This window comes from Streptococcus parasanguinis (genome assembly GCF_009717775.1).
Lineage (GTDB): Bacteria > Bacillota > Bacilli > Lactobacillales > Streptococcaceae > Streptococcus > Streptococcus parasanguinis_AG.
Genome location: NZ_WMZF01000005.1, coordinates 1 through 57671, shown reverse-complemented (window position 1 = coordinate 57671; position 57671 = coordinate 1). Strand labels below are relative to the sequence as shown.

At 39.9% G+C, this 57671-nt stretch carries 52 protein-coding genes (1 of these 52 running past the window's edge); 38 read left to right on the top strand and 14 right to left on the bottom strand.

The window, feature by feature from the left end; all coding sequences use genetic code 11:
* Both trpS and guaB read left to right on the top strand, forming a co-directional pair.
* Positions 1–373, top strand: partial view of a tryptophan--tRNA ligase gene (gene trpS, locus GMC92_RS07505; RefSeq protein ID WP_003002236.1) — the end only. 656 nt of this gene lie to the left of the window's left edge; the window shows 373 of its 1029 coding nt (coding positions 657–1029); its start codon lies off the left edge, out of view; the stop codon is at positions 371–373.
* Between the two features lie 142 nt (positions 374–515).
* Entirely contained in the window at positions 516–1997 is a 1482-nt protein-coding gene (gene guaB, locus GMC92_RS07500; protein WP_003009220.1) for an IMP dehydrogenase, read from the top strand.
* A 45-nt stretch (positions 1998–2042) separates the two neighbouring features.
* On the opposite strand, the gene recF is transcribed toward guaB, so the two are convergent.
* Together recF and yaaA are read right to left on the bottom strand one after the other, a co-directional pair.
* Positions 2043–3137, bottom strand: coding sequence for a DNA replication/repair protein RecF (recF, locus tag GMC92_RS07495; RefSeq protein WP_155200088.1), 1095 nt, complete (start codon positions 3135–3137; stop codon positions 2043–2045).
* Positions 3137–3499, bottom strand: coding sequence for a S4 domain-containing protein YaaA (gene yaaA / locus GMC92_RS07490; protein WP_155125169.1), 363 nt, complete (start codon positions 3497–3499; stop codon positions 3137–3139). The genes recF and yaaA overlap by 1 nt, the downstream gene beginning before the upstream one ends.
* Positions 3500–3654: 155 nt before the next feature.
* Here yaaA and yfmF point away from each other — a divergent pair, with 155 nt between their 5' ends.
* The 8 genes from yfmF to GMC92_RS07450 all read left to right on the top strand — a co-directional run bounded on the left by yfmF (position 3655) and on the right by GMC92_RS07450 (position 10440).
* Positions 3655–4902 carry an EF-P 5-aminopentanol modification-associated protein YfmF gene (gene yfmF, locus GMC92_RS07485; protein WP_155200097.1) on the top strand — a complete coding sequence of 416 codons (1248 nt, stop codon included), beginning with the start codon at positions 3655–3657 and terminating at the stop codon, positions 4900–4902.
* A gap of 8 nt (positions 4903–4910) precedes the next feature.
* Positions 4911–6185 carry an EF-P 5-aminopentanol modification-associated protein YfmH gene (yfmH, locus tag GMC92_RS07480; protein WP_023919992.1) on the top strand — a complete coding sequence of 425 codons (1275 nt, stop codon included), beginning with the start codon at positions 4911–4913 and terminating at the stop codon, positions 6183–6185.
* Between the two features lie 26 nt (positions 6186–6211).
* Positions 6212–6619, top strand: a complete 408-nt coding sequence (locus GMC92_RS07475; RefSeq protein ID WP_003009210.1) for a helix-turn-helix domain-containing protein — start codon at positions 6212–6214, stop codon at positions 6617–6619.
* A 31-nt stretch (positions 6620–6650) separates the two neighbouring features.
* Entirely contained in the window at positions 6651–7190 is a 540-nt protein-coding gene (gene pgsA / locus GMC92_RS07470) for a CDP-diacylglycerol--glycerol-3-phosphate 3-phosphatidyltransferase (protein WP_003009208.1), read from the top strand.
* On the top strand, positions 7191–8015 hold the full coding sequence (locus GMC92_RS07465) for an energy-coupling factor ABC transporter ATP-binding protein (protein WP_150906760.1): 825 nt from the start codon (positions 7191–7193) through the stop codon (positions 8013–8015).
* Entirely contained in the window at positions 8000–8842 is an 843-nt protein-coding gene (locus GMC92_RS07460; protein WP_021154152.1) for an energy-coupling factor transporter ATPase, read from the top strand. Before GMC92_RS07465 ends, GMC92_RS07460 begins: the two co-directional genes overlap by 16 nt.
* On the top strand, positions 8835–9632 hold the full coding sequence (locus GMC92_RS07455; RefSeq protein ID WP_155200087.1) for an energy-coupling factor transporter transmembrane component T family protein: 798 nt from the start codon (positions 8835–8837) through the stop codon (positions 9630–9632). The genes GMC92_RS07460 and GMC92_RS07455 overlap by 8 nt, the downstream gene beginning before the upstream one ends.
* A 157-nt stretch (positions 9633–9789) precedes the next feature.
* Complete coding sequence (locus GMC92_RS07450) at positions 9790–10440, top strand: LysM peptidoglycan-binding domain-containing protein (RefSeq protein ID WP_155200086.1); 651 nt, start codon at positions 9790–9792, stop codon at positions 10438–10440.
* 25 nt (positions 10441–10465) lie between these two features.
* On the opposite strand, the gene GMC92_RS07445 is transcribed toward GMC92_RS07450, so the two are convergent.
* The 3 genes from GMC92_RS07445 to sdaAB are packed head-to-tail and all read right to left on the bottom strand — an operon-like array spanning position 10466 to position 12650.
* Entirely contained in the window at positions 10466–11095 is a 630-nt protein-coding gene (locus tag GMC92_RS07445) for an HAD hydrolase-like protein (protein WP_155200085.1), read from the bottom strand.
* 1 nt (position 11096) lies between these two features.
* Positions 11097–11969 (bottom strand): L-serine ammonia-lyase, iron-sulfur-dependent, subunit alpha, encoded by an 873-nt coding sequence (sdaAA, locus tag GMC92_RS07440; RefSeq protein WP_155200084.1) that lies wholly within the window; start codon positions 11967–11969, stop codon positions 11097–11099.
* A gap of 9 nt (positions 11970–11978) precedes the next feature.
* Complete coding sequence (sdaAB, locus tag GMC92_RS07435; protein ID WP_031574774.1) at positions 11979–12650, bottom strand: L-serine ammonia-lyase, iron-sulfur-dependent subunit beta; 672 nt, start codon at positions 12648–12650, stop codon at positions 11979–11981.
* A 228-nt stretch (positions 12651–12878) separates the two neighbouring features.
* On the opposite strand from sdaAB, the gene apf reads away from it, so the two are divergent.
* The 13 genes from apf to rpsD all read left to right on the top strand — a co-directional run bounded on the left by apf (position 12879) and on the right by rpsD (position 25557).
* Positions 12879–13421, top strand: coding sequence for an aggregation-promoting factor (gene apf / locus GMC92_RS07430; RefSeq protein ID WP_049495766.1), 543 nt, complete (start codon positions 12879–12881; stop codon positions 13419–13421).
* A 204-nt stretch (positions 13422–13625) separates the two neighbouring features.
* Positions 13626–14747, top strand: coding sequence for a tRNA 2-thiouridine(34) synthase MnmA (gene mnmA, locus GMC92_RS07425; RefSeq protein ID WP_023919979.1), 1122 nt, complete (start codon positions 13626–13628; stop codon positions 14745–14747).
* Positions 14748–14767: 20 nt separating this feature from the next.
* A complete protein-coding gene (locus tag GMC92_RS07420; protein WP_049471774.1) occupies positions 14768–15190 on the top strand; it encodes an SseB family protein in 423 nt (140 codons plus the stop codon).
* Positions 15191–15336: 146 nt separating this feature from the next.
* Positions 15337–15792: an NUDIX hydrolase gene (locus GMC92_RS07415; protein ID WP_049471775.1), complete on the top strand. Its 456-nt coding sequence runs from the start codon at positions 15337–15339 to the stop codon at positions 15790–15792.
* Between the two features lie 8 nt (positions 15793–15800).
* Positions 15801–17711, top strand: a complete 1911-nt coding sequence (mnmG, locus tag GMC92_RS07410; protein WP_049471776.1) for a tRNA uridine-5-carboxymethylaminomethyl(34) synthesis enzyme MnmG — start codon at positions 15801–15803, stop codon at positions 17709–17711.
* A gap of 199 nt (positions 17712–17910) precedes the next feature.
* Positions 17911–19887 carry a GGDEF domain-containing protein gene (locus GMC92_RS07405; protein WP_479681400.1) on the top strand — a complete coding sequence of 659 codons (1977 nt, stop codon included), beginning with the start codon at positions 17911–17913 and terminating at the stop codon, positions 19885–19887.
* The gene (gene rplI, locus GMC92_RS07400) at positions 19884–20336 is read left to right on the top strand and encodes a 50S ribosomal protein L9 (protein ID WP_003002156.1); all 453 of its coding nucleotides are present in this window, start codon (positions 19884–19886) and stop codon (positions 20334–20336) included. The genes GMC92_RS07405 and rplI overlap by 4 nt, the downstream gene beginning before the upstream one ends.
* Positions 20337–20361: 25 nt before the next feature.
* The gene (dnaB, locus tag GMC92_RS07395; protein ID WP_014714093.1) at positions 20362–21720 is read left to right on the top strand and encodes a replicative DNA helicase; all 1359 of its coding nucleotides are present in this window, start codon (positions 20362–20364) and stop codon (positions 21718–21720) included.
* Position 21721: 1 nt separating this feature from the next.
* Complete coding sequence (locus GMC92_RS07390; protein WP_003009183.1) at positions 21722–21994, top strand: Veg family protein; 273 nt, start codon at positions 21722–21724, stop codon at positions 21992–21994.
* 210 nt (positions 21995–22204) lie between these two features.
* Complete coding sequence (locus GMC92_RS07385; RefSeq protein ID WP_155200082.1) at positions 22205–22963, top strand: ABC transporter permease; 759 nt, start codon at positions 22205–22207, stop codon at positions 22961–22963.
* Between the two features lie 57 nt (positions 22964–23020).
* Entirely contained in the window at positions 23021–24016 is a 996-nt protein-coding gene (locus tag GMC92_RS07380) for an ABC transporter substrate-binding protein (protein WP_155200081.1), read from the top strand.
* Positions 24009–24740: an ABC transporter ATP-binding protein gene (locus GMC92_RS07375; RefSeq protein WP_338324046.1), complete on the top strand. Its 732-nt coding sequence runs from the start codon at positions 24009–24011 to the stop codon at positions 24738–24740. Before GMC92_RS07380 ends, GMC92_RS07375 begins: the two co-directional genes overlap by 8 nt.
* 205 nt (positions 24741–24945) lie before the next feature.
* The gene (gene rpsD / locus GMC92_RS07370) at positions 24946–25557 is read left to right on the top strand and encodes a 30S ribosomal protein S4 (protein WP_003002210.1); all 612 of its coding nucleotides are present in this window, start codon (positions 24946–24948) and stop codon (positions 25555–25557) included.
* Between the two features lie 108 nt (positions 25558–25665).
* Here the strand turns inward: rpsD and GMC92_RS07365 are convergent, their stop codons facing one another.
* The gene (locus tag GMC92_RS07365; protein WP_003001962.1) at positions 25666–26199 is read right to left on the bottom strand and encodes a TetR/AcrR family transcriptional regulator; all 534 of its coding nucleotides are present in this window, start codon (positions 26197–26199) and stop codon (positions 25666–25668) included.
* 133 nt (positions 26200–26332) lie between these two features.
* Here GMC92_RS07365 and GMC92_RS07360 point away from each other — a divergent pair, with 133 nt between their 5' ends.
* Positions 26333–29128: a YhgE/Pip domain-containing protein gene (locus tag GMC92_RS07360; protein ID WP_155200080.1), complete on the top strand. Its 2796-nt coding sequence runs from the start codon at positions 26333–26335 to the stop codon at positions 29126–29128.
* Positions 29129–29362: 234 nt separating this feature from the next.
* Here the strand turns inward: GMC92_RS07360 and GMC92_RS07350 are convergent, their stop codons facing one another.
* Positions 29363–30046 (bottom strand): DUF4947 domain-containing protein, encoded by a 684-nt coding sequence (locus GMC92_RS07350; RefSeq protein WP_155200079.1) that lies wholly within the window; start codon positions 30044–30046, stop codon positions 29363–29365.
* A gap of 89 nt (positions 30047–30135) precedes the next feature.
* A complete protein-coding gene (locus tag GMC92_RS07345) occupies positions 30136–31383 on the bottom strand; it encodes a carbohydrate-binding domain-containing protein (RefSeq protein ID WP_155200078.1) in 1248 nt (415 codons plus the stop codon).
* Between the two features lie 214 nt (positions 31384–31597).
* Here GMC92_RS07345 and GMC92_RS07340 point away from each other — a divergent pair, with 214 nt between their 5' ends.
* From GMC92_RS07340 to GMC92_RS07290, 11 genes are all read left to right on the top strand, one after another.
* Positions 31598–32377 (top strand): polyphosphate polymerase domain-containing protein, encoded by a 780-nt coding sequence (locus GMC92_RS07340; protein WP_049522629.1) that lies wholly within the window; start codon positions 31598–31600, stop codon positions 32375–32377.
* The gene (locus GMC92_RS07335; RefSeq protein ID WP_049471785.1) at positions 32370–33053 is read left to right on the top strand and encodes a DUF4956 domain-containing protein; all 684 of its coding nucleotides are present in this window, start codon (positions 32370–32372) and stop codon (positions 33051–33053) included. The genes GMC92_RS07340 and GMC92_RS07335 overlap by 8 nt, the downstream gene beginning before the upstream one ends.
* A gap of 92 nt (positions 33054–33145) precedes the next feature.
* Positions 33146–34405 (top strand): S41 family peptidase, encoded by a 1260-nt coding sequence (locus GMC92_RS07330; protein WP_155200077.1) that lies wholly within the window; start codon positions 33146–33148, stop codon positions 34403–34405.
* 169 nt (positions 34406–34574) lie between these two features.
* On the top strand, positions 34575–34703 hold the full coding sequence (locus GMC92_RS07325; RefSeq protein ID WP_006595368.1) for a teichoic acid D-Ala incorporation-associated protein DltX: 129 nt from the start codon (positions 34575–34577) through the stop codon (positions 34701–34703).
* Between the two features lie 18 nt (positions 34704–34721).
* The gene (gene dltA / locus GMC92_RS07320) at positions 34722–36272 is read left to right on the top strand and encodes a D-alanine--poly(phosphoribitol) ligase subunit DltA (protein ID WP_338324045.1); all 1551 of its coding nucleotides are present in this window, start codon (positions 34722–34724) and stop codon (positions 36270–36272) included.
* Positions 36269–37522 carry a D-alanyl-lipoteichoic acid biosynthesis protein DltB gene (gene dltB / locus GMC92_RS07315; protein ID WP_049516100.1) on the top strand — a complete coding sequence of 418 codons (1254 nt, stop codon included), beginning with the start codon at positions 36269–36271 and terminating at the stop codon, positions 37520–37522. The genes dltA and dltB overlap by 4 nt, the downstream gene beginning before the upstream one ends.
* A gap of 15 nt (positions 37523–37537) precedes the next feature.
* On the top strand, positions 37538–37777 hold the full coding sequence (dltC, locus tag GMC92_RS07310; RefSeq protein ID WP_003002265.1) for a D-alanine--poly(phosphoribitol) ligase subunit DltC: 240 nt from the start codon (positions 37538–37540) through the stop codon (positions 37775–37777).
* On the top strand, positions 37770–39038 hold the full coding sequence (gene dltD / locus GMC92_RS07305; RefSeq protein WP_049506233.1) for a D-alanyl-lipoteichoic acid biosynthesis protein DltD: 1269 nt from the start codon (positions 37770–37772) through the stop codon (positions 39036–39038). The genes dltC and dltD overlap by 8 nt, the downstream gene beginning before the upstream one ends.
* A 251-nt stretch (positions 39039–39289) precedes the next feature.
* Positions 39290–39514 carry a hypothetical protein gene (locus GMC92_RS07300; RefSeq protein ID WP_049506235.1) on the top strand — a complete coding sequence of 75 codons (225 nt, stop codon included), beginning with the start codon at positions 39290–39292 and terminating at the stop codon, positions 39512–39514.
* Positions 39515–39611: 97 nt separating this feature from the next.
* A complete protein-coding gene (aspS, locus tag GMC92_RS07295) occupies positions 39612–41366 on the top strand; it encodes an aspartate--tRNA ligase (protein WP_049506236.1) in 1755 nt (584 codons plus the stop codon).
* A 75-nt stretch (positions 41367–41441) separates the two neighbouring features.
* A complete protein-coding gene (locus GMC92_RS07290) occupies positions 41442–42383 on the top strand; it encodes a YitT family protein (protein WP_151191113.1) in 942 nt (313 codons plus the stop codon).
* Between the two features lie 29 nt (positions 42384–42412).
* On the opposite strand, the gene pulA is transcribed toward GMC92_RS07290, so the two are convergent.
* From pulA to GMC92_RS07260, 6 genes are all read right to left on the bottom strand, one after another.
* Positions 42413–44488 carry a type I pullulanase gene (gene pulA / locus GMC92_RS07285; protein WP_155200076.1) on the bottom strand — a complete coding sequence of 692 codons (2076 nt, stop codon included), beginning with the start codon at positions 44486–44488 and terminating at the stop codon, positions 42413–42415.
* Between the two features lie 8 nt (positions 44489–44496).
* Positions 44497–45480: a LacI family DNA-binding transcriptional regulator gene (locus GMC92_RS07280; RefSeq protein WP_155200075.1), complete on the bottom strand. Its 984-nt coding sequence runs from the start codon at positions 45478–45480 to the stop codon at positions 44497–44499.
* Positions 45481–45491: 11 nt separating this feature from the next.
* Positions 45492–46304, bottom strand: coding sequence for a DUF1189 family protein (locus GMC92_RS07275; protein ID WP_003009147.1), 813 nt, complete (start codon positions 46302–46304; stop codon positions 45492–45494).
* Between the two features lie 143 nt (positions 46305–46447).
* Complete coding sequence (locus GMC92_RS07270; RefSeq protein WP_037608156.1) at positions 46448–47290, bottom strand: sugar ABC transporter permease; 843 nt, start codon at positions 47288–47290, stop codon at positions 46448–46450.
* Position 47291: 1 nt separating this feature from the next.
* The gene (locus GMC92_RS07265; protein ID WP_155200074.1) at positions 47292–48587 is read right to left on the bottom strand and encodes a carbohydrate ABC transporter permease; all 1296 of its coding nucleotides are present in this window, start codon (positions 48585–48587) and stop codon (positions 47292–47294) included.
* Positions 48588–48714: 127 nt separating this feature from the next.
* Positions 48715–49971: an extracellular solute-binding protein gene (locus GMC92_RS07260; RefSeq protein WP_003009142.1), complete on the bottom strand. Its 1257-nt coding sequence runs from the start codon at positions 49969–49971 to the stop codon at positions 48715–48717.
* Positions 49972–50417: 446 nt separating this feature from the next.
* Between GMC92_RS07260 and malQ the strand changes: the two genes are divergently transcribed.
* From malQ to GMC92_RS07245, 3 genes are all read left to right on the top strand, one after another.
* A complete protein-coding gene (malQ, locus tag GMC92_RS07255; RefSeq protein ID WP_155200073.1) occupies positions 50418–51947 on the top strand; it encodes a 4-alpha-glucanotransferase in 1530 nt (509 codons plus the stop codon).
* A gap of 45 nt (positions 51948–51992) precedes the next feature.
* A complete protein-coding gene (gene glgP / locus GMC92_RS07250) occupies positions 51993–54251 on the top strand; it encodes a glycogen/starch/alpha-glucan family phosphorylase (protein ID WP_155200072.1) in 2259 nt (752 codons plus the stop codon).
* 485 nt (positions 54252–54736) lie between these two features.
* Entirely contained in the window at positions 54737–57544 is a 2808-nt protein-coding gene (locus tag GMC92_RS07245; RefSeq protein ID WP_155200071.1) for a GbpC/Spa domain-containing protein, read from the top strand.
* The last annotated feature ends 127 nt before the right edge of the window (positions 57545–57671 follow it).

Genomic DNA, 57671 nt, shown 5'->3' with positions numbered 1-57671 from the left:
TTTAAAGAAAAAAGTGATGAGTATGTATACTGATCCTGATCATATTAAAGTAGAGGATCCAGGAAAAATCGAAGGCAATATGGTATTTCATTACCTGGATGTATTTGGCCGTCCAGAAGATGCAGCTGAAATTGCAGAAATGAAAGAACATTATCAACGTGGTGGACTTGGTGATGTAAAGACCAAACGATATCTTTTAGAAATTTTAGATCGTGAATTAAGACCGATTCGTGAAAGACGACTTGAGTTTGCAAAGGATATGGGTGAGGTCTACTCTATTCTTGAAAAAGGAAGTGAGCGTGCTCGAAATGTAGCTGCTCAAACATTGGATGAAGTAAAATCAGCAATGGGAATTACCTATTTTAAAAAATAAAACGACTTCATTAAAAGCGAACATTTCTTACTGTTCATTGATAATTTACCAATAAATGATTGACAAATTGCCATAGAATGGTATGATATTAACAATAAAAATTCGAGCCTTGCTCAAATAAAAAGAAAAGAGGATCCAGCTAATGTCTAATTGGGACACAAAGTTTTTAAAAAAAGGGTTTACATTCGATGACGTGCTTTTGATTCCAGCAGAAAGTCACGTATTGCCTAATGATGCAGATTTAAGTACACAATTAGCAAGTAATTTACGCTTGAATATCCCAATCATTACTGCTGCCATGGACACAGTGACTGAAAGTCAAATGGCAATTGCAATGGCACGTGCTGGTGGACTTGGTGTTATCCATAAAAACATGTCAATTGAGCAACAGGCAGATGAAGTACGCAAAGTAAAACGCTCTGAAAATGGAGTTATCATTGATCCGTTCTATTTGACTCCGTCTCATACAATTGCAGAAGCAGATGAGTTGATGGGACGATATCGAATCAGTGGTGTTCCTGTTGTTGAAACACTTGAAAATCGTAAATTAGTTGGTATCCTTACAAACCGGGATTTGCGTTTTATTTCTGATTACAATCAACCCATTTCAAATCATATGACGAGTGAAAATTTGGTGACTGCACCGGTTGGAACTGATTTGGAAACAGCTGAACGCATTCTACAAGAGCACCGTATTGAAAAATTACCATTGGTAGATGAAAATGGTCGTCTTTCTGGCTTGATTACAATCAAAGATATTGAAAAAGTTATTGAGTTCCCAAATGCGGCTAAGGATGAATTTGGTCGTTTGCTTGTGGCTGGTGCCGTAGGGGTTACTTCAGATACTTTTGAACGTGCAGAAGCTCTTTTTGAAGCTGGTGCAGATGCTATTGTCATCGATACAGCTCATGGACATTCTGCAGGTGTTCTTCGTAAGATTGCAGAAATTCGTGCCCACTTCCCAGATCGTACCTTGATTGCAGGAAATATTGCAACCGCTGAAGGTGCTCGTGCATTATTTGATGCAGGGGTAGACGTAGTTAAGGTCGGAATTGGTCCAGGATCAATCTGTACAACTCGTGTTGTTGCAGGGGTTGGTGTTCCTCAAGTGACTGCTATTTATGACGCAGCCGCTGTAGCTCGTGAATATGGAAAAACGATCATTGCTGATGGTGGTATCAAGTATTCAGGAGATATTGTCAAAGCACTCGCAGCTGGTGGAAATGCAGTAATGCTTGGTTCAATGCTTGCAGGTACAGATGAAGCACCAGGTGAAACAGAAATCTTCCAAGGTCGTAAGTTTAAAACATACCGTGGTATGGGATCTATTGCAGCAATGAAGAAAGGTTCTAGCGACCGTTACTTCCAAGGATCTGTCAATGAAGCCAATAAATTAGTCCCTGAAGGAATTGAAGGACGCGTTGCTTATAAAGGTTCTGTAGCAGATATGGTCTTCCAAATGATCGGTGGTATTCGTTCAGGTATGGGTTATGTTGGTGCAGCAACCATTCAAGATTTACATGATCATGCACAATTTGTCGAAATGAGTGGCGCCGGATTGAAAGAAAGCCATCCTCATGATGTGCAAATTACAAACGAGGCTCCTAACTACTCGGCACAATAAATTTACACATTTGTAAATAAAAACAACAGCATCTTGACAGTATTGTCAAGATGCTGTTTTGATATGACCGGCTTGAACAGTGAAAATTTTCAACTCTTCAGGCAGTTCTTTTAAATGATCAAGAGTGGTCGTTGTAATAAATGTTTGAATATTATTAGAGATAGTTTCAAGTAGTTGAAGTTGACGATAATTGTCAAGTTCGCTCATGACATCGTCAAGTAATAAAATAGGCTTTTCTCTTGTGATTTCTTCCATCAATTCGATTTCTGCTAATTTTAGAGAAAGAACAACACTTCGATGCTGACCTTGACTGCCAAAGGTAGCATTCATATTATTGATAAAAAATGCCAAGTCATCCCTGTGAGGTCCAATACTTGTTGTTTTCCGAAAAATATCCTTCTGACGATTTTTTTCCAACATATAGAGAAACTGCTCCTCTATATCATTTCCTTCTTCAGAAAAAACAGTTGACTGATATTGAATTGATAGGTCTTCTTTGTTGTTAGAAAGTCGAGTGTGTTTTTCATTTGCTTTAGCTTCTAATTTTTTTATAAAATCAAGTCGATGATGAATGACGCGACTTCCAAAACTAGCTAGTTGTGAATCTAAGACCTCCAAAAATGTAGCATCAATTTTTTCTGAATTTTTTAGGTAACTATTTCTTTGTTTGAGAACATGGTTGTATTGAGATAAGTCCGATAAGTAGATAGGTTTCATCTGACCTAATTCAATGTCAATAAACTTTCGACGTCCTGCAGGTGATCCTTTGATCAGTTGCAAATCTTCGGGTGCGAAAAGTACAACATTCATATGGCCAATATAGTTCGATAATTTAGCTTGTTTTAAATGATTTACCTTAGTTATCCGACCTTTTGGTGTCAAGGAAATTTCTAATGGAAGTGGGCCAGTTTCCCTTTGTAATTGACCAGAAACTTTAAAATCAGTGGATTCAAAATAGATAAGATCTCTATCATTTCGTGTTCGATGACTTCTAGTTAAAGCCAGAAAATAAATTGATTCGAGAATATTGGTCTTCCCTTGAGCATTTTGACCTAAGAAAATATTTAATCCAGGATGAAAATCGACTTCAAGTTCTTGATAATTACGAAAATTTTGAATGGATAAGTGTTTTAACCACATTACGAGATACCAGGAAAGCGAATCGCTTTTTCTTTTTTGTTAGACTTTTTCGGTTGTTTCTTTTGTTGTTGATTGAGTTGCTTGACAAGTTTAGCAACACGTTCCTTTTCTTCCTTGTCTTTAAGATGCTCTTCTATTTCTTCTTGAGAAGGTTCAAGAATGGTGATAGTTATGCTCAGTTCAGGAATGTCAATTTGATCATTGACACGAAGTTTACGGCCTCTCCGTTGTTCTGATTCACCATTAACAAAGACTTCTTTTTCTTGAAGAAAGGCTTTGATTGCACCACCACTCTGTATAATACCGAGTTCTTTTAAGATTGCTTGTAATGTAATAAAATCATCAAATAATTTGTAATTCATAGTTCACCTCTTTGCGTGTTATTATACCATATTTTTAGTTTTTCTAGGGTAGAGAATGTTGAGTGATTTGAGGAGCTTTTTCACAGTTTGAATTAGGATTTTAGTGTGATTTCGTGTTATAATGAAAGTTACTATTGAGTAGAACGAGGATGAAAATGGAATTAGTAAAGGGCGTGAATCTTCACTTTCTTCAATCAAAAAAATTTAAAACCAATAAAATTAAGGTCCGTTTTTCATCGCCATTAGATGAAAATACCGTGGCTGCGCGTGTTTTAGTAGCCTGTATGATGGAAACTGCAAATCAAAAATATCCAACTTCACAATTATTCCGTGAAAAATTAGCGAGTCTATACGGGGTAGAATTGTCAACCTCAGTCTCTAAGAGGGGTCGTGTTCATTATGTTGATTTGAATATTTCCTTTGTGCGCGATGACTTTTTGAGCAAGAAAAATGTTCTTACTGATGAGGTTTTGGACATTATAGAAACTATCTTCTTTTCACCTTTGGTAGTAGAAGATCACTTTGACAGTGATACATTTGACGTTGAAAAGAAAAATACAATTTCCGATTTGGAGTCGGAAATTGAAGAGCCTTATTATTATGCACATGGGCAATTGAATCAACTGTTTTTTGAAGACGAAACAATTGGGATGTCAAGATTGGGGAAAGTTGATTTAGTGAGACAAGAAACAGCTCAAAGTTCTCTTGAACAGTTTCATCAGATGCTCCAATTAGATAACATTGACTTCTTTTTCATAGGTGACTTTAATGAGGTCGCTATTTTGGATCGAGTGAACCAGTTTGAATTCAAACCACGTGATAACAATTTGTCTGTCACCTATCAACAACCTTTTACAAATGTTGTTAGAGAAAAGTTAGAGCAAAAACAAAACCAACAATCTATTTTAGAATTAGGTTACCATTTTTCTACCCAGTATGGAGAATCTCTCCATATCCCACTAGTTGTATTAAATGGGATGTTGGGAGCTTTCTCGCATTCGAGACTTTTTCAAATTATTCGAGAGAAAGAAGGTCTTGCTTATACTATCTCTAGCCATTTTGATATTTTTACAGGCTTTATGAGAGTTTTTGCAGGCATTGATAAGGAATCTCGTACGAAAGTAATGACCTTGATTATGAGACAGTTGAATGATTTAAAACGAGGCAAGTTTACAGAGTCAGAGCTTCAATTGACAAAAGAAATGTTGGTGAATACGACCTTATTAGCACAGGATCGGCAAAATACCTTAATTGAAAGGGAATATTTGAAAACGATCCTAGGAAAGAAAGTTCTTTCTTTAGAAGAGTGGTTAGAGTCCATCGATAAGGTTAGTAGAGAAGAAATTATTGAAGTGGCAAAAACAATTAATTTACAGTCTGTTTATTTTATGGAAGGAAAGTAGTGTAAAGATTGAAAATTAAAGAAAAATATTATGAATCAGTTGGTGAGCAAGTATACTTTACACGCTTGTCAAATGGGTTGACTATTCATTTAATTCCCAAAGAAGATTATTATGAAACCTATGGAATAATAACAACTAAGTTTGGCTCAGTGGATACACGAATTCTAGTGAATGGTGATGAAAGGCAATATCCTGCAGGAATTGCTCATTTTCTAGAACACAAAGTATTTGAAGATGAAAATGGTCAAGATTATTTAAAAAAATTCGTTCATTTAGGATCGGAAAGTAATGCCTTTACAAGCTTTACAAAGACAAGTTATCTTTTCTCAACAACTTCAAAAGTCCCTGAAAATATTCAATTGTTATTGGAGATGGTTTCAAAGGCTTCCTTTACAGAAAAATCTGTATCAAAGGAAAGAGAAATCATTCAACAAGAAATTGGAATGTACCAAGATAGTCCAGACTATCGATTATTTTTTGGTGCTTTAGAAAATTTATATCCTGGAACACCGTTAGCAGATGATATTGCTGGAACCAGGGAGTCTATTTCTGGTATTACAATAGATAATCTCCGTGAAAACTTTGATCTATTCTATCATCCCTCTCAAATGCACTTATTAGTGATCGGAAACTTTGATGTTGATGAAGTATTGCAAGTAGTAAAGAAATATGATCTGACTTCTCCTCGTTCTTCTGTTGAGTTAGAACGTTTTCCTGTAGAAAAAAATGAAGTAAGATTGAATCAATCTTGTAGAATGGAAGTTGCTACTCCTAAGTTGGCAATTGGAATTCGAGGAAATGATATCATTAAGGAAGAGGAAAAATTTCGTTATAAATTGATGTTGAAATTACTGTTTTCGATGATGTTTGGTTGGACTTCGCAACGGTTTCAAAGTTTATATGAATCTGGGAAGATTGACAACTCATTGACACTTGAAGTCGAGGTTGAGGAATTATTTCATTTCGTTATTTTGACAATGGATACTCAAGAACCGGTGTCCTTATCTCATCAATTTAGGTCAGCGATCAAACAATTTGAGAAGGATCCAGATGTGAATCAGGAACATTTGGATACGATTAAAAGCGAAATGTTTGGTGATTTCTTACAAGGTTTAAATTCGCTTGAGTATAGTGCCACTCAGCTTGAATATTTTTCAGACGGTAGCACTTCTTATGATCTTCCAAAGATTTTACAAGGTATTAGTTTACAAGATATCATCAAATTAGGACGTCAGTTCATCGACCAGGCTGAGATGGTAGACTATATGATTTTTCAAAAGTAGTAAACAATGTATCAAGAAGGGAAAACATGAAGAAGAGAACGATTGGTCAAGTGTTAAGACTGTCAAGAGTAAATTTACACTTAAGTTTACAGGATGTGTCAAATAAGACAGCCATTGAAATTCCTTATATAGAAGCGTTGGAAAACGATGAGTTTGATCTATTACCGAGTCCCTTTTACGCTCAGATCTATCTTAAAAAGTTAGCATGGGCTTTGGGATTAGATGAGTCCATCCTATTGACAGCTTTTCGTGAAGGAAAAGAATTGTTATTTGATGAAGAAATACTTGTAGATGACGAAGAGCTTCATTCAAGAAAATTAAGACAGAAAGCGAGCTGGTTACCAATCCTGTATTATCTACTAGTGAGTTTTGCCATCCTTGGCTTTGTGATTTATATCGTATATTTTTATGAGTTTACAGCATCTGTAAAATAGATGTAAAGATAGTTTATTTTTTGGAGGAAGTATGAAAAAAGAAAATATTCCTAATGCATTGACATTAATTCGGGTTGTAATGATTCCTATTTTTATTGCTATTTTAAGTTTAAGTCACTCTTACTTAGGACATATTGTAGCGGCAGTTATTTTTGCAATTGCTAGTATTACAGATTATTTAGATGGCTTTCTTGCACGTAAATGGAATGTAGTGAGTAATTTTGGTAAATTTGCCGATCCAATGGCAGATAAATTATTGGTCATGTCAGCCTTTATCATGATGATTGAATTAAAAATGGTTCCTGCTTGGATTGCAGCCGTTATCATTTGTCGTGAGTTAGCTGTTACTGGTTTGCGTCTTCTACTTGTTGAGACAGGTGGTACAGTTCTTGCTGCAGCCATGCCAGGAAAAATTAAAACCTTTAGCCAAATGTTTGCCATTATCTTTTTGCTTTGCCATTGGACACTTCCAGGGCAAGTGTTGCTTTATATTGCATTGATTTTCACAATTTATTCTGGTTACGACTACTTTAAGGGAAGTAGCTATCTCTTTAAAGACACATTTAAATAAATGAAACAGATGATTGAGCTAAAAAATGTATCCTTTCGATACGATAAAACAGTAGAAGAGTATCAAATTGACACGGTTTCGTTTCACGTGAAACAAGGAGAGTGGCTTTCGATTGTTGGACACAATGGTAGTGGGAAATCTACAGTTGTACGCCTGATTGATGGCCTTTTGGAAGCTGAGTCTGGTGAGATTTACGTTGATGGAAAACAACTGACTCGTGAAACCATATGGGATATCCGTAGTAAAATTGGGATTGTATTTCAGAACCCTGACAACCAATTTGTTGGTGCGACAGTAGAAGATGATGTTGCCTTTGGTTTAGAAAATCAAGGAATTCCACGGGAAGAAATGCTTCAACGTGTGGAGAAGGCTATTGAGCAAGTTGGTATGCTGGAGTTTAAAGATCGCGAACCATCTCGTTTGTCAGGTGGTCAAAAGCAACGGGTGGCTATAGCAGGTATTATCGCCTTGAGACCAACTATTATTATCCTTGATGAAGCAACTAGTATGTTAGATCCAGAAGGTAGAGAGGATCTAATGGCGGTAATGAGAGAACTTCAAAAAAAATTTCAATTAACAATTATCTCCATTACCCATGATTTAACCGAAATTGCCTTAAGTGATCGAACACTCGTGTTTCAAAAGGGAAAACTAGAGTCTTCTATGACGCCGCGGGAATTGTTTTCAAGAAATGACCTCAATGAGATTGGATTAGATAAGCCTTTTAGTAAGCAGGTCCAAGAATCTCTCAGCTCGCATTTTCCGCTAAAGCAGGACTATCTAACAGAAAGTGAGTTATTAGACCAACTATGGGAATCTCTTTAAAGAATGTCTATTATACTTATCAAGAGGGAAGTCCTTTTGAAGGGCAGGCGCTTTCTGATATTAGTTTGGAAATAAAAGATGGATCTTATACAGCCATCATCGGGCATACTGGTAGTGGCAAGTCTACTTTGTTGCAATTACTAAATGGTTTACTGCGTCCGACTAAAGGAACGATTCAATTTGAAGATTTTGTTTTAGATAATCATTCTGAGCCAAAAGAAATGAAGTACCTGAGAAAAAAAGTCGGTTTGGTTTTTCAATTTCCAGAAAGTCAGCTGTTTGCAGAAACCGTTCTAGCTGATGTAGCCTTTGGACCACAAAATTTTGGAGTACCTAAGGATAAAGCGGAGGAAATAGCCAAAGAAAAATTAGCGATCGTTGGTTTAGAAGAGTCTATCTATGATAAAAGTCCATTTGAACTATCTGGTGGACAGATGAGACGGGTTGCGATCGCGGGTATTTTAGCTATCGAACCAGAGATTTTAGTATTGGACGAGCCAACAGCAGGGCTAGATCCTGCTGGAAGAAAGGAATTGATGGCGCTGTTTGAGACATTACATAAAAATGGGATGACCCTAGTTCTGGTAACTCATACGATGGATGATGTAGCAAATTTTGCTGATACCGTATTTGCTTTAGAAGCGGGAAAACTTGTCCTAAACGGATCCCCAAGGGAAGTGTTTCAACAGGTTGAGTATTTACAAAAACTTCAATTAGGAGTCCCACAAATTACGAATTTTGCTCTTCAATTGAAACGAAGAGGACTTCCTCTGGACAGACTACCAATCAAAATTGAGGAACTAAAGGAGCTGTTACTTCATGAATAATATGATTTTAGGAAGGTATATTCCTGGAAACTCCATTATCCACCAACTAGATCCTCGTGGGAAGTTGCTCTCAATGTTTTTATTCATATTTCTTCTGTTTTGGGCAAATAATATCCAGACAAATGTTCTTCTCTTTGGTTTTATTTTTGTTTTAATGTATCTAACGAGGATTTCGGTTAGTTTTTATATTAAAGGTTTAAAATCAATGATTTTTATCATTGCTTTTACAACCATTTTTCAATTATTTGCGACCTCTCAAGGAACTATTTTGTATCAATGGTGGTTTTTTAAATTAACCGACCAAGGATTGATGCAAGCCGCCATCATATTTTGTAGATTTATTTTAATCATTTTTTATTCGACGATTTTAACCGTGACGACGACACCATTGAGTTTAGCAGATGCTGTTGAAAAGATCCTTACCCCACTAAAAATTATTAAGGTTCCGGCTCATGAGATTGGCTTAATGCTATCTATGAGTTTGCGCTTTGTTCCAACCTTAGTAGATGATACGAATCGAATCATGAATGCGCAAAGGGCGCGTGGTGTTGATTTTGGTGAAGGAAATCTATTAAAAAGAATTCGTTCCTTCATTCCGATTCTCATTCCTTTGTTTGCCTCAAGTTTTAAACGCGCAGATGCATTAGCAGTTGCGATGGAAGCGAGAGGGTACAAAGGCGGTGAGGGACGAACACGCTATCGGACTCTGCAGTGGGGAGTAAAAGATACCCTGGCATTGCTCGTTATTCTGTGTCTCATGTTGATAGTTTTTTATCTAAAAAATGGATAGAGCTAGTTGTATTGGTTTAAAAATAAGGAAAAAGCGCTATACAAAGCGCTTTTTACATTAAATTCACATATTCTTGTAACATTTGTAATATATTCTACAATAAACTGTAACATTTTGTGTGTATGATAGAATTATGTTCGAAAGGAGAATAGAATTCATGAACAGTAAAAAGTTCCAATGGACAGTCACTTCCCTACTTTCAGCAGCATCACTTTTCATTTCTGGTATTGCTACAGTGAATGCTGAAACTTACGAAGTGAAGTCTGGAGATACTCTATCAAAAATTGCACTAGAAAATAACACTTCAGTAGAAAATATTATTGCATCTAACAATCTGACCAATGAAGATTTGATCTATGCAGGACAAATTATTGAGTTAGGTGAGCGTTCAAAATCTATGATTGATAAAGTTGCTCCACAAGAGCAAGCAAAACCTGCTGAAAGTGCAACTACAGCAACTGCAACAGCACAAACTGCTCAAAAACAAACAACTTATGCAGCAAATGCTGCAGTGACTTCTGCACAATCAACAAATGGTGGAATTGTTCTATCAAATGGGAATACTGCTGGAGAACAAGGATCTTATGCAGCTGCTCGTATGGCTGAAATGACTGGCGTACCTGCTTCTACTTGGGAAGCAATCATTGCCCGTGAATCAAATGGTCAAGTAAATGCAGCAAATGCTTCTGGTGCCAGTGGTTTGTTCCAAACAATGCCAGGTTGGGGTTCAACTGCAACAGTTGATGATCAAATCCAGGCAGCATACAATGCATATAGCTCACAAGGTTTATCAGCTTGGGGTTATTAAAAAAATAGGTTTACAATTTGTAAACCTATTTTTTTAATGTCTCAAGAATGTCAAGTGGAGAGTGACAAATAAAATCTGGTGAGTAGAGAAGTAGCTCTTCAAGATCTCCAAATCCCCAAGTGACTGCCATGGTTTTTATGCCAACTGCTTGACCTCCAATGAGGTCAAATTTTGTGTCTCCAATAATGACTGTTTCTTCTTTTCGAAGATCATTGATTGACAAGGCGTATCGAATGACATCGGCTTTGTGGATACGATCTGAATTGGATCCATAAATCCCTTTAAAGTATTTAGCGAGACCTAAATCTTGACACATCTGTAAAGCAACTGGTTCATGTTTTGAAGTTGTTACATAAAGGGGAATGTTTTCGTCTTGTAATGCTTTCAAAGCTTCTACGATCTGAGGAAACAGAGTTGATTTGTATTGACCTTTTTCATGGTAATACTGACGATAAATAGTTACAGCTTGATCTACCAAAGCTTCAGGAAGAGTAGCTTCAAAACTAGAAATCAAAGGTGGTCCCATAAAACTTCGGATGGTTTTAAGATCGGGTTGAGGAACCTTCAAGGTATCGAATGTATGTTGAAAGCTCTCTGTAATTCCCTTGGAACTGTCAACTAATGTTCCGTCTAAGTCAAAAAATAAGGCTTGCATGTTATTCTCCAAATATCTCTTTTTGTAATCTTCGACCGGTTGGTGTTGCTGCCAATCCTCCTTCAGCTGTTTCTCTAAAGGCAGTTGGAAGACTGGAACCAACTTGGTACATGGCGTCAATCACTTCATCAACAGGTATTTTTGATTCAATGCCTGCTAAGGCCATATCAGCAGCAATGAAGGCATAGCTGGCTCCCATTGCGTTTCGTTTGACACATGGGACTTCCACGAGTCCTGCTACTGGATCACAAATGAGCCCAAGCATGTTTTTGATGACAAAACAGACCGCTTGACTCGCTTGATAAGGAGTTCCCCCAGCAGCTAGTGTTAATGCAGCCGCGCTCATAGCTGAAGCAGAACCGACTTCTGCCTGACAACCACCTTCTGCACCTGAAATAGAAGCATTATTGGCGATCACTAACCCAAAAGCCCCAGCTGTTAGTAGAAAATCTAATTGTTGTTGACGGTTTAACCCTAATTTTTGAGTTGCCGCAGTGAGAACTGCAGGAAGACAGCCAGCAGATCCTGCAGTGGGTGTTGCACAGACCAGCCCCATTTTAGCATTGTGTTCGTTGACGGCAATAGCATTCTTCGCTGCGGTTAAGACGGTCAAGTCAGATAACGTTTTTCCTGATTTGATATAACGATCTAATTTTGTCGCATCTCCACCAGTTAATCCACTACGAGAGTGATTTTCATTTAATCCTAACCTTACAGAATCAATCATCACTTCTAAATTCCGGGTCATTAATCGGAGGACTTCTTCGCGTTCACGACCAGTTAGTTCAAATTCAGTTGCAATCATCAACTCTGCGACGTTTCCTTCGTATTGCGTGCTTGCTTGTTCTACGAGGTCTACAATTGAATAAAACATACGAACTCCTTATTTGAAAAAGTTGACATTATGAAGATGAGGAATTTGACGGATATCTTCGATAGCTGATTCACAACTCCTTGAGTCAACTTCTATAATCATAATCGCTTTTTCTCCAGCTTTTTCCCGTGTTACATTCATTTGTGCAATGTTAATATCGTAGCGAGAAAGAGCTTCTGTCACATGAGCGATCATTCCAGGGACGTCCTGGTGAACAATGATAATGGTTGGAGTATTCATATTTAGCGAGATAGCAAAGCCATTTAACTCAGTAACCTGTATGTTCCCACCACCAATTGAGATTCCAGTGACAGAAATCGTTTTATGATCATTTTTAACAGTAATAGTCGTTGTGTTTGGGTGAGGAGCATTGCTTTCTTTTTGAATAGACCAAACAATCCGAATGCCTCGTTCATGTGCAATTTTTAGACTATCTGGGATTCTAGGATCATCTGTGTCCATTCCTAAGATGCCCGCTACTAAGGCTAAATCTGTTCCATGACCACGATAGGTTTTGGCGAAGGAATTAAATAATTGGAACTCAACTTCTTTTGGTTCCTCTCCAAAGATAGAAGAAACAATTTTACCAATTCGAACAGCACCTGCAGTGTGACTACTGGATGGGCCGATCATCACAGGTCCAATAATATCAAAAACTGATTGGAATTTTAAAGAGTTCATGCTCTGCTCCTTTGTGATCACTTTACTTCATTATATCAGATATGGCTGATGATTTCTTCTATTTTTCCCGAAATATCTGAGAAATCTTAAAGGGGGCTTAAAGCATTTATATTATCCTGGATTTTTAGTATTTCTAACATCTGACTGAAATATTTGACACATTATTTCAATAAATATGAAATATTTCTTGTGTAGTATAGAGGTATACCAATAAAGGAGTACATAATAATGAATAAAAAACAAATGATGAAACAAATTATTGGACTTAGTTTACTTGCAGGACTTTTCCTTCCAATTGTAGCGAATGCAGATTCTTATACTGTAAAATCAGGTGATACTTTATCTGCTGTTGCTAAAGAGAGGAACACAACGGTTGATGCGATTGCTAAGAAAAATAAGATTAGTAACGTGAATCTCATCTCAGTTGGTCAAGTTCTTGAGATTGAAGATGCAAATACAACGCAGAAAACTACGGAGCAAGCTCCTGCTAGTAAAACTGATACTACACAAGCAACAACTACTGTCTCTGCTTCAGATGGCTTGAGTGCGGAAGACGCGGCTGCTAAGGAATGGATTGCTCAGAAAGAGTCAAGTGGTAGCTATACAGCACAAAATGGCCAATATTATGGCCGTTACCAATTAACTATCACTTATTTGAATGGTGATTTATCACCTGCAAACCAAGAAAAAGTAGCCAATCAATATGTTGTCAACCGTTATGGATCATGGTCAGCAGCTAAAAATTTCTGGTTGGCAAATGGCTGGTATTAAATTCGTTTAAAAAGAGTTCTTGAATAGGACTCTTTTTAAATTTACAGACTTGTAAACCCATCGATCCTGATCAACAAAAAGAATAGTAAGATGCTTGTTTTCTAATATAAAGCGTGTTAAAATGGTAACTGCTCAAAACGACCTTCAATCGTTGAAGCAAACCACGACCTTCAATCGTGAGAAACGAAAAGATGGGAGAAATCTATGAGTGATAACTCGAAAACACGTGTTGTTGTTGGTATGAGTGGTGGTGTGGATTCATCTGTAACAGCTTTATTATTAAAGCAACAGGGTTACGATGTCATCGGCATCTTCATGAAAAACTGGGACGACACAGACGAAAATGGCGTCTGTACAGCTACAGAAGATTACAAAGATGTAGCAGCGGTTGCAGACCAAATTGGCATTCCTTACTATTCTGTCAACTTTGAGAAAGAATACTGGGATCGTGTCTTTGAATATTTCCTTGCTGAATACCGAGCTGGTCGAACACCAAATCCGGATGTCATGTGTAATAAGGAAATCAAATTTAAGGCCTTTTTAGATTATGCTATGACACTCGGTGCAGATTATGTAGCGACAGGGCACTATGCGCGCGTGGCGCGTGATGAGGATGGCATTGTTCATATGTTACGTGGTGTTGACAACGGGAAGGACCAAACTTATTTCTTAAGCCAGCTGTCACAAGAACAACTTCAAAAAACCATGTTCCCATTGGGACATTTGGAAAAGCCTGAAGTTCGCCGTCTAGCTGAAGAAGCTGGATTAGCAACAGCTAAAAAGAAAGACTCAACTGGAATTTGCTTTATTGGAGAAAAAAATTTCAAAGAGTTTCTAGGGAATTACCTTCCTGCCCAACCAGGTCGAATGATGACCATTGATGGACGAGATATGGGTGAACATGCAGGTTTGATGTATTACACAATCGGTCAACGGGGTGGGCTTGGAATTGGAGGCCAACAAGGTGGAGACAATGCGCCATGGTTTGTAGTTGGTAAAGACCTTAGTCAAAATATTCTTTATGTAGGTCAAGGCTTCTATCATGAAGCATTGATGTCAACAAGTTTACAGGCTAGTCAAGTTCACTTTACACGAGATATGCCAGAAGAGTTTACATTAGAGTGTACAGCTAAGTTCCGCTATCGTCAACCAGATTCTAAGGTAACTGTACACGTTAAAGGTGATAAGGCAGAAGTGATTTTTGCAGAACCTCAACGAGCTATTACACCAGGACAAGCTGTTGTCTTTTACGACGGTGAAGAGTGTCTAGGCGGTGGCTTGATTGACAATGCTTATCGGGATGGAAAAGTTTGTCAGTATATTTAGATTTTCTAGGAGGAACGAAAGTGTTTCAGTTCTTTAAGAAAAAAATAGAGAACACAAAGACTATCTCTGACTATAAGAAACAGTATTTGAGGGAGAAAACGACGGAGTCAATTGAAGCTTTGTTCAAGGAATTGAAGCAATCTAAAGTTTGGGTTCCCTTTAATGCCTCTTTAATGGATGGGAGTGACGAACAAGAAGGTGTTCGTCTAAAACCGGATATTCTACGAAAGGGAGACGACTACTTTTATCCTTGTTTCTTGACGGAACAGGATATTCCTAAAGATTATTACGATCGTTTTTCTTGGCTGCAAATACCTTTTACGGACTGTTTATTTACTGCAGAAAGGATAGGAAAGTTTCCAGTGAGAGGGATTGTTCTAGATGCATTCTCTGATCCAGTTGAGATTGACAAAGGAGTTTTTGAAGCAATCCGTCAATCTTAGTATATTTAAATTGACAAATTTTCTCAATTTGCTACAATAATAAAAGCAATAGAAATGATGGTCAAAGCTCATGGATGTTGCAGGCTTTTTTGTCCTGCACTTCTCAGAGTTTTGACTATTTTTGTGTGATTTCGAAAGGAAGTAAAATGAGGCAACAGGATTTTCGGACGAAAATAGGTTCTACTGTTTTTGGCGTGAGAGCGACTGCTTTGATTGTAAAAGATAATCGCTTGTTCGTCATAGAAGATGAGGACGGCTGTTATACAATCGGAGGTGCTATTCAAGTCAATGAAACTACAGAGGATGCGGTAGTTCGTGAAGTCAAAGAGGAACTTGGTGTTACATCTACAGTAGGTCCGTTAGCTTTCGTGGTTGAAAATCACTTTGAACAAGCTGGAATCCACTATCATAACATTGAATTTCATTATTTGGTGGACTTGCTAGAAGATGCACCTTTGGTCATGCAGGAAGATACAAAGCGATTACCTTGCCGTTGGATTGCTTTAGATGATTTACACACTGTTGACCTGAAACCAGCCTTTTTAAAATCAGCCCTACCAGAATGGGACGGAAAATTACGACACATCCATCTTGAGAAATAGGAGAAAAAATGACTTATAATTTTATTGAAGAATACGATATCATTGTAATCGGTGCGGGGCATGCGGGAGTAGAAGCCTCCCTAGCTGCTAGCCGTATGGGTTGTAAGGTCTTACTTGCGACTATTAACATTGAAATGCTGGCTTTTATGCCTTGTAATCCCTCTATTGGTGGTTCTGCTAAGGGGATTGTCGTGCGTGAAGTCGATGCCCTCGGTGGAGAAATGGCGAAGAATATCGACAAGACCTACATCCAAATGAAAATGCTCAATACTGGTAAAGGTCCTGCGGTTCGTGCACTTCGGGCTCAAGCAGACAAAGAACTTTACTCAAAAGAAATGCGGAAAACAGTTGAAAACCAAGAAAATTTAACTCTTCGCCAAACTATGATTGATGAGATTTTGGTGGAGAATGGTAAGGTTGTTGGTGTAAGGACTGCGACTCAACAAGAGTATGGAGCAAAGGCTGTTATTGTCACTACTGGGACAGCTTTACGCGGAGAAATTATCATTGGAGATCTCAAGTATTCGTCAGGGCCTAATCATAGTCTAGCTTCTATCAATTTGGCCGATAATCTCAAACAGCTAGGATTAGAAATTGGACGTTTCAAAACAGGGACGCCACCTCGTGTAAAGGCATCGTCAATTAACTATGACGAAACGGAAATTCAACCTGGAGATGAAGCTCCAAATCATTTTTCTTATACATCGCGTGATGAAGATTATGTAAAGGATCAAGTCCCTTGTTGGTTGACTTATACGAATGGGCATAGCCATGAAATTATCCAGAATAATTTACACCGGGCCCCTATGTTTACAGGGGTTGTAAAGGGAGTGGGTCCTCGCTATTGTCCGTCCATTGAGGATAAAATTGTCCGTTTTGCTGACAAAGAGCGTCATCAACTATTTTTAGAACCTGAGGGACGAAATACAGAAGAAGTCTATGTTCAAGGACTGTCAACGAGTTTACCAGAGGATGTTCAGCGGGATCTCGTCCATTCTATTAAGGGACTTGAGAAGGCAGAAATGATGCGAACGGGTTATGCGATTGAGTATGATATGGTTTTGCCTCATCAATTGCGCGCAACTTTGGAAACCAAGAAAATTTCAGGTCTCTTTACAGCTGGGCAAACCAATGGAACGTCTGGCTATGAGGAGGCCGCTGGTCAAGGAATTATTGCAGGGATCAATGCGGCGCTAAAAATCCAAGGAAAACCAGAACTCATTTTGAAACGCAGTGATGGTTATATTGGGGTCATGATCGATGACTTGGTAACAAAGGGAACGATCGAACCGTATCGTTTGTTAACAAGCCGTGCAGAATACCGTCTGATTTTGCGTCATGATAATGCCGATATGCGCTTGACAGAAATGGGACGAGCAATTGGATTGGTAGATGATGAACGTTGGCAACGTTTCGAAACCAAGAAGTATCAGTTTGAAAACGAGATGAAGCGTTTGGATAGCATTAAGTTAAAGCCTGTAAAGGAAACCAATGAAAAGGTTGCTGCAATGGGCTTTAAACCATTGACAGATGCTGTCACTGCTAAAGAATTCTTGCGACGACCAGAAGTCTCTTACCAAGATGTGGTAGAATTTATCGGTCCTGCAGCTGAAGAACTGGATGATAAAATCATTGAATTGATTGAAACTGAAATTAAATACGAAGGCTATATCTCAAAAGCAATGGACCAAGTCGAAAAAATGAAGCGTATGGAAGAAAAACGAATTCCTGCGAATATTGACTGGGATGATATTGACTCTATTGCAACCGAAGCGCGTCAAAAATTTAAATTAATTAATCCAGAAACGATTGGTCAAGCAAGTCGTATCTCAGGTGTCAATCCAGCGGATATCTCTATTTTAATGGTTTACTTGGAAGGTAAATCTCGTAGTATCTCCAAAAACAAAGCAAACCACTAATCAAATGGGGCTGAGATGATGTTTCAGCCTCAATTTTATGGATTGAAATCTGTTGTTGCTGTTTACACAGTTGTAAACCCTTGTTTACAAAGTAGTGAAGCGGAGGAAGAGCTTTTTACGGGTCTTTCTTCTCTGTAATATAGAGAGAAACCTCGCTTTTTACCTCTATTTATGGTATAATTCCGAGAAGAGGTTTATGATGAAAAAATTTCGTTTATCGTTCATCCATTATGTGTTAATTGGTTTTATTTCATTTGCAATTTTAGCAATTTTTTTAAGAATCTTTGGCAAAGGCTATGTAACTCTCATTGCAATTTTTTTAGTCTTAGCTGGATTGATTGCTTTATTTGAATACCAGTTACAAATTTCAGAGTTAGATGAATTAGAACAAATACAATATGTTAACCATCAGGCAGAAAGCGGATTAGCATCTCTCCTTGATAAAATGCCTGTTGGAGTTATCAAAATTAATGAAGAGACAAATGAAGTAGAGTGGTTCAACCCTTATGCTGAATTGATTTTTTCAACAGATGATGGGGACTTTGATGTTGAATCATTGAAAAAGTTACTCAATACTTTGTTTGAGGATAAAGGTCATTATGTCACGGTAGCCGATAAGAAATATTCTGTTTACTTTGATCAGACAGCTAGTGTTGTTTACTTTTTTGATGTTTCAAGTGAGTATGAAGCAACTGTGGGATTGGTGACAACTCGTCCCGTTATCGGTATTATTTCTGTTGATAACTATGATGATCTAGAAGATGTCATTTCAGACTCTGATATTAGCAATATCAATAGTTTTATTGCCAACTTTGTAGAAGAGTTTACAGCTCATTACCATATGTTTTACAGACGTGTGGGGATGGATCGTTTCTATTTGTTTACAGACTACACGGTCTTAGAACAGTTGATGGAATCAAAATTTTCTGTCATCGATCAATTCCGTGAAGAAGCTAAAAATCGTGAGCTACCTATTACCTTAAGTATGGGATTCTCGTATGGTGACGGGGAGCATGATGAGATTGGTAAAGTGGCTCTCTTGAACCTAAACCTTGCGGAAGTTCGTGGTGGGGATCAAGCAGTAGTCAAAGAAAATGATGAACAGAAAAACCCTATTTTCTTTGGTGGTGGAACAGCTTCGGCTGTGAAGCGGACTCGGACTCGCACACGCGCTATGATGACAGCTATTTCGGATAAGATTAAATCTGTTGATCAAGTTTTCATTGTTGGGCATAGAAACTTGGATATGGACGCTTTAGGAGCGTCTGTGGGGATGCAGTTTTTCTCTAGCAATATTTTGGCTTCCTCTTATGTGGTCTATGACCCGCATGCAATGGCTAGTGATATTTCAAGAGCAATTGCGAAACTAGAAGAAGAGCAGGTGACGAAAATCCTTCCCCTAGAGGAAGCCATGCAAATGGTGACGGATCGCTCTTTGTTAATTATGGTGGACCATTCTAAGACAGCCTTGACTCTTTCAAAAGAGTTTTATCAGGAATTTAAACAGATTATTGTCATTGACCATCACCGTCGGGATGATGATTTCCCTGAAAATGTTCTGATCACCTATATTGAAAGTGGAGCAAGTAGTGCGAGCGAATTGGTTAGTGAACTGATTCAGTTCCAGAAGTCGAAGAAAAATCGGTTAACGAAGATTCAAGCTAGTGTCTTGATGGCTGGGATTATGCTGGATACTAAGAACTTCTCCGCACGTGTTACGAGTCGGACCTTTGATGTGGCGAGTTACCTTCGTTCAAGAGGTAGTGATAGTGTAACCATCCAGGAGATCTCTGCGATTCAGTTTGATGAGTACCGCGAAGTGAACGAACTGATCTTGACTGGTGAAAAGATTTTGCCACATATCATCGTAGCTTGTGCCAATACGACTAAAGCCTATGATTCAGTAACTATTAGTAAAGCAGCTGATAGTATGCTAGCCATGTCTGAGGTGGAAGCAACCTTTGTCATTGCTTGTAATCAAAGTGGGACTGTCTCGATTTCTGCACGAAGTCGAAGCAAAGTCAATGTACAGCGTATCATGGAACAGCTTGGCGGAGGAGGTCATTTCAACTCGGCAGCCTCTCAAATTGAGGGTCAAGATTTGATGAGTATTCGTCAACAACTGATTGAGACTATTGAAAACGAAGTAACTATTGAAAAGGAGAATGTAGAATGAAAGTTATTTTCTTAGCGGATGTAAAAGGTAAAGGTAAAAAAGGCGAAATTAAAGAAGTACCTACTGGTTATGCACAAAACTTTTTGATCAAGAAAAATCTTGCGAAAGAAGCCAATGCCCAAGCAATCGGTGAACTTCGTGGAAAGCAAAAGTCAGAAGAAAAAGCGCATGCTGAATTGTTAGCGGAAGCGCAAAAGATTAAAGCAAAATTAGAAGAAGAAGCAACTGTTGTTCAATTTACTGAAAAAATTGGGCCAGATGGCCGTACCTTCGGCTCTATTACCAATAAAAAGATTGCAGAAGAGCTTGAGAAACAATTTGGCATTAAAATTGATAAACGTCATATCCAAGTTTCCTCTCCAATTCGTTCAACAGGTTTGATTGACGTCCCTGTAAAAATTTATCAAGATGTTACAGGTGTGATTAATATTCGTGTAAACGAAGGATAAACACGATCGATAGAAAGGTTTTTTTATGGCTGAGATAGAGGAATTACGAACACAACCTCAGGATATCCAAGCGGAGCAATCAGTGTTGGGAGCCATCTTTATTGATGAGGGGAAATTGGTCTTTGTTCGTGAATATATCGAGCCTGGCGATTTCTTTAAGTACTCGCACCGTTTGATTTTTAAAGCCATGATCGATCTAGCTGACCGCGGGGATGCGATTGATGCGACGACTGTTCGAAATATTTTAGATAGTCAGGGGGATCTCCAAAATATTGGCGGTCTCTCCTATTTGGTAGAAGTCATTAATTCGGTACCAACTTCAGCTAACGCAGAGTATTACGCGAAGATTGTTGCCGAAAAAGCTGTTTTACGTCGATTGATCTCTCGATTAACGGAAAGTATTAATCAAGCTTATGATGGTGCAAGTCCTTCAGATGAAATCATTGCGGGTGCTGAAAAAGCTCTGATTGATGTTAGTGAAAACGCAAATCGTAGTGGATTTAAAAATATTCGAGACATCTTGAATATAAATTTTGGTAGCTTGGAAGCCCGCTCTCTTCAAACCTCTGATATTACGGGTATTGCGACAGGCTATCGCGATTTGGACCATATGACGACAGGGCTACATGAGGAAGAGTTGATTATTTTAGCGGCTCGTCCTGCAGTAGGGAAAACAGCCTTTGCTCTAAATATTGCTCAAAATATCGGGACAAAGTTGGATAAGACAGTGGCTATTTTCTCATTAGAAATGGGTGCTGAGAGTTTGGTTGACCGGATGTTAGCAGCTGAAGGTTTGATTGAATCCCATTCGATTCGTACAGGTCAATTGACGGATGAAGAGTGGCGGAAATATGCCATTGCTCAAGGAAATTTGGCCAATGCGAGTATTTACATCGATGATACCCCAGGAATTCGGATCACTGAGATTCGTTCGAGAGCAAGAAAATTAGCGCAGGAAACAGGGAATCTCGGTCTTATTCTGATTGACTACCTGCAGCTGATTACAGGGACTGGAAGAGAAAACCGTCAACAGGAAGTTTCAGAAATTTCTCGTCAGTTAAAGATTTTGGCTAAGGAACTAAAAGTTCCCGTTATTGCTTTGAGTCAGCTATCACGTGGTGTGGAACAGCGCCAAGACAAACGTCCTGTTCTTTCTGATATTCGTGAATCTGGATCGATTGAGCAGGATGCGGATATTGTTGCTTTCTTGTACCGTGATGATTATTATGATCGAGCTGGTGAAGAGGAAGAAGATGGAATGCCTAATAATACGGTTGAAGTGATTATCGAGAAAAACCGTTCAGGTGCGCGTGGGACAGTCGAATTAATATTCCAAAAGGAATACAATAAATTCTCAAGTATTTCAAAGAGAGAGGATCAATAAGATGAGTGATGCATTTACAGATGTTGCAAAAATGAAAAAAATTAAGGAAGAAATCAAGGCCCATGAAGGACAAGTGGTTGAAATGACGCTTGAAAATGGACGGAAACGTCAAAAAAATAAATTTGGACGCTTGATTGAGGTCTATCCTTCTTTATTTATTATCGAGTATACGAACGACAATAGCTTACCAGGTGAACCAGCCAATACATACGTGGAGTCTTACACCTATTCAGATATTTTAACAGAGAAGAATTTAATTCGTTATTTGGATTAATTTCTTGCTTTTATCGTCTAAATCAGTTATTATAATAAATACATATGGGAGTCTGTGTACAGTCTGAGAGGAAGTGTAAGCTTCGACCGCACCTGATCTGGGTAATGCCAGCGTAGGAAACAAATGAAATGTATTTTTCGTTATGAGTGACCTTGTGCAATACGTCTCCTATTTTGGAGGCGTTTTTTATTTGTGAGAAAGGAGGTTACGATGTCTCTTGTAAAAAGATATTCAAAACAGTTGATAGGATTTGCAGGTTTTAGCAGCCTTCTTATCTTATGGCAGTTAGCAGGATTTTTAAATGTCCTCCCAAAATTTGTATTACCAACGCCACTTGAAATTGGGAATGCCTTTGTACGAGATCGAGCTCTCCTGATTCATCACAGTTTGTCTACCCTTCAAGTGGCCTTGATCGGACTTGTTATAGGGGTTCTTCTTGCTGCTGGCTTTGCGATTCTCATGGATAGTTTTCAATGGGTGAATGATCTGGTCTATCCTTTTATGGTTGTTATTCAAACCATTCCGACGATTGCCTTGGCCCCTATCCTGGTTCTTTGGTTTGGTTATGGTATGCTTCCAAAACTGGTTTTGATCATTATTACGGTGGTATTTCCCATCGTAGTTAGTTTCTTAGATGGTTTTCGGCATTGCGACCAAGACATTCTGAGATTGTTTCAGATTATGCAAGCCAATCGCTTTCAGACCTTAGTTCATTATAAAATTCCTGCAGCGCTTCCTTATTTTTTTGCAGGCTTACGTGTGAGCGTTTCCTATGCTTTTATCAGTACGGTAGTTTCAGAATGGTTAGGAGGTTTTGATGGATTGGGGGTCTATATGATCCAATCGAAGAAGTTATTTCAGTATGATACGATGTTTGCGATCATTGTATTGATTTCTGCTATTAGTTTACTCGGTATGTTTCTCGTTGACCAATTAGAAAAAAACATTCTAAAATGGAAAAAGGATTGACAAACTTGTAAATGGTGTAAAAATTAAATTGACAAAAATGTAAAAGAGGTATAGCTAATGAAAAAGTCAATAGGTTTATTTTTATCAATAATATTGGGATTTGTTTTCTTGAGTGCTTGTCAAAATTCTGTCAAGCAATCGTCAAGTGGTTTGAAAAAGATTGATTTTATTCTAGATTGGACCCCGAATACCAATCATACGGGTCTCTATGTAGCAAAGGAAAAAGGGTACTTTAAAGAAGCAGGACTGGATGTAGATATAAAACTTCCTCCGGAAGACAGTAGTTCTGATTTGATTATCAATGGGAAAGCTCCATTTGGTATTTATTTCCAAGATTCTATGGCCAAGAAATTGGATAAAGGTGCGGGTATTACCGCTGTTGCAGCTATCGTCGAACACAATACGTCAGGAATTATTTCAAGAAAAGATGCAGCGATCACAAGTCCAAAAGATTTGGTTGGTAAGAAGTATGGTACCTGGAATGATCCAATTGAGTTGGAAATGATCAAATCGATGATGAAAAAAGAGGGGGCTGATTTTAATCAAGTAAAATTGGTTCCAAATAGTGATTCAAATTCTATTACTCCGATTGAAAATAAGGTCTTTGATGCTGCTTGGATTTATCACGGTTGGGATGGAATTTTGGCTGAGCAAAAGGGAATGAAGACCAATTTCTTCTATATGAAAGATTTTGTTCCTGCATTTGACTACTATTCGCCTGTTATTATTGCTAACAATGACTATTTGAAGTCTCATAAAGAGGAAGCAAAAAAATTCATTCAAGCGGTGAAAAAAGGCTACCAATATGCTATAGAGCATCCGGAAGAAGCTGCGGATATCTTGATCAAACAGGCCCCTGCCTTAGCTAACCAGCGTGATTTTGTACTAGCTTCCCAAAAATATCTTTCCAGTCAATATGCTTCAGACAAGGACAAGTGGGGGCAGTTTGATCCTAAGCGGTGGAATGCTTTTTATGCTTGGGCAAAAGAGCAAGGTTTGGTCTCAAATGACTTAGAAGACAAAGGTTTCACAAATGAATTGGTAGGTGACTGATATTTTAACCGTAAAAGATGTAAGTTTCTCTTTTGGAGATAAAGCAGTTTTAAACAATGTATCACTAGAAGTGCAAAAAGGAGAAATTGTCTCTATTCTAGGTCCGAGTGGGGTGGGGAAATCAACCTTGTTTAATTTAATTGCTGGGATCCTTCCCTTACAAAAGGGTACCATAGAAGTAGATAATGCCCCGATCTCCTTTGGGAAAGTCAGCTATATGCTACAAAAGGATCTTTTGTTGGAACATAAGACAGTATTGGGAAATATTATTCTTCCCCTTCAGTTGAAAAAGATTTCTAAGGAAGAGGCGACATCTACCGCTCTAAAATTGTTAGATGAATTTAAATTGGGAAGTATCGCCAACCTTTATCCTAATGCGCTGAGTGGGGGGATGCGGCAACGGGTGGCGCTATTGAGAACCTATCTTCTGGGTCATTCTGTCTTCCTATTAGATGAAGCTTTTAGTGCCTTAGATGAATTGACAAGGCAGGACCTTTATCACTGGTATCTAGAAAGTAAGGAACGTCTTGGTCTCACCACTCTGGTGATCACTCATAGTATCGAAGAAGCTTTGACATTGAGTGACCGGGTCTATATCTTGAATCATAATCCCGGTGAAATTATTGCAGATCTTCCTTTAAAATGGGATCCAGCAACGGATAGGGACTGGCAACAATTGCAATATAAAAAACGAATCATAGAATTGTTAGCTGAATTTCATTGAAATTGTTTTGAAGGACTTTACAAAGTTTCTATTCCGTGATAGAATAGAATTTGTGCGAAATGACAGCAGGACAAAATGAAGCTCGTCAACAGGAAGTCAGCTAGAAAAGTAACCTTTGCTGTTTGGGCGAAGGCTTTCTGAACGAATCAGGTTTGTCTAAAACGTTATTTCCTACAAAAATTATTTTTATAGGAGGACATTTCAAATGTCACGTTATACAGGACCATCTTGGAAACAATCTCGCCGTCTTGGCTTGTCACTTACAGGTACAGGTAAAGAATTGGCACGTCGTAACTACGTACCAGGTCAACATGGACCAAACAACCGTTCAAAATTGTCAGAATACGGTTTGCAATTAGCTGAAAAACAAAAACTTCGTTTCTCTTACGGACTTGGTGAAAAACAGTTCCGTAACTTGTTCGTACAAGCTACTAAAGTTAAAGAAGGAACTGTCGGTTTCAACTTCATGCTTCTTTTGGAACGTCGTTTGGATAACGTTGTTTACCGTCTTGGACTTGCGACTACTCGTCGCCAAGCTCGTCAGTTCGTTAACCACGGTCACATCCTTGTTGACGGAAAACGCGTTGATATCCCTTCATACCGCGTAACTCCAGGTCAAGTGATCTCAGTTCGCGAAAAATCAGCTAAAGTTCCAGCTATCCTTGAAGCTGTTGAAGCTACAGTTGGACGTCCAGCATTCGTATCATTCGATGCTGACAAACTTGAAGGTTCATTGACTCGCCTTCCAGAACGCGATGAAATCAACCCAGAAATCAACGAAGCACTTGTCGTTGAATTCTACAACAAAATGCTTTAATTTTAAGATATACTTTGCAGAAAGCCTACTACAGTGGGCTTTTTGTTTTCTTAAAACCTAAACCTGCTAATAAAAAAACTCCTGATCTAGATCGATCAGGAGAGACTGTTACCGTAACATTTTCATTAAAAATTCAGCCATTTGTTGAGGGCTTTCTTTTTTTCCGCGAGAAACCCACATTTGACAGACTCCGAAGAAGGCATTGGTCAGATAGACAGAACTGTAGACTCTTTCAATATCTGTTAATGATTTATGACTATAGCGCTCTTGCAAACTATCAACCAGAAGAATCTGTAATTTATGTCGTAAGAAGGTCTGGATCTCCTTGGTTCCATTCTCTGTCAGAAGAACCGCGAAGAGTGGCTCCTTGGTTAGAAATTCGAACACTTCTGTAATCGCTTGGCGCTTGTCATCTTGGTGTTTATCAAAGATATATTCAAGCTTGTGAAAGAGTGCTTGTTGGTAGCGCTCGATCATGTCATACTTGTCTCGATAGTGGGTATAAAAGCTAGAGCGACTAATGCCGGATTCTTGTGCTAACTCAACCGTCGTGATTTGGTCGAATGATTCCTTTTCGAGTAGTCGAACCATCGCCTCCTCGATATTTCGTTTTGTTTTTAATCGTTTATTGCTCTCAGTCATCTGTTAATCCTTTTTGCACAAAATTGTACACAGTGTCTAAAAATAAGATTTTCTACTTGTGAAAATTTCTAAAAACTGTATAATCTATTATATCAGAAATTTAGACAATGTGTATAAAAAGGAGACAAAAAATATGATGAAAGAATGGAAGGCTGTTCTTAAAAAGCCAACATTTATCATTGTCATGATTGGAGTTGCGTTGATTCCAGCTCTTTATAATATTATTTTTCTATCTTCCATGTGGGATCCATATGGAAAGGTTTCGGATCTTCCTGTAGCGGTTGTCAATAAGGATCAATCTGCTACATATAATGGACAAAAGATGGAAATTGGAAAAGACATGGTGTCCAATTTGAAGGACAATGACTCACTTGATTTTCATTTTGTAGATGAGAAAGCTGCGAAAGATGGTCTCAAAAATGGCGATTATTATATGATTGTAACCCTGCCTGAGGATCTTTCAAAAAAAGCTAGCTCCATCTTAACCAATCATCCGGAACAGATGACCATTGATTACCAAACGTCCAGTGGTCATAGTTTTATCGCAGGAAAAATGAGCGACACTGCGATGACAAAAATGAAGCAGTCAGTGGCTGAAAAAGTGACCAATACTTATACAACAGCTTTATTTTCTAAAATGGGATCGCTTAAAACTGGTATGGGGACAGCGGCAGATGGAAGTGCTAAATTAGCAGATGGTGCAAGTAAATTGGAAGATGGTGGTCAAACACTGTCTACTAATTTGAATACATTGGCTCGTTCAAGCTTAGCATTTTCAGATGGTGCAACCACTCTTCGTACAGGTCTAGCAGCCTATACAGATGGTGTTGGTCAATTAGGAAATGGTCTCAATCAAATGGCTGGTCAACTTCCAAACTTGGTATTTGGCGTCAATCAATTAAATAATGGGTTTGGTACTTTTAATACAGGCTTGATGGCTTACGCTACCGGAGTGGATCGATTAGGAAATGGTCTCAATCAAATGGCGAGTCAAACCCCTCAGTTGGCCTCAGGAGTTGGTCAGTTAACCAGCGGTATGGGTACCCTCAATGATGGTCTTGGGAATTATACCAATGGTGTGCGTCAATTGAATTCAGGCCTGTCTAACTTTTCAAATGGTTTAGCAACCTATACAAATGGAGTCGCTACTTTATCAGAGGGAGCGGGTCAATTAAGTAGTCAATCTGCTACCCTTCGAAATGGGGTTTCACAATTAGAATCAGGTATTCAAACATTATCAAGTCAGCTACAAGCTTCTACAAGTCAATCTGCTCAGATTGATCAATTGGCAGCTGGTTTAAACCAATTAAATGCAGCGATTCAAAATGCTACAGTAGATACCAGTCAACTTTCGTCTGGATTGACGAGTATTGCGAATTCAGCTCAATCAATCCTTGCTTCAGCCCAAGCGGATCGTGCAAATGCCCTTGCAAGTGTGCAAGGAACAGCAGCCTATCAAGCAATGACAGCTGACCAACAAGCGGAAATCAATGCGGCAATCTCATCGAGCCCAAGCTCGAGTGAAACGGTGGCTCAAGGAATCTTGACTACGATTCAAACGATCCAAGGTAGTTTGAATACAGGAAATAGCTTGACACAACTGCAAACGGCAGCCAATCAAATTTTACCGACAGCTTCTTCTACCTTGACAGACTTGTCAAGTGGCTTGTCTAAGATCCAATCCGCAGTTAGTGGACAATTGTTGCCAGCTAGTCAAACCATCAGTCAAGGGATCAGCGCTTATACAGCTGGTGTCGATAAAATCGCTAATGGAGCAACCCAACTTCAGACGAATAGCAGTACTTTAACAAATGGGGCTAGTCAGTTAGCAGCAGGTGTTGGTCAACTAGATAGTAAATCATCAGAATTACTTGCAGGAAGCAATCAATTAGCTTCTGGTCTAGGTGAGTTAAATGGGAAGATGCCTGCCTTGACATCAGGTATGAATCAACTGGCTTCAGGAGCGACCCAATTAACAGGTAAGTCGGGTGAATTGGTTGCTGGTGCTGGAAAATTAGCTGACGGTGTAGGACAATTGAACAGCAAGATTCCAGAGTTGGCAGGTGGTGTCAATAAACTTGTCACTGGTGTCAATCAGTTGACAGAAAAATCAGGTCAACTGGTGACCGGAGCTGATAAACTAGCCGACGGTGCAAATCAAATCTCAGATGGGTCCAGCAAATTAGCAGCAGGTGGCCAAACATTGACAAATGGTTTAGGTGAATTAGCAACAGGAAGCCAAACCTTGAGTCAAGGATTAAACGATGCTAAGGGACAATTGAATGTGGCTACAACTGAAAAAGAAAACGCTAAAACCTTAGCAGATCCTGTCACTTTGTCTAAAACAGACCGTGACAATGTCCCGGTGAATGGTGTCGGAATGGCTCCTTATATGATCTCTGTAGCACTCTTTGTTTGTGCCTTGTCAACCAATATGATCTTTGCAAAATTGCCATCCGGTCGTCATCCTGAAAGTCGCTGGGCATGGTTTAAATCTCGCTTTGAGGTCAACGGAACGATTGCGGTGATTGCAGGAATCTTGGTCTATGGTGCCGTTCACTTGATTGGTTTATCAGCTAATCATGAGATGGCTACTCTCTTCCTTTGTGTGATTGGTAGTGTGGCCTTCATGTCTATCGTGACTGCTTTGACAACATGGCAAAGAAAGATCGGTGCTTTCCTTTCCTTGATCCTCTTGCTCTTGCAATTGGCTTCTAGTGCAGGAACTTATCCTCTTGCTTTGACAAATGGATTTTTCCAAGCCATTCATCCATTCTTGCCAATGAGTTATACCGTTTCTGGTCTTCGTCAAACGATTTCGATGACAGGAGAAATTGGAAATCAAGTGGCCTTCCTTCTGATGACTATTGTCCTTTTTGCAGGACTCGGAATGTGGTTCTATAATCCAAAAAAATATGAAGAGGACTAATCTTCAGGAACTCCCAACAGAATGTGTTGGGAGTTTTTTTGTTTCATGTGAAACAAGAGGCTGGGACAAAAGTCCTAGCCTCTCAATTATTTTTGGATTGTCGAGCAAGACGCAGTGGTTGAGTGGGTTCTACTACGCTGATTTCATCAGCTTTTACAGCCCTACTCAACTGTGCGGAGGTGGGACGACGAAATCGAATTCTAACGAATTACCGATTTCTGTCCCACTCTCTTATTATTTAAAGAAGACGACATCAGGATTTGGAGTAATATAGAGAAGTTGGTCGTTTTCAAAGACCAGTTGGATGGTGTTGTTTTTATAGGTGTAAATGGTATAGTCTACTCCGGATTTAGAAGCTTGTTTGAGATCAACAGCTCCCATCAAAAAGGCGTGAGCTTGTTCCCCTGTGATTTTCCCCTCGTGGTAGAGCCCTTTAATATTTTCTAATTCGGTATTTTCAAAAGATTCGGCAATATAAGCAGGGTCTGTTATTTGTTTCTCTGGATTCCCAAGAATTGTTTGGACAAGGGCAGTGGTATACCCTTCATAGTCCGGCGTCTGGGCAAAAATAGTATCGCCATTTCTAGAGTAGGCCACTTTTAGGTTCCCGGTCGCATAAATCTTATCTTTTGGAGCTTCTTGAGCATTTTTAGGGAGTCCTTCGGTTGTGACGATGTCAGAAGAGGGCTGCGTTGTGGTTGAAGGCGAGCTAGAGGAGTTGCTTGAGCTATTTGAACTGGTTGAGCGACTCGGGAGGCTAGAACGACTCGAGCTACTTTTTTTAAAGGTTTTCTTTTTTGAGCTGGTAGCAGTGGGTACTTTTTTAAAGTTGATCTTAAGGTCCGGCACACAGGCTGATAGAAAAAGAAGAGACAGCAAGAGTGTGAACAAAAGAGGGAGTGTCTGTTTTTTCATCATGTTCCTTTCGATAAGCTGATTGAATTTCTATTCTATCATAAAAAAGGCAACAAAAAAAGGTCAGGAAGAAATCCTGCCTTTGTTTGTTATTATGGATGCCCGCCTCCAGGTCCACCGCCTTGAGGTCCGCCACCTCCGGGAGCCCCACCGCCTCCAGGCATGGAGTTGACAATTTCCGTTTGTTTTTCACCGTTGATATAGATGTCTCCACCAGTGTAGGTAGCAGTACCATCAAAGTCGAATCCAGATTGACCCGTTAATTTAATGGTTCCTCCGGTAACAGTGATATTTCCATTCGAATCAATTGGATCGGTATCGCCTTGACCAACTTCAACGTTGAGGGTTCCACCATTCATAGTGAAGAAAATTTCATCTTGGTTAGCATTGGCATTGGCAGCATTGACACCGTCATCGGTTGCATAGATGGTGATATCTCCACCGTTGATGGTGATCGATTTTCCTTCGAGACCTTCGACAGACTCTGTTACCTTGTAGGTTCCGCTATCGATGATCAGATCACCAGAAGCATGGATTCCGTCGTCTCCTGCGGTGATGGTCATTTTGTTATCTGAAAGGTACATAGTTCCGACCGAAGTATCTTCATCATTATCCACCTTGACTGCATCTTCATCTGCATCGATGGTCATGGTCGTACCAGTGATATTGAGTTCGTCATTGACGTTGAAGGCATCTCCTACAGCCGTGATCTTATAGGTTCCACCTGTGATGTGGAGAGTGTCATTGGCCTTGATACCGTTGTTCTTCTTGGCGTCAATGTTGAGCGTACCTGAACCATTAATGGTGAGGTCGCCTTTAGAGAAGATCACTGCGTCGGCATCTTCATCATTGTTTGAACTTGAATCAGACAAGGTATTGGTCGTGCCATCTGCTAAAGTGAGGTAGACATGTCCTGCTTTCGTAGCAGAAATTGGCGCGTTGGTGTTGGTCATGGTAACGCCTTTCAGGACGATGTGAACATCATCTGAGTCACCTGCTTCGACCTTGATTTGAACCCCGTCGGATTCACCAGAGATGACATAGGTTCCGGCCTTTGAGATGGTCACAGTTGATCCAGAAACGGCTACGCCGTCACCTGATACAGTTGCAGACGAACCAGACAGTTTTACAGTAGAGGCTTTGCTTTCATCATAAGAGCTGTCCTTGTCCTTATCTGTAAAATAGTTGGAATTGTTTGTTTTATTTTTTGAAGTAGAAGTAGCGGTTGTTTGTGCAGTATTGCTTTTTGTAGCTGATTGTGATGACGCCTGGGTGCAAGCTGTCAGTAAGGTGAGGGTTGCGGCCCCCGTTAATAAAAATTTCCATTTGTTTGATTTCATGAGCTTTTCCTCTCGTTCAATTGATATACTCCTAGTCTAAAGTTGCTAGCTGAAAGTTTCCTAAAGTTTTTCTGAAAGGAACCTTAACTTTAGTTTTATTTAAGTTTGGCTTAATGACCAGTTAAGAAAGTCCTATTAAACTAGAAAGCACGTAAGTCGTATTCATACTTACTGAAGGTTAGAAACAATAGATCCCCCTTAAAGGAGAAGAAACATGAAAAAAACAATTGAGACAAGTTTCAAACGAATCGAAACAAAATATATCGTCGCAAAAGATGACGTGAAGGACTTGATCAAAGACTTAAAAGAATACGTCGTAGAAGATGATTACCCAACCTCAACCATTTCAAACATTTATTTTGATACAGAAAATTTTGATGTCATTCAAGATGCTCTTGCCAAACAACACCGCCGTGAAAAAATTCGGATGCGGACTTATATAGAAAAACCTCAAGCAGACAGTCCAGTGTTTCTAGAGGTGAAGTCAAAAGATGAAGAAGGAATTGGCCATAAATTCCGCCTAGTCGCCACTTCACAAGCCATTATCAACTTGATGACAGATGGGAAAGTAGATCATCAGATACAAGATCCAGACTTAGTGCAAGAGATTCGGAGATTGAGCAAACGTTATGGTCATCGATTGGAACCACGGATGTTCATTTACTACGATCGCTTGTCTCTCAAAGAAAAGAAATCCATTCAGGGTTATCCTTATCAGAAGATTCGCGTGACAATCGATCAAAACCTAGTCTTTCGAGATCAGGCTGTTAGCCTTTTTGATGGGAAGAAAGGAGAACCTCTACTAGAGGATGACTTCGTGATCATGGAAATTAAGGCTCCTGGCCAAGAACCTAAATGGCTAAAGGATATTCTAGATAAGTACGGACTGGTCAAACAGAAATTTTCAAAATATAGCTGTGCTTATCATAAATCACAAGGCTTGGATTATGCCCCAAGACCAGTTCAAGAAACGGTAGGTGCTGCCTATGTCTAATCTATTTGATTCTATTTTTAATAATGCTACAGCAACGGTGGATCCCTTGCGCTTGCTGCTGGCCCTTTTGGTCAGCCTCTTTCTAGGGCTGGCCCTATCTTGGACCTATAAATACCGGACACTTTACACTCGAGAGTTTGTCATTAGTTTGACCTTGCTTCCTTGTATGATGACCTTAGTGATCTTTTTGGTCAATGGAAGTTTGGGAACCTCGATTGCAGTGGCAGGGACCTTTAGTTTGATCCGTTTTCGTTCGGCTACGAGTGGTTCGAGAGAGTTGATTGCCATTTTCTTAGCTATGATTATAGGACTAGCGGCAGGTTCAGGCTATCTTTTATTGGCCATATTATCAACCCTTTCTTTACTAGGGGTATGGCTGGTATTAGAGAACAAACAGAGCAAGGCAGACCATCAACGGCGCCGTCATTTGACCATTACCGTCTCAAAACAAGATTCTGTTGCAGAACAAATCAGCCAGTTGTTGGACCAAAGGTGTTCAGAGATTGACTTTATTTCTGTCACAACGGCCCAAGCTGGAGAACAACTGACCTTGAACTATGAGGTAAATATGAAATCAAACATTGATGATTTTGGCCTTGCCAATCTATTGATTAGCAAGATTGAAAATTGTGATGTCGCTCTGACAAAGAAAGCGAAGAAAAGAAAGAATCTATAACGGCTATCCTACTTTAGGATAGTTTTTTAGGGTTTTAAGAACTTTTTAAGAAAAAGTGGTATACTGTTTCTAAAAAATGGAAGGAATCCTTTATGAAAAAGACTGCTATTTTTGAAGATGTCGTCTCTATTATGACCCATGATTCATCTACCATCAAGGATCGAAAAGGATGCGATCTAGAGCCTTTTCGAGAAAACATTACAGATGATATGACAGATGATGCCTTTCTCTATCAAGTTAAGACTTACCTAGCTAGTTTTGGGGTGATCGGGCATGTTTCCTTTCGAGATAAAAAGGCCAGTCCAAAAGGGTTTCTTTTGAGAATAAACGGACAGAAACTGTATGTTGAGGAAGCTAATGAAGATACGGGTCTTCAAGTAGGAGATCAGATCCTAGGTTTGGATGGAAGTGACTTGGATCAGATAGCTTCTCTTCATAAAGACTATTTTATCAGTAAGACCCCTGAAAGACACTACCGAGAATGGGCGGATTTGGTCTCTCAGTCAACGAGTGTCACCCTGCTTCGAGAAGGGATAGAAAAGACCATTGAAGTAGTCCCTAGTCGAGAACCGATCCAAGATCAGATTTTTTGGAAACGATTAGACGATGAGATTCTTTATCTTCGTCTGGATAACTTTATGGATGAAGGAGCCATTAGTCGGGTATATCAAGAGTGTTTACCTATGATGACGGAAGTCAAGTTTCTTCTCATTGATGTCCGACAGAACGGCGGAGGGACAGACTCTTTATATATCCCTCTATTACATCTAGCCTTAGAGAAGGATCAGGGCTATGATTCGCTTGACTGGGACGATGATGGCATGGAAATTCTCTATACGGAACGTAATGTTGATCTGCGCTTGAAAGACTTTGAGGACTGGATGCAACAGGAAGAAATTAGTCCTGAAACCATTAAACTGCTTGGAGATATGAAAGAAGATTTGCTCCGCCATCGGGGCAAAGGTTATGTACCGTATCAGCAAGAAGGCGAGGAATTCTTCCCAGAGGTTAGAGGTGGCCAATATCCCGAACAGATCTTTATCTTATCAGATATTTATTGTCGATCATCTGGTGATAATTTTGTCCAGATGATGAAACAGTTTAAGAAGGTAACGGTGGTAGGTAGACCAACTCTAGGAATTTTAGACTATTCCAATTGTTGTATTGTTGATTATGGCGATTATCAATTGATGTTTCCTACCTCTCGCTGTCTAAGCTTGGATCAAGGAAAAGGAATGACGGATCAGGGTGTTCTACCAGATATAGAGATTCCTTGGACACCTACCCATTTTGAAAGAGACGTGGATCTGGACAAGTGTCTGGAGTTGATTCATCAGGGGACTGTGAAATAGAATAGGATTTCAACCAGAAAACTGATTAAAGAAAAATGCTTTCGTTAAACGGCTTGAATGATCTGAAATGATAACGTTTTCTACCACATTCTCACTATGTTTAAAATTGCTTACTTGGTATAAAAAATGGTAAAATAGTGAGTAACAATCAAAATGAAGAGTGAAACTTATGAAACATAAAACACTTTATAAATTTATCGGGCAGACGATCTTGTATTTCGCCATTTTCCTAGCCCTACTTTATTTCTTTAGTTACCTTGGTCAAGGTCAGGGTGGCTTTATCTATAACGAATTTTAGAAAAGGAGACTCCTAGCCGTGTCAAACCAACCAATTACTGATATGATCGAGACAATTGAACGTTATGCGCAACTACAACCAGACTATCCGGTTTACAATGTCCTTGGTGAGGAACATACCTATGGCCAATTGAAGGCTGACTCAGATAGCTTGGCTGCCTACATTGACCAAATGGGACTTCCTGAAAAGTCACCTGTAGTGGTCTTTGGTGGTCAAGAATATGAAATGTTAGCAACCTTTGTGGCCTTGACAAAATCTGGCCATGCCTATATCCCAATTGATAGCCACTCTGCCTTGGAGCGCGTGTCTGCCATTGTTGAAGTAGCAGAGCCAAGCTTGATTATTGCCATCAATGAGTTTCCATTGGAAAACCCAGCTGCTCCAATCATGTCCTTGGAGCAAGTGCGTGAAGCTTATGCGGCTCAGCATGCCTATGACTTGCAACATCCGGTCAAAGGGGATGATAACTACTACATCATCTTTACCTCAGGGACAACTGGGAAACCAAAAGGGGTACAAATTTCGCACGATAACTTGCTCAGCTTTACCAACTGGATGATTACGGACAAGGAATTTGCAACGCCAGAGCGTCCGCAAATGTTGGCGCAACCGCCCTATTCTTTTGACTTGTCTGTCATGTACTGGGCACCGACCTTAGCTCTTGGAGGAACCCTTTTTGCCCTTCCATCAGCTATCACTCAAGACTTCAAACAACTCTTTGCGACGATCTTTTCTCTTCCGATTGCTATCTGGACTTCAACACCATCTTTTGCAGATATGGCCATGTTGTCTGAGGATTTCAATGCTGAAAAAATGCCAGGGATCACCCATTTCTACTTTGATGGGGAAGAGTTGACAGTCAAGACTGCTCAGAAATTGCGCGAGCGTTTCCCAAATGCACGCATCATCAATGCCTACGGCCCAACGGAAGCAACTGTAGCTCTTTCGGCTGTAGCCGTAACAGATGAGATGTTAGCTACTTTGAAACGTCTGCCAATTGGTTACACCAAAGAAGATTCTCCAACCTTCATCATTGATGAGGCAGGTAACAAATTGCCGAATGGTGAGCAAGGTGAGATCATCGTATCAGGCCCAGCTGTTTCAAAAGGTTATATGAATAATCCAGAGAAAACAGCAGAAGCCTTCTTCGAATTTGAAGGTCTTCCAGCCTACCATACGGGAGATGTCGGAACCATGACGGATGAAGGCCTTCTTCTCTATGGTGGTCGTATGGACTTCCAAATCAAGTTTAACGGTTATCGTATCGAGCTAGAGGATGTCTCTCAAAACTTGAACAAATCGAAGTATATTGACTCAGCAGTCGCAGTACCGCGTTATAATAAGGATCACAAGGTCCAAAATCTCTTGGCCTATGTCATCTTAAAAGAGGGCGTCAAAGAACAATTTGAGCGCGAAATTGATATCACAAAAGCCATCAAGGAAGATTTAGAAAACATCATGATGTCTTATATGATGCCTTCAAAATTCCTCTATCGTGATAGCCTGCCATTAACACCAAACGGGAAAATCGACATCAAAGGGTTGATTAGCGAGGTTAATAACCGATGATCGAGTTTTTGAAACAGCTCCCTCATTTAGAACACTATGGAACACCGATCTATTTTGTCTACCTCATTCTAGCTTTTTTGCCGATCTTTGTGGGCCTCTTTTTCAAAAAGAGATTTCCGGTCTATGAAGGACTGGTGAGTCTGATCTTTATCATTTTGATGCTGACAGGTTCGAATCTCAAGCAAATTTATGCCCTGCTCTTTTACGTAGTCTGGCAAATCTTGATTGTGTATTCCTACAAAATCTATCGTCAGAAAGCGGACAACAAGTGGATTTTCTATCTTCATTCCTTCTTGTCTGTCTTGCCCCTGATCTTTGTTAAGGTGGAGCCAGCGATCAAGAATGGGCACCAATCCTTGTTTGGATTTTTAGGGATTTCGTATTTAACCTTCCGAGCTGTCGGAATGATCATCGAAATGCGAGATGGTGTCTTGAAAGAATTCACACTCTGGGAATTCTTACGCTTTATGCTCTTTATGCCGACCTTCTCAAGTGGACCGATTGATCGTTTCAAGCGTTTTAATGAGGATTATAACGCTATTCCTGAGCGTGAAGAATTATTGGATATGTTGGAGCAAGCTGTTAAGTATATCATGTATGGCTTCCTTTATAAATTTATCCTAGCTCATATTTTTGGTCACTTATTATTAGGTCATGTGCAGACCTATGCCTTGTCTCAAGGTGGATTCTTCAATATCGGAACGCTGGGAGTCATGTATGTTTATGGCTTTGACCTCTTCTTTGACTTTGCGGGCTATTCGATGTTTGCTTTAGCAGCTTCAAATTTGATGGGAATTAAAAGTCCAATCAACTTTGATCGTCCCTTTAAATCACGTGACTTAAAGGAATTCTGGAATCGTTGGCATATGAGTTTGTCTTTCTGGTTCCGTGATTTTGTCTTTATGCGTCTCGTGATGGTATTGATGCGCAATAAAGTATTCAAGAGCCGAATTACCACCTCAAATGTTGCCTATATTATCAATATGTTGGTCATGGGCTTCTGGCACGGGGTGACCTGGTACTACATCGCTTATGGGCTCTTCCATGGGCTTGGACTGGTTATCAATGATGCTTGGATTCGTAAGAAAAAGACCATCAATAAAGAAAGAAAAGCAAAAGGATTGGATCCTATACCGGACAATCGTTGGACCAAAGCTTTGGGGATCTTTATCACCTTTAACACAGTGATGCTGTCCTTCCTGATTTTCTCAGGATTTTTGGATCAACAATGGTTTCCAAAATTGAAATAAAAGGAGAATAGAAAAATGGATGTAAAATCACAAGTAATTGAAATTATTGACGAATTGTTTATGGAAGATGTCTCAGACATGATGGATGAGGATCTCTTTGATGCGGGTGTCCTTGATAGTATGGGGACAGTCGAATTGATTGTGGAACTGGAAAATCGCTTTGGCATTCGTGTTCCTGTATCTGAATTTGGACGCGATGATTGGAATACTGCTAACAAGATCGTAGAAGGTGTAACGGAGCTTCAGAATGCTTAAGCGTTTGTGGCTGATTTTAGGGCCCGTATTTTGCGCGCTCCTCATGGTAACAGCTTTATTATTCTTTTATCCAATCAATCATAAGCACAACTATACCGAAGAGAAAAAAGCTGCGGTTAGTCTGAATGCAGAAGGATTCAAGAGTCGTACAAAGAAACAAGAAGCACTTTCTGATCCACAGCATCGCTTTGTCCCTTATTTCGGTTCCAGTGAATGGTTGCGCTTTGATGTGGTGCATCCAGCAGTTTTGGCTGAGAAATATGACCGCAATTATAGACCCTACTTTTTAGGAGAACGTGGTGCGGCTTCTTTGAACCAGTATTTTGGGATGCAACAGATTTTGCCAGAACTCAAGGACAATACAGCTGTTTATGTAGTTTCTCCGCAATGGTTTACCAAAAAGGGGTACGATTCCTCTGCTTTTCAACAATTCTTTAATAGCGATCAGTTGAATAGCTTTATTGCCAATCACCAACAGGATGCTGCATCCCAGTATGCTGCAAAGCGTCTATTACAACAGTATCCAAACGTCGCCTTTCAAAGTGTTGTAACAAAAATTTCTCAAGGAAAGAAAATTTCCGGATTTGATCAGTCTTTGAACCAGTTTGTTTCCCACCTTGTTCAACGCGAAGATGCTTTGTTTAGTAATCTTGCAACGCGTACAAACGGGAATTACGATAAGAAGGTCAAAAAACGTCTACAAGATTTACCAGATCAATTCTCATATGAGAAATTGGAAGAAATTGCAACGGCTGAAGCAAAAGTCAAAACCAATAACAACGACCTTGGAATCAGCAATCATTTTTACAATACTCGTTTAAAAATGAAGTTGAAAAAACTAAAAGGTTTCCAAAAAAACGAATCCTATGTTCAATCTCCTGAGTACAATGACTTGCAATTGGTTCTAGACCAGTTTGCTAAATCTCGGACCAATGTTATCTTTGTCATTCCTCCAGTTAATGCCAAATGGATGAAATACACAGGCTTGAGCCAAGAAAAGTATGAACAGGCTGTTCAAAAGATTCGTTACCAATTGGAAAGTCAAGGATTCACCAATATTGCAGACTTTTCTAAAGATGGTGATCAGCCCTACTTTATGGAAGATACGATTCATATGGGATGGAATGGTTGGCTAGCCTTTGATAAAGCGGTCAATCCCTTTGTCACAAAGGCTGAAAAAGCACCAACTTACCATCTAAATGATCGCTTCTTCAGCAAAGACTGGGCCCAATATAAAGGGACACCAGACGAATTTAAATAATACTTGATCAAAGGGGGCAGGATCAAATCCTGGCTCCTTGATTTGTGAGGAAAGTGACGAGAAAGTCACAAATAAGCAAGAGAGTTATCCACAGGTTGTGGGAAACTTGCTTGTAAATGGATGAAAACAAGTACTGATGCTGAAGACACTTCCTCTTTTGAGGGGGTAAAAGGTGAAAGTTATCCACATTTTTGTGGATAAGTGATAAAAAACAGTGGATAAGTCAGCTGGTTTGTGAAAAGGAGAATAGTGTGAAAAAAATTTGGTTTTACGCAATCGTTCAGGGAATTGTGATCTTTTTTATTGTGGGTGGCATGACCTATGTGCTTAGGGGAGATTTCTTTTTCCGCTACCTATCCCCTATTTTTGGACTAGCAGCAGCTGTCTTGCGATTTGGGACGGCGACTTTAATGAAGGTGCTAGCACCCACACTCTACGATGATCCCAAAAAGAAAGAAGAGAGCCACGATCACTAAAGAAGTTGGTGACTGAAAAAGTTGAGCTAAAGGCCACTTTCTGCTGGTCTTTATGGTAAAATAGAAGGAAGAATATTAGTTTGGAGATTAATTAGAAATGAAACGTTCAATGTATGCTGGACGTGTTCGTGAAGAACACATTGGAACTCGTATTACCTTGAAAGGATGGGTTAGCCGTCGTCGTGATTTGGGTGGTTTGATCTTTATCGATCTACGCGACCGCGAAGGAATCATGCAATTGGTGATCAATCCAGAAACAGTTAGTGCAGAAGTGATGGCCACAGCTGAAAGCATCCGTAGTGAATATGTTGTAGAAGTGACAGGTCTTGTGGAAGCTCGTGAACAAGCTAATCCGAACTTGCCTACAGGAGCAGTAGAACTCAAGGTAGAAGCTATTACGGTTCTTAATACTGCCAAAACAACACCATTTGAAATCAAGGATGGGATTGAGGCCAATGATGATACCCGTCTTCGTTACCGCTACTTAGACCTTCGTCGTCCTGAGATGTTGGAAAACCTCAAACTCCGTGCAAAAGTAACCCATTCAATCCGCAATTACTTAGATGAATTAGAATTTATTGATGTGGAAACACCCTTTCTTTCTAAGTCAACTCCAGAAGGAGCACGTGACTACTTGGTTCCTTCCCGTGTCAACAAGGGTCATTTCTATGCCCTTCCACAAAGTCCTCAGATTACAAAACAATTGTTGATGAATGCTGGATTTGATCGTTATTATCAAATCGTGAAGTGCTTCCGTGATGAGGATTTACGTGGAGACCGTCAACCTGAGTTTACACAGGTCGACTTGGAAACCTCTTTCTTGAGTGATCAAGAAATCCAAGATATCACAGAAGGCTTGATTGCCCGTGTTATGAAAGAAACCAAGGGGATTGAAGTAACACTCCCATTCCCACGGATGAATTATGATGATGCCATGGCCTTGTATGGTTCAGATAAACCAGATACACGTTTTGAAATGTTGCTTCAAGACTTGACAGATCTTGTCAAGGGTGTAGACTTTAAAGTCTTTTCAGAAGCTCCAGCAGTTAAGGCGATCGTTGTCAAAGGTGCAGCGGATCATTACTCTCGTAAAGACATCGATAAATTGACAGAAGTTGCGAAGCAATACGGTGCAAAAGGTCTTGCTTGGGTGAAATATGCTGAGGGTGCTTTGAATGGTCCTGTTGCGAAGTTCTTGACAGACTTGACAAGTGACTTGACAGTTGCTTTACAGTTAGAAGACAAAGATCTAGTTCTCTTTGTAGCAGATACTCTTGAAGTAGCCAATGCAACGCTTGGTGCTTTGCGTGTTCGTCTTGCGAAAGAGCTTGACTTGATTGACAATAATCAATACAACTTCCTTTGGGTAGTGGATTGGCCAATGTTTGAATGGTCTGAAGAAGAAGGCCGTTATATGTCTGCTCACCATCCATTTACACTCCCACAAGCTGAAACAGAACATGAATTGGAAGGTGATCTTTCAAAAGTTCGAGCAATTGCCTATGATATCGTCTTAAATGGCTATGAATTAGGTGGAGGAAGCCTACGGATTAATCATAAAGACTTACAAGAACGGATGTTTAAGGCACTTGGATTTACAAAAGAAGCTGCCAATGAACAATTTGGTTTCTTGTTGGAAGCAATGGATTATGGTTTCCCACCACATGGAGGATTGGCGATTGGGTTGGACCGCTTCGTGATGCTTCTTGCAGGGGAAGATAATATTCGGGAAGTCATTGCCTTTCCGAAGAATAACAAGGCGACAGATCCAATGACACAAGCTCCTTCTGTCGTTTCTGAAAAGCAGTTGGATGAGTTAAATCTTCAAGTAGAAGTAGCAGAGCAAGAATAGGACAAGAGAGAAAAGGGAAAGTCTAGGAATCAGTTGCTCTAAGATTTTCCTTTTCTTCTAATCGATGGATTGAAAATGAAAAAAATTCGCTTTCATAAGCTATTTCGCTATCATGTGCGGCGACTAGCTTATAACATTAAATTATTGCGCGTGCTGAAGAGCATCTCCCGTGAGAAATACGATGAAAAAGTGTCAGCTTCCTTGCTGTATGGTTTTCTATCAGCAATTGCTGTTAACTTCTTCTTTCAACCAGGACATGTATACTCCAGCGGTGCAACAGGTCTAGCTCAGATTTTATCTGTTCTGAGTCATCGCTTTATTGGCTTTACGATTCCCGTTTCCTTAACCTTTTATGCCATCAATATCCCTTTGATGATTGTGGCTTGGTATCAAATTGGCCATAAATTTACCATCTTTACCTTTATTACGGTTTCGATGAGTTCCCTCTTTATTCAGTTCGTGCCAGTGATTACGTTGACCAACGATCCGATCATGAATGCCCTATTTGGTGGGGTTGTCATGGGAACAGGGATTGGTTTTGCTCTTCGGAACAACATTTCCAGTGGAGGAACCGATATTGTCAGTTTGACGATTCGAAAACGGACAGGAAAGAATGTCGGCAGCATCTCCTTTTTGGTCAATGGGACCATTATGTTGATCGCTGGTCTGACTTTTGGTTGGAAGTATGCTCTTTACTCTATGATTACCATCTTCGTATCGAGTCGAGTAACGGATGCTGTCTTTACCAAGCAAAAACGGATGCAAGCAATGATCGTAACGAGCCAGCCAGATGCCATTATTGAAAAGATCCATAAAAAATTGCATCGTGGAGCAACCATTATCCACAATGCAGAAGGAACCTATAACCATCAGGAAAAAGCGGTTCTGCTGACAGTTATTACGCGTGCAGAGTTTAATGAATTCAAATATATTATGAAAAAAGCTGATCCTCAGGCTTTTATCACCATTTCAGAAAACGTTCATATCATTGGACGCTTTGTGGAAACAGAAGAATAAAAATAAAGGTCACCACAATGTGGTGACCTTTATTTTGTTGATTCAGTTTCATGGAGAAGGAGCCAACTATGGGCAGGAATAGAAAGTTCCTTTCCTTTAGGAATGGGCACTTGGAGGTTGGCATGAGGATAGGCAAATAACAGGTGACTATCGCTCGGATGTTGATAGGTCTGTTCTTGATCACCGATATTGACAAGAATCGTTATTTTTTCACGATCTTTCTCAATCGTGTAGATTAAATGATGATTAGACAACCATTTGACATCACAGTAGTCGCGAATCTCTTGCCCTTTTTTCAAACGAAGGAGTGGCTGTGATTTCCGATAAGCAATCAATTCTTCAAGAAAAGCAATTTCTTCTTGGCATTTTGGAAGGGATGTCCAGTCCAATTGGTTGAGACTATCTGGCAAGTTATAGGTGTTGTCTTCGAGCCCTTTTGTGCGATAAAATTCTTGACCAGCATGGATAAACGGCACTCCTTGAGCTAGTAACACTAAATGAAGAGCTAATCGTGAGAGAGCTTTTCGATCTTCTAGACGAATCTCTTCTTTTTCAAGTTGGAAATAATCAAAAACAGTTGCATTGTCGTGGCATTCGACGTACTGAATGGCTTGTTGAGGTTGGGTGAAATGAGCAGGTCCTGCTTTCCCGACATTTGCTGTTAGGATATTAGAAAAATCATTGGCTGGATGTTGACTATCACAACGGTGACCGGCTACAAGTGTTCTCTTGACCGTATCCCGGAAATTATCACTGAAAAAGCCAAAATCTGGTAATCGTTTCGCGTTATACTGGTGAGCGAGCTGGTCTTCAGAGAGGCCTGTATCCATCTTCCACCCTTCCCCATAGAGATAGACGTTAGGATAGATTTCACGGAGCTCCTCTGCAATCTCTGTCATGGTTTGAATGTCTAAGATTCCCATCAAATCAAAGCGAAAACCATCAAAACCGTAGAGGGAAACCCATTGCTTGAGGGATTGCTTGATATAGTGTCTTACCATGGAACGTTCACTTGCGACATCATTCCCACAGAAGGTTCCATTGGTCCGCCCTCCTTCTGCATTATAGCGGTAGAAATAACCGGGTACGATTTGTTCAAATGCATACTCATCGGCCTGGTAGACGTGATTATAGACCACATCCATGATAACACTGAGATTAGATTGGTGATAGGTTGCAATAGCATCTTGGAGCTCCCAAATCCGTGCATAAGGATCGTTGGGGTCACTGGCATAACTACCTTCTGGAACATTGTATTGGACAGGATCATAACCCCAGTTGTAGGCTTTCCATTGATTCTCTTCATCAACACTACCGAAATCATAGACAGGAAGTAACTGTACATGGGTAATGCCCAGTTTTTGAAGGTAATCAAATCCAAGGATTTGACCATTGAGTTGAGGCGATTCTGTCAAGCCTTTAAACTTACCAGGGTGTTTAAAGCCGGCCTCTTTTTGGACAGAGAAGTCCCGAACGCTCATCTCGTAGATGATTGCTTCTGTCGGGTCTAGTTGACGAGCAGCACGTGTGATAGGACGTGTGATCTTCTTGCGGTCGACGACTAAGCTATCTCCAGAGTTTGCTAAAGAGGATAGAGCATAGGGATCGTGGATCCGACGTTCTAGGCCATTGACACGGAACTCATAGTGGTAGGCAGCTCCTTCCCAGTCCCCTTTAAGCAAAAGTTCCCAGACTCCATTTTCTGTACGATGCATTGGATAGACCTGATCTTCGATATGAAGGGTCACATCTTGCGAAATGGGTGCCCAGAATTTAAATTGCGTCTGATTTGGTGTGTAAAAACTTCCTAAATCTTCTCCAGTATAGGTGAAGGTTTGATCGAAAATGGGTTTGCGAACGATGTTTCGATAGTGGAGTATAGAAGAATTTCCAGTAGCATCGTAGATGGTGTACTCTTCTCCGAGTTCAAGTGGAATAGGGCTTAAGAAATAGTCTCCTGTGTCAGTCGCTGCACTTGACGTTTTGACAGGGATTAAGGCAAGATGACCTTGGTTCGTTTTCAAATAAAAAGGAAGGATATGCTCCTCTCCCTTTTGGATACGAATGAGGTCTTGGTCATCTAAATAAGCAGTAAATGTAGACATAAAGACTCCTAAAGTTTCGTAATGGTATGGTCAATCAATTGACGGTAGCAGACGGTTTTTCCTTCTTTGTGATCTTTGATGATTTGAAGGATGGTCCGGACAGATTCACGCCCGAGTTCCACCGCATTGATGTCAATATAGGCTTCAATATCGAGTCGTGGCTTGATCGAATCAAAGGAAATAATCGGGATTGTCAGCTGGTGTTCTAATAGGTATTGGCGCACCCCTTCAGCAACGAGAATATCGGTCGTCATAATCGCATCTAGTTCTGTTAATGGTAGACTCTCCATCATTTGATAAGAATTATCTTCTAACATAAACCCAAATGAAAAATGAACGAGTTTTTCATCGAGAGGAATCCCTGCTTTTTGGAGGGCTTCTTTATAACCTTGGTAGCGGTCTTGAGACACAAACAGCTCTTTGTTTCCCCCGATAAAAGCAATTTTTCGGTAGTTTTGTTGAATAAAATAATCTGTTGCATCAAATGCGGCCTTGATATTGTCATTATCGACTAGCGAAACAAAAGGAGAGACCGCCTTTCCAAGGATGAGGAAGGGAAACTTGTCCTTCAGTGCAAATTCAACGAGGGGGTCATTCGGGTTGGAATAAAGGAAGATTAAACCATCCACACGGTTTCCGTAGATGAGTTGCTTGAGGTTGTCGAGCTGCCGTTCTTCGTTTTGACCTGTACAGATTTGGATGGCATAGTCATTGTCTGAAGCAATCTGGGTAATTCCTCGTAAAACAGTTGGAAAGAAAGGATTCTGATAGAAGACGTCACTATCGACTGGAAGGACTAAAGCAATGACTTGACTAGATTGGCTGACAAGACTACGAGCATTAAGATTGGGATGGTAGTCCAGCTCGACCATGGCCTTGCGGACTCGTTTTTTTGTTTCATCACTAATCGTGGATTTGTTTTGGATGACGCGCGTGACAGTAGAAGGCGCGACGCCAGCGAGTTTCGCAACATCTTTGATGGTAACACGCATGAGAAAACCTCCTAGCGGTGATAGTCTGGATCACGAAAGTGGGTCTTATAAAATACCATGGCAAGATAGAGTACAAATAAGACATTTTGGATCATGATCGTCGTAGTAAATACTTGATGGAATAGTAAACTGATGAGGACACTTAGTAAAATAGGGAGCCCCAGGCAATTCAGAATACAGTTGAAACATTCCTTGAAAGTTTGTAGTGAAAAGAGTCGAGATTTTCGTGTCAAGTAGAGGAAGAAAGAGGCCCCTAGGATGAGAATCAAATAATTGACGGTCGACAAGAAGCCAGAGAAAATCACGAGAAAGAGACTGACAGGGAGTCGATTGTCGCGGAACCAATCGCTAGAGATAGCTTGAGTGAAGCTTTTTTTATCCCGAAGGCTCTCTTGATTAATAGCCTGGTATGAGACTGTAGCGAGTTCTTTATTCTCTTTTGAGATAATCAATTGTTTGCGATCAAAATGGAGTGTTAACTCCTTGCCTTCACTAGTCTTTGCCTCTTGGCCTAAGATAACCTGTCCTTTTGAAGTCTTGTGTACAGGGTTAGTCCCTGTATAGGTGAGCTCTTGGTCTTTGATCACGACGTGTTCTTGGATATCTTTCATAACGTCTGTTGATAAAGGATCAAACACATCGCTGACAAAGGTTGTCAAAGGATAGGTTTTGAGTTGAGCATTTTGCAGAGCCACAGGTAATAGTGTGATAGAGATTAGAAAGAAAGAAGTAAAAATCATTTGGAACCAGCTCAGTTTTTTGCGGTTTGCAAAAGAAGAGCGGAAATTGAAGATACTTGCGAAATAATTAAAAGGATAGGGCATAAGATGACCTTTCTAAACATAAGAGTATCAGAAATGCAAAGAGAAATCTCTTTGATTGATTTTATTCTTAACGAAGGGTAGTAAAGCATCCACCATACTACCCTCAACTTAAAAATAAAATGTGCTTGAAATAAGATTCTATTTTATCCTTTATCTCCACCAGCTGTCAAGCCTGAAACAAAGTTCTTTTGTAGGAAGAAGAATAAGGTACAGATTGGAACCGCGATCAAAATAGCACCGGCTGCAAAGAAGGCGATTTTTTGATTTTTTTGGTCACTGATAAAGGTTTGAAGACCAACGGCTACCGTAAAGTTCACTTCGTCACGAAGCAAGAATTTAGACAAGATATAGTCTCCGAAAGGCCCCATGAAAGCCCAAAGTGCTTGAACGGCAATCATTGGACGAACAAGAGGAAGGACGATTTGCCAGAAGCGACGGAAGTGTCCAGCTCCATCCAATTTCGCAGATTCATCGAGGGAAATTGGAACAGTATCGAAGTATCCCTTCATCAACCAGGCATTCATTGGAATACCACCACCAACATAAAGGAAGATCAAGAACCAAGGTTGGTTCAAGGCATTCATCATCAAAGCCATAACGAAGAAGGCTGTGAGGGCTGCCATGGTTGGGACCATTTGGATGATCAAGAAGAAGACCAAACTTTGTTTACGCGCCAAGAAATTGTAACGGCTGTATGCGTAACCTGCGAAGGTAACGATACTTGTTTGTACAATCATGGTGATAATGGCGATAACCAAGGTGTTCATATACCAAGTGCCATAATGAGTTTCAGAGAAAAGTTTTGAGAAGTTATCAAAACTAAGATTGCCACTAAAATCAAGTGTAAAGGCACTGACATTCCCTGATTTGAAGGCTGATAGAACCGTAATCAACAATGGATAAATGATAACGATTGAAAGAACCACCATGTACAGGTAAGTCAAGAAATGATTGAGGCGGCGTTTAAATTGAACTGAATTTTTCATTTTATACATCCTCCATATCAAATGCATGTAGTTTCTTGAAGGCAACCATAGAGATTGAGATCACAATCACAGAGATAATCAAGGTTACCGCTGCAGCCATTGAATATTGAGGAGAAGAATTGGTTGTCAACTTGTAGATCCATGAGATCAAGATATCTGTAGATCCGGCGTTTCCTCCGACAGAACCAGGTCCCCCATCGTTAAACAAGTAAATGATGGAGAAGTTATTAAAGTTGAAGGTATATTGACTGATCAAAGTTGGAGCTGCAACAGCCATAATCATTGGGAAAGTGATGCTGCGGAATTTTTGCCAACCGTTGGCACCATCAATATAAGCAGCTTCGTAAAGATCGTTTGGAATAGATTGAAGAATCCCTAAAGTCAAGACGTAGATGTAAGGGAAGCCGAGCCAACCTTGCATCATAATCAAAGCAATTTTTGTCCAGGTAGGATCTGTTTTCCAAGGAATCAAAACGCCATCTAAGAATGGGAAGATCTTCGCAAACAATGGGATAACTTGTGCATTGATGGCACCGACACTATCGTTAAACATATTTGAGAAAGTTAAGATAGTGATGAAGGCTGGAACAGCCCATGGGAGCAAGAAGATAACCCCAAAGATTCGTTTTCCTTTTACGAATGGTTGGTTTGCAACAATAGCTGTCAAGATACCGAGTACGATTTGAAGAGTAGAAGCTGCGAGCGCCCAAATCAAGGTCCAGCCAAGAACCGATGTAAAGGCTGAGCGGAAGGTACTCAAGGTCCACATATTAGTGAAGTTTTGGAACCCGATCCAATCAAGCAAGGTTGTTGGAGCGGTATGTTTGAAGTCGTAATTGGTAAAGGCGATCATCAAAGTTACTAAAACTGGGAAGATAATCGCAAATGTCATAGCAATGTATGAAGGAATGATCAATAAATATGGGAAGCCATTTTCATAGATGGCTTGAACCATTTCTTTTCCAGTTTTTGGAACAGCGATGCCATTGTTGATACGTTTTGCAACGGTTCCAGCATCCTTAATATTTAAGGCATAAAATAGGAAGTAAACAATGGTAATGATCAAGTGGAAGGCGCCACGAATCAAGATAAAGAGAGAATTATCTTGTCCACGGACGGTTCCAAGTGTAACCAATTTCGCTAATTCTCCAACTCCGATTCCTAGGAAATAGGCGAGAAAGAGAACAGTTACGGCAAGAAAAATATAGCCTTTGGTTTTTTGTTTATTATAAATTTGCCCAAGACCCGGGATCAAAGAGAGCCACATAGCCTTTTTAGGGTTTTGTTCTGTAGTCATTCAAATCTCCTTATAATGTCCTTGCTAGAGAGCAAGAAGACAAGTCAGACAGTAAGTTGTGCTTGAAAATTGAACATAAGAGGTTGGGACCTTGTCTCCAACCTCTTACTCACACCTAAAAACTGTCTTATTTGCTACCGAATTTTTGTTCGATGGTTTCTTTAATCAATTTCACTGCATCGTCAGCAGATGCTTTTGCAGATTTTTTACCACTTACAGCATCGAAAAGCATAGTAGCAGCTGGATCCCAAACAGCACTCATTTCTGAGATATTTGGCATTGGTTGAGCGTTCTTGAATTGATCAACAACGGCAGTTGTCAATTCATCGTTTTTGCTAACCGCATATTTACGAGCTTCTGTGTTGGCAGGAACTTCATTGGTCTTGTCAAACAAAGCTTTTTGTTGATCAGTACTTGTCAAGAAGTCAATGAATTTTTGAGCGCCATCAAGGTTTTTCGCACCTGCAGGGATAACCCAAGCTTTACCACCACCAAAGGCAGAGTATTGTTTTCCGTTTGGAAGAGTTGGAATCGTTGCGACACCGTAGTTTACTTTAGCTTCTTTCAATGAAGCAGCTTTCCAAGGACCATCGATGATAGCAGCTGTTTTACCTTCTTGGAATTGTGTTTGGATGAAGTTAGCAGCACCTTTTGTATCTTGCAAACCTTTTGGCCATTTAGCATACCAAGTTTTTGCATATTCGATACCATCGATAGAACCTTGGTTGTTCAATCCAATATCTTTAGGATCTGTACCGTCTTTACCAAACACATAACCGCCGTTACCTGAAAGTAAACCGTAAGTGTAGTAGAAGTTTGTCCAGTCAGCTAAGAAGGCAGTTGTTTTACCAGGTTCGCTAGCGAAGTCGTACTTGCTATCTTTTGCAAGATTTTCAAGATCACCAAATGTTTTTGGAGCTTCGCTTAAAAGATCTTTGTTATAGTAGAGAACCAATGTTTCGATGACAGCAGGTGCACCGTAAACTTTACCACCGTTTGTTACAAGAGCTTCAGTTGTTTTATCTGTATGGCTATCTTTGTTTAATGTCACTTCAGCCAATTGACCATCGCTACCAAGACCACCTACACGGTCGTATGGAGCCATCATTACGTCTGGAGCTTTTTTAGATTGGTTATCAAGAGAAAGGTTATCCAATCCACCAAGAGCATCACCAGTCTTGATGTTAATTTTTACGCCATTTTCTTTTTCAAAAGCTTTTGCAGCTTCTTCAACATAAGATTTGTAGCCTTTGTCTACATAGACGTTGATTTCTTTACTTGCCTCAGAAGAACCTGATGAGTTATTGCTACAAGCAGCAAGTAAGAAGCCGGCAAAACCAACTGTACCAAGTACAGCAGCACTACGTAAAATTGTACGTTTCATGATTTATTCCTCCTAAAGAATAAAAAAAGATAATAATTAGAAACCGTTTTAGACAAACGTTTTCCTAAAACGACTTAAGTATATCACAAGGCGAAAACGTTTGCAAGTGATTTTGAGAAAATTTTTTAAAAATATTTTAATTCTAAACTTTCTTCTATAAAAACCGCTAATTCATTGACATTGCTAATAATAAATACTAAACTAGTGATAAGGGGCTTTTTTAAAAAAGATATAAAGTTTTTTAAGAAACCCCTTGCAGAAAATATGGAAAAAGTTTATAATGACATGGTACGCAAACGTTTTCGCAAAAATTGCGTAAACTGAGTTGCGCCTGTTCGATTTTAACAAAGAGTAGAGCCGCTTGAGTGCTGGATACGACTCTGCAACGATACCCATACCGTGCACCGAATCGCAGGCTTCAAAGAAATAAAAAGAGGTGGTAACCCATGAAAAAACGTCAAAGTGGTGTTTTGATGCACATTTCTTCCCTTCCTGGACAATACGGAATCGGATCATTCGGACAATCAGCATATGATTTTGTTGATTTCCTCGTTCGGACCAAGCAACGTTACTGGCAAATCTTGCCGCTTGGTACAACTAGTTATGGAGATTCTCCATACCAATCTTTCTCAGCTTTTGCTGGGAACACTCATTTTATTGATTTCGATCTTTTGATTGAACGAGGTTTGTTAACAGAAGCAGACCTTAAAGGAGTGGACTTTGGTCAAGATCCTACTCAAGTGGATTATGCAAAGGTTTTCGAACAACGTCGTCCCTTGCTTGAAAAAGCAGTTGCGAATTTCTTAAAATCAAGTGATCAAAAAGAATTCCAAGAATTTTGTGAAGCCAATGCTTCTTGGTTGGAGCTCTTCGCAGAATACATGGCTATTAAAGAACACTTTGATTTGAAAGCTTGGACAGAGTGGCCAGATGCAGCTATTCGTGCGCGTGAGCCAAAAGCTTTGGCTAAATACCGTGAAGAATTGGCTGATAAATTGACTTACCATCGTGTAACTCAATTCTTCTTCTTCCAACAATGGTTGGCCTTGAAAGCTTATGCCAACGACCACCACATTGAAATTGTGGGAGATATGCCAATTTATGTAGCGGAAGATTCAAGCGATATGTGGGCTAATCCTCATCTCTTCAAAACAGATGAAAACGGGAAGGCAACTTGCATTGCAGGATGCCCGCCAGATGAGTTCTCAGCAACTGGTCAACTTTGGGGGAACCCAATCTATGACTGGGAAGCAATGGACAAAGATGGCTACCAATGGTGGATTGAACGCTTGCGTGAAAGCTTCAAGATCTATGACATCGTTCGGATCGACCACTTCCGTGGTTTCGAATCATACTGGGAAATCCCAGCTGGTTCTGAAACTGCCGCACCTGGTAAATGGGTCAAAGGTCCTGGCTACAAACTCTTTGCAGCAGTGAAGGAAGAACTCGGTGATTTGAACATCATCGCTGAGGACCTTGGCTTTATGACGGATGAAGTCATTGAGCTTCGCGAACGTACTGGCTTCCCAGGAATGAAGATTCTTCAATTTGCCTTCAATCCTGACGATGAAAGTATCGATAGCCCTCACTTGGCACCAAACAACTCTGTGATGTACACTGGAACACATGATAACAACACAGTTCTTGGATGGTACCGCAATGAAATCGACGATCCAACTCGTGAGTACCTTGCTCGTTATACTAACCGGAAAGAGTACGAATCTGTACCGCATGCGATGCTTCGTACAGTCTTTGCTTCTGTCAGCTTCATGGCGATTGCTACGATGCAAGACTTGCTCGAATTGGATGGCTCAGCTCGGATGAACTTCCCATCTACTCTCGGTGGTAACTGGTCATGGCGAATGACAGCGGATCAATTGACTCCAGCTGTCGAGCAAGAATTGCTTGATTTCACTACGATCTATCGTCGTGAAAACAAAGACTTGAAAAAAGAAGTTAAGAAAGCAAAAAAATAATCTTTCCCCCCTATTAAAATTGTTGAAACAAAGGAGACTCCCAACATGGAATCATTACAAAAATATGTGATTGATCATCATCAAAAAACAATTGCTGAATGTTCAAATGAAGAATTGTACATTGCCTTGCTAAATTACACGAAGCAAGCAAGCGCTCAAAAGAAATTAAATACTGGTAAGAAAAAAGTTTACTACATCTCAGCTGAGTTCTTGATCGGTAAACTCTTGTCTAACAACTTGATCAACTTGGGTCTTTACGACGATGTTAAAAAAGAATTGTCAGATGCTGGTAAAGACTTGATCGAAGTCGAAGAAGTGGAATTGGAACCATCACTTGGTAACGGTGGTTTGGGACGTTTGGCAGCCTGCTTTATCGACTCTATCTCAAGCCTTGGTTTGACAGGGGATGGGGTTGGTTTGAACTACCACTTTGGTTTGTTCCAACAAGTCCTTAAAAACAACCAACAAGAAACGATTCCAAATGCATGGTTGACTGACCAAAGCTGGCTCGTTCGTTCAAGCCGTAGCTACCAAGTGCCATTTGCACACTTCACATTGACTTCTACCCTTTATGATATCGATGTCCCTGGTTACAAGATTGAAACCAAGAACCGTTTGCGTTTGTTCGACTTGGATTCAGTTGATTCATCTATTATTGAAGATGGTATTAACTTTGACAAGACAGATATCGCTCGCAACTTGACCCTCTTCTTGTATCCAGATGATAGTAACCGTCAAGGGGAATTGCTCCGTATCTTCCAACAATACTTCATGGTATCAAACGGTGCACAATTGATCATCGACGAAGCCATCGAAAAAGGAAGCAACTTGCATGACCTTGCTGACTATGCTGTTGTCCAAATCAACGATACTCACCCATCAATGGTCATCCCTGAATTGATCCGTCTTTTGACAGAACGTGGTATTGGAATGGATGAAGCCATCTCTATCGTACGTAGCATGACAGCATACACCAACCACACAATCCTTGCGGAAGCCCTTGAAAAATGGCCACTTGAGTTCTTGCAAGAAGTGGTTCCTCACTTGGTTCCGATCATTGAAGAATTGGACCGCCGTGTTCGTGCTGAATACAAAGATCCAGCTGTTCAAATCATCGATGAGAATGATCGCGTACACATGGCACACATGGATATCCACTATGGATACAGCGTAAATGGGGTTGCCGCTCTTCACACTGAGATTTTGAAGAATTCTGAGTTGAAAGCCTTCTATGACATTTACCCTGAAAAATTCAATAACAAAACAAACGGTATCACCTTCCGTCGTTGGCTCATGCATGCCAACCCAACCTTGTCACATTACTTGGATGAGATCCTCGGACGTGACTGGCACCATGATGCATCTAAATTGGAAGACCTTCTTTCTTATGAAGATAAAGATGCAGTCAAAGCAAAATTGGAAAACATCAAGTCTCACAACAAACGGAAATTGGCTCGTTTCTTGAAAGACCATCAAGGTGTGGAAATCAATCCTAACTCTATCTTTGATACCCAAATCAAACGTCTCCACGAATACAAACGTCAACAAATGAACGCTTTGTATGTGATCCACAAATACTTGGACATCAAAGCTGGAAATATCCCTGCTCGCCCAATCACTGTTCTCTTTGGTGGTAAAGCAGCTCCTGCCTACACCATTGCACAAGATATTATCCACTTGATCCTTTGCTTGTCTGAAGTGATTGCAAACGATCCAGCAGTAGCTCCACACTTGCAAGTCGTTATGGTAGAAAACTACAACGTGACTGCTGCAAGCTACTTGATTCCAGCTAGCGATATTTCTGAGCAAATCTCCCTTGCTTCTAAGGAAGCTTCAGGTACTGGTAACATGAAATTCATGTTGAATGGTGCGTTAACACTTGGTACTATGGATGGAGCAAACGTGGAAATCGCTGAATTGGTTGGACGTGACAACATCTACATCTTCGGTGAAGATTCAGAAACTGTAATCGATCTATATGAGAAATCAGCATACAAATCAGCGGACTTCTATGAACGTGAAGCTATCAAACCATTGGTAGACTTCATTATCAGCGATGCCGTTCTTGCAGTTGGTAACAAGGAACGCTTGACTCGTCTTCACAAGGAATTGATCAACAAAGACTGGTTCATGACTCTTCTTGACTTGGAAGACTACATTGTAACCAAAGAACGCATGTTGGCTGATTACGAAGACCGTGATGCATGGTTGGATCAAGTTATCGTAAACATTGCTAAAGCAGGATTCTTCTCATCTGACCGTACGATCGCTCAGTACAATGAAGATATCTGGCACTTAAACTAATCATTAGTTGTTAGACCAAGGTCCATAAGACCTTGGTCTTTTTCATTACTTCTCATTTGGGAGAAGAAATGGAGCTAGTTTAGGGAATGGACACTCTGCAAAAAGTGTTGTTTTTTTGAATTTTGCAACCCCTAAAGGGAAAAAATTACATAATTTTTATTTCAGTCTTCAAATCTAATTTATTGGTATAAAAAAATACTTCCCTTTAAAAAGCCTTTCGGTGAAATTTATAAAAAGAGAAAGTGTCTTAAAAACCCTTGAAAATAAAGGATTTTTTCACAGGCGTTTGCATATATTTTCAACTAAAGATGGGGAAGGCAAGGAAAGTTTGGGGATTCAAGTTGTTATATATTTAAAGTAAAATAAAAAATTAAATTGACAAATATATAAAAATGGTTGATTGTGATACAATGAAGTTAACTGGAAGTAGCATATTTTTGCCTCTACAGTGAGATTTTTTTAAACAAAAAAGGAGAGTTTTGAAAATGAAAAGCTATCGTGAACATGTTTCGAAGCAGGAAAAATTTTCAATTCGTAAGTTATCAGTCGGTGTTGTTTCATTGGCCATCGCTGGATTGGCTACTGTTAATACCTACGGAGCAGAAGTGAAAGCAGATGAAGCAACAGCGCCTGCAACTGAAGCGACTACTACGGATACAGCAACAAGCGATGCAGCTGTTTCAACAAGTTCTAAGTTGACATCTACAACTGTGACAGAAGGAAATAAAACAGTTACGACGACTTATGTAGAATCACCAGAACTTGAAAAAGCAAAAGCTGATGCGGCTACAGAAGGTGTGACCGTTACAGAAGAAGCTGAAGAAGTCCAACCATCTATCGCAGCAGCAGAAGCAGATAATAAAGCTCAAACAGCTGAAATCAACACAGTAGTTGATAACTACAAAAAGGCAAAAGCGGAGTATGAAGCAAAATCTCAAGAAATCACATTGATTGAAAAGAGAAATGCAGAAGCAGAAGCGGCTTACAAGAAACAAGTAGAAGACTACAAAACCCAACAAGCAGCTTATAAAGCAGCCTTAGCAGCATACAATCAGAAAAAAGTAGCTTACGATGCTAAACTAGCAGAAAAAGCAGCAGCGGATAAGGCCAATGCTGAAGCTAAAGCTAAGTATGAAGCAGAAATGGCTGTTTACAATACAGCTAAAGCGCAATATGACAAAGATTTACAAGAATACCAAGCTAAGAAAGCTCAATACGATAAAGATAAAGAAGCTTATGGTAAGTTAGTTGCTAAGAAAGCAGAAGAAGATGCTGCTAAAGCTAAGTATGAAGTTGAGCTTGCAAAATACAATGTAGACCTAGAGCAATACGGCAAAGATTTTGCTACTTATCAAACAAAACTTGCTGAATATCAAACAGCTTTGGCACAGTACAAAGATGCTAAAGCAGCCTATGATAAATACATGAATGATAATGGTTTCCAAGATCTAAAAGATGTTGAAACTGTTCAAGATTTGACCTTCCAACGTGAAGGTGGAGCTACTCATACCATTGATGGTATCAGTACTTATCTCACTCGTGATGCCCAAGCTCGTTTGAATACCAGCAATGTGCATCAGTATGATTCCAATAAATTGGAAGCTTCAGATATTGTAGCAACTAGTCCTTGGGCCAATAATGAAACTGAATTTATTCAAATTAAAGAAGGTGACAAATTTGTTGTAACCTATGACAATTTGAATCAGTCCAGCATGCGTGAAAATAAAAAGGATATGCATCCAATCAAGCGCGTGATTTACCGTTATGAGATTCTAAGTCTCCCATCAAATGATGGCAAAGGAATTGCAGCTATTAGTGCGGACCCAACTGTTACTATGACAGTCGGTGCTTCAACAGACCAAAATAAACCAGTTAAAGTTGCTGTAGATGTTGAATTCTATGATGGTGATGGCAATAAGTTTGATTTGACACAGCACAATGCGATTGTCGCTTTGAACTCCCTTAACCACTGGACGGGTGCTTCCTATGTAGATAGTGGGGATAAACCTCGTGCCCTTACAGTAGAAGCTAAAGATAAAAATGGCAACACCGTTCGTGGAACTTGGAACCCATATGCAGATGGTTCATCAATGAGCATTGAAAACAATGCTGTTGTAGTTAAAAATGGAACAGCTGACTTTGGTACTGCGGACGTCACTATCTCTGCTGAAAATCCGATTAAGATTGTGGCTCAAAACGCAACATGGAATGGCAGCGAATTTGCAGTTAGTGAAGAAACTGTGATTGATGCAACATCTGTTAATGCTTCAGGAGCTGGGAATGGTCATGATATCGGAACAGATGAATTCACATTAGATGGTAAAGATGATGTGATCGGTTCTTATACGATTGATCCAACTTCAGGACGGATCATCTTCACTCCTAAGAAGAAATTTGAAAATGTAGAGCACCAAGAATCTGTAAATGTTGGGAATAATAAATACATTCCAATTCCAAATTCAAGTGTTACTTATGATTCTGCTACAAAAGAGGTAACATCATTTAAAGATAACCAATACATTGAACACGGATCAATCTTTAATGGTGAATCTTCAACGACTCTTGAAGGTTGGGACAATCCATCTTCTCCATACCTCTATTATGGTGGGGCAGGCTTGAAGATGTCTGATGGTCACTTGGTATTTACGGCCAATGGAGCTAATGCTGCTGGTCAGCCAACGGTTTACTGGTTTGCGATTAACTCAAATGTTGGTATTCCAAAAAATCCAGGTGAAGCGCCAAAAGAGCCAACAAAACCAACAGAACCTAAGGCACCAACACCACCAACGATTACAGTGGAAAATCTACCTGCAGAGCCAACGAAACCAGAAGAACCTAAATCACCAACTCCGCCAACAGCACCTAACTACACTGTGATTACGGTCGATGTGGAGGAACCAAAAGCTCCAACTCCACCAAAGGCTCCAACTCCACCAACTCCGGAAGTCGTTCCAAATCCGGTGAAACCGGAAAAAGCTGAAGTGAAATGGCATAAGAATAAAGTGGTAACGGAAACAGATATTCCAACCCCACCAACACCAGTTCCTCCAACTCCACCAACTCCATACAACCCACCAACACCAATTGTTCCACCTACACCAATCGTTCCACCAACTCCAGAGGTTCCAACCGAACCAACTCCTGAAGTTCCGGAACAACCTGTACAACCTGCGCAACCACAAACACCTGCGCTTCCAAATACAGGTACAGAAAGCTCAGCTGCAGCTGTTCTTGCAGGTGCGATGGCTGGATTGCTTGGATTGGGTCTTGCTCGCAAGAAAAAAGAAGATTAATTCTTATTTCTTTCGTTCATTCATCTAAATAAAAAAAGTCAGAAGGCAAGTGAACTGCACCCCAAAAGTTAGACAGAAAAAAATCTAACTTTTGGGGTGTTTTTATTATGAAATTAACTTATGAAGA

Coding starts and splice junctions, on each gene's coding strand:
- guaB (WP_003009220.1), top strand. CDS start 516: ATGTCTAATTGGGACACAAAGTTTTTAAAAAAAGGGTTTACATTCGAT.
- recF (WP_155200088.1), bottom strand. CDS start 3,137: ATGTGGTTAAAACACTTATCCATTCAAAATTTTCGTAATTATCAAGAA.
- yaaA (WP_155125169.1), bottom strand. CDS start 3,499: ATGAATTACAAATTATTTGATGATTTTATTACATTACAAGCAATCTTA.
- yfmF (WP_155200097.1), top strand. CDS start 3,655: ATGGAATTAGTAAAGGGCGTGAATCTTCACTTTCTTCAATCAAAAAAA.
- GMC92_RS07475 (WP_003009210.1), top strand. CDS start 6,212: ATGAAGAAGAGAACGATTGGTCAAGTGTTAAGACTGTCAAGAGTAAAT.
- pgsA (WP_003009208.1), top strand. CDS start 6,651: ATGAAAAAAGAAAATATTCCTAATGCATTGACATTAATTCGGGTTGTA.
- GMC92_RS07465 (WP_150906760.1), top strand. CDS start 7,191: ATGAAACAGATGATTGAGCTAAAAAATGTATCCTTTCGATACGATAAA.
- GMC92_RS07460 (WP_021154152.1), top strand. CDS start 8,000: ATGGGAATCTCTTTAAAGAATGTCTATTATACTTATCAAGAGGGAAGT.
- GMC92_RS07455 (WP_155200087.1), top strand. CDS start 8,835: ATGAATAATATGATTTTAGGAAGGTATATTCCTGGAAACTCCATTATC.
- GMC92_RS07450 (WP_155200086.1), top strand. CDS start 9,790: ATGAACAGTAAAAAGTTCCAATGGACAGTCACTTCCCTACTTTCAGCA.
- GMC92_RS07445 (WP_155200085.1), bottom strand. CDS start 11,095: ATGCAAGCCTTATTTTTTGACTTAGACGGAACATTAGTTGACAGTTCC.
- sdaAA (WP_155200084.1), bottom strand. CDS start 11,969: ATGTTTTATTCAATTGTAGACCTCGTAGAACAAGCAAGCACGCAATAC.
- sdaAB (WP_031574774.1), bottom strand. CDS start 12,650: ATGAACTCTTTAAAATTCCAATCAGTTTTTGATATTATTGGACCTGTG.
- apf (WP_049495766.1), top strand. CDS start 12,879: ATGAATAAAAAACAAATGATGAAACAAATTATTGGACTTAGTTTACTT.
- mnmA (WP_023919979.1), top strand. CDS start 13,626: ATGAGTGATAACTCGAAAACACGTGTTGTTGTTGGTATGAGTGGTGGT.
- GMC92_RS07415 (WP_049471775.1), top strand. CDS start 15,337: ATGAGGCAACAGGATTTTCGGACGAAAATAGGTTCTACTGTTTTTGGC.
- mnmG (WP_049471776.1), top strand. CDS start 15,801: ATGACTTATAATTTTATTGAAGAATACGATATCATTGTAATCGGTGCG.
- GMC92_RS07405 (WP_479681400.1), top strand. CDS start 17,911: ATGAAAAAATTTCGTTTATCGTTCATCCATTATGTGTTAATTGGTTTT.
- rplI (WP_003002156.1), top strand. CDS start 19,884: ATGAAAGTTATTTTCTTAGCGGATGTAAAAGGTAAAGGTAAAAAAGGC.
- dnaB (WP_014714093.1), top strand. CDS start 20,362: ATGGCTGAGATAGAGGAATTACGAACACAACCTCAGGATATCCAAGCG.
- GMC92_RS07390 (WP_003009183.1), top strand. CDS start 21,722: ATGAGTGATGCATTTACAGATGTTGCAAAAATGAAAAAAATTAAGGAA.
- GMC92_RS07385 (WP_155200082.1), top strand. CDS start 22,205: ATGTCTCTTGTAAAAAGATATTCAAAACAGTTGATAGGATTTGCAGGT.
- GMC92_RS07380 (WP_155200081.1), top strand. CDS start 23,021: ATGAAAAAGTCAATAGGTTTATTTTTATCAATAATATTGGGATTTGTT.
- rpsD (WP_003002210.1), top strand. CDS start 24,946: ATGTCACGTTATACAGGACCATCTTGGAAACAATCTCGCCGTCTTGGC.
- GMC92_RS07365 (WP_003001962.1), bottom strand. CDS start 26,199: ATGACTGAGAGCAATAAACGATTAAAAACAAAACGAAATATCGAGGAG.
- GMC92_RS07360 (WP_155200080.1), top strand. CDS start 26,333: ATGATGAAAGAATGGAAGGCTGTTCTTAAAAAGCCAACATTTATCATT.
- GMC92_RS07350 (WP_155200079.1), bottom strand. CDS start 30,046: ATGATGAAAAAACAGACACTCCCTCTTTTGTTCACACTCTTGCTGTCT.
- GMC92_RS07345 (WP_155200078.1), bottom strand. CDS start 31,383: ATGAAATCAAACAAATGGAAATTTTTATTAACGGGGGCCGCAACCCTC.
- GMC92_RS07340 (WP_049522629.1), top strand. CDS start 31,598: ATGAAAAAAACAATTGAGACAAGTTTCAAACGAATCGAAACAAAATAT.
- GMC92_RS07335 (WP_049471785.1), top strand. CDS start 32,370: ATGTCTAATCTATTTGATTCTATTTTTAATAATGCTACAGCAACGGTG.
- GMC92_RS07330 (WP_155200077.1), top strand. CDS start 33,146: ATGAAAAAGACTGCTATTTTTGAAGATGTCGTCTCTATTATGACCCAT.
- GMC92_RS07325 (WP_006595368.1), top strand. CDS start 34,575: ATGAAACATAAAACACTTTATAAATTTATCGGGCAGACGATCTTGTAT.
- dltB (WP_049516100.1), top strand. CDS start 36,269: ATGATCGAGTTTTTGAAACAGCTCCCTCATTTAGAACACTATGGAACA.
- dltC (WP_003002265.1), top strand. CDS start 37,538: ATGGATGTAAAATCACAAGTAATTGAAATTATTGACGAATTGTTTATG.
- dltD (WP_049506233.1), top strand. CDS start 37,770: ATGCTTAAGCGTTTGTGGCTGATTTTAGGGCCCGTATTTTGCGCGCTC.
- aspS (WP_049506236.1), top strand. CDS start 39,612: ATGAAACGTTCAATGTATGCTGGACGTGTTCGTGAAGAACACATTGGA.
- GMC92_RS07290 (WP_151191113.1), top strand. CDS start 41,442: ATGAAAAAAATTCGCTTTCATAAGCTATTTCGCTATCATGTGCGGCGA.
- pulA (WP_155200076.1), bottom strand. CDS start 44,488: ATGTCTACATTTACTGCTTATTTAGATGACCAAGACCTCATTCGTATC.
- GMC92_RS07280 (WP_155200075.1), bottom strand. CDS start 45,480: ATGCGTGTTACCATCAAAGATGTTGCGAAACTCGCTGGCGTCGCGCCT.
- GMC92_RS07275 (WP_003009147.1), bottom strand. CDS start 46,304: ATGCCCTATCCTTTTAATTATTTCGCAAGTATCTTCAATTTCCGCTCT.
- GMC92_RS07270 (WP_037608156.1), bottom strand. CDS start 47,290: ATGAAAAATTCAGTTCAATTTAAACGCCGCCTCAATCATTTCTTGACT.
- GMC92_RS07265 (WP_155200074.1), bottom strand. CDS start 48,587: ATGACTACAGAACAAAACCCTAAAAAGGCTATGTGGCTCTCTTTGATC.
- GMC92_RS07260 (WP_003009142.1), bottom strand. CDS start 49,971: ATGAAACGTACAATTTTACGTAGTGCTGCTGTACTTGGTACAGTTGGT.
- malQ (WP_155200073.1), top strand. CDS start 50,418: ATGAAAAAACGTCAAAGTGGTGTTTTGATGCACATTTCTTCCCTTCCT.
- glgP (WP_155200072.1), top strand. CDS start 51,993: ATGGAATCATTACAAAAATATGTGATTGATCATCATCAAAAAACAATT.
- GMC92_RS07245 (WP_155200071.1), top strand. CDS start 54,737: ATGAAAAGCTATCGTGAACATGTTTCGAAGCAGGAAAAATTTTCAATT.